The sequence below is a fragment of the Planctomyces sp. SH-PL62 genome, assembly GCF_001610895.1.
Classification (GTDB): domain Bacteria; phylum Planctomycetota; class Planctomycetia; order Isosphaerales; family Isosphaeraceae; genus Paludisphaera.
In genome coordinates this window covers 4,263,356-4,321,026 of the sequence record NZ_CP011273.1, presented here as the reverse complement: position 1 = coordinate 4,321,026, position 57,671 = coordinate 4,263,356, and the positions used below count along the sequence as shown (strand labels likewise).

Below are 57,671 nucleotides of genomic sequence, written 5' to 3'. Positions count from 1 at the left end.
AACTGCACAGCCTGGTTATGGTCGGCGACTTCGGGTCGGCCGGCCAGGGCGAAAGCTTCCTCGTACCGTCCGCCCCGCGCGGCCTCCTCGGCCTGTCGCAGCACGATTCGCCAATGCCCCATCATGGTTGATTCGCCGCCCGGAGTGACCATGGGGTTCTCGCTCTCCGCACATCTTACGCTGGATATCTGACGCCGCTCAACCCGTCGAGCGAGGCGTCGTGAGGGCCGAGGTCCGTCCTTCGCCTGACGCGCGGGCGGCAATGCGGGGGGCGGGGCGGGGAGGCCGTAATCGCCGGCCGGCCCATCGTCGCGATCCGACAACTGGAAGAAGCCGTCCGACCGCCGCGTTTCCGGGCGGCCGGACGGCCCTTGGGGGTCTACCGTTCGCGGTGGTCCTTAGAGGCTCTTCCCGCCGGTCTTGACCTCGGGACTGGGGCTGGACGCGGGGGTGAACTCAGCGTCGATCTCCTGGACGACGTCGCGGGAGGGGTTGACCTCGACGGGCACCCCGGATTCGGCGTAGCGGCCTTCCATCTCGGCCTTGCGAGCCATCACCTCGAGCTTCTTCTCCAGGTCGGCGACCGTCTCCCGAGCGTGGGACAGGGCCCCGCCGTCGAGCTGGAATTCGTTCGACGTCTGGGTCGCTTCGATCTGACGGAGGCGGGCCTCGATCTCGTCGAGCTTGGTGGTCAGGGTCTTCTTCTGGGCCATCATCGTGACCAGTTGCTTGCGGAAGGCCACGATCTCGCTCTGCTTGGCCTTGATCGTCGATTCCTTGGCTTCCAGGATCTTCTTCACGTTGTTGTACGAGTCGTAGCGACGGGCCAGGTCGTTCTTGACCTCGTCCTCGGTGTAGGCGACCCGGCTGTGGCCGGCGAGGCGGTAGTCGCCCGTCTTGAGGCTCTCGCGAAGGGTGAGCATCGCCGTCTTCTCGGTGTCCATGTTCGCCCGGATGGCGACGACTTCCTTATCCAGGTGCTCGACGTCGACCTCGGCGCGGGCGAGCTTTTCGATGTTCTCGCGGATCGCCGGCTCAAGGCTGGAGATCTCCTCGCGGGCCCGATCGATGTCGAAGGGGAGGGGCACCATGCTCTTGGCGTCTCGCCTCACCTTGTGGAACGCGGTCTTCACGTAGCTGGGGGCGTGCGTGCCGAACACCAGGAACAGCGTCCCGGCTCCAAGGGCCGCACCAAGCACCGACTTCTTGACCAATGAGCAGGCCATGCTGAATCTCCTGAATCCCGGGAACCTGGGTGTTCGTCCGCGTCCGATTCTGCGTCCACGAACCTGATCGGCGGGGCCTCCGAGTCGAGTCGGCCCGCCATACACAGGTAATTCGACGCGCCCGGGGGATTATTGGGCCTCGGTCTTTTCCGGAAGGAGAACCAGACGATTCTGCCGGTGGACGACTCCGAGTCGCGACGATTCGAACGCTCCGGCAGTCTGGACGAAGGTTGTTCGCTGGAGAGTAAAGCTTTCAAGCGATCCTTCATCGGCATTGTAACTTTTCACCCGCCGGGCATCCCGAGACGCTTCGGATTCGCCCTACGACCGCCACGATCGATTCGATCGCAACCCGAATCACCGCAATCACCTACAGCGAGGATTCGGCACGGCAGTTGCCATAAGAGAGGCCGTACTCGGAAGCGGCCGGCGTCGCACCTGCGGCGGATTCAAACGGCCCAGCCATACCGCCTCGCTCGCATCGAATTCCTCCGGCTCATCCGACGCTCGGCGACTTCGCTCTCCCTCAGCGGTCACGGCTTTCGCATCCCTTGGGACGCGGGGCTGGGAGCCGAAGCGCCTCCGGTGCGCCTTATCGAGACTACATCCAGAGAAAAGGCAAAATAGATGACGAAGCTCCAGACCCCCTGGATCCTGATGCTCGCCCTCGTCGCCGCCCCCGCCTCGGCCTCGGCTCAGGAAGAGTCGGAGGGGCCGATCTCCCGTCTGGTGGCACGGTTCCGCCAGCCTTCGCACCAGCACCAACATCAGCACGTCCACGCACAGCCGGCCGTTCCGGCTTACGGCCACACCTACGCTCAGGCTGAACCTGCGGCCGTCCAGGAAGTCCAGTACGCCGCGCCCGATGCGGCTCCGGTCGCCGCGCAGGTCGCCCAGCAGGAGACCCTGGCTTACGACTACGCGGGGGGATGCGATCCTTACGGCTTCATGCACGTCCTCAACCGCATCCGCGCCTCCGCGGGCCTCCATCCTCTGGCCTACGACGCGGACCTTTCGTCCTGGGCGCAGCAGAACAACGCAGAGCAGTGCCGGCGAGGTCTGGGCCACCATGTGAACCCTGCCGGCATCCAGAACTGCGCCTACAATTACAGCGACGCGGATTCGACCGCCGCCGGATGGATGAACTCCCCGGGCCATCGAGACAACATGCTCTCGCCTGCGGCCACCCGCTTCGGGATCGCGTTCGGTCCCGGGCCCTACTGGACGCTCAACGCTCGTTGACTGGCTCGACCTGGGACCAAACACCAACAGGCTCTCCTCCGTCGATGGGAGGGAGCCTGTTTTGAATTGAGTCGACCCTGGGACGGGTCGACCCGACCTTAGGGGGCGGGCGACGCGACCGGGGCGGGCAGGATCAGTCGTTGGCCGACCCGAGCACGTCCCTCGGGAGTCAACACATTCTGATTCAAGGCGATGATGTCGAGAGCCTTCCGTTCATCGCCGCATTTCTCACGGGCGATGATTCGGAGCGTATCCTCGGGCCGGACGACATGAACGGCGAACCCGCCAGCCGGCGAAGCTTCAGGAGCAGTCGACGACTGCTTCTCAACATACGAAGCGTGATCGACTTCGGGATCGCGAGGTGGCTCGGTTCGCTCCAGGCGAGGCAAAACGACCGCGTTCGGCGACTGGGCCATGACCATCTTGGGATCGAGGTCTCCAAGGCCGGGAACGAGAATCAGCTTTCCGGGAGTGAGAGCGTCCGGCCAGGCTACTCGGTCGCGATTCGCCCACCAGAGGGCCCAGGCGTAACGCGAATCGCCATAGTAACGCCCTGCGAGGGCCTCGAAGGTTTCCCCGTCGGCCGCGACGTGGCGTTGGGGAGCCGACTTCACAGCATCTTGCGAGATATGTACGGCGCGCGAGACCTGCGAGTCGCGGTCGGGTCGAAAGGCGTGCGACTCCGGGCCTGGGGCGGGCCAGGGCGAATGAAACGCACCGAGGATCGGCGTCGCACCGCTGGCCAGCTCGTTGATCCGGGAGCCGGCGGACAGGGAGAGATCATCTCCCATGCTCTGCGCGGACGAGTCCGGCGTCTGTTGCAGGCTGGACTTTCCTTCGCGCCTCACCAGAGCCGACGCGGACGTGACTCTCTGAGCGTTCGGTGAATTCGCACTGACTCGCAGGGGATCCGGGTCCTCGTGCGGTCCACCAACGCCCAGGAGTCGGCCGATCGCGGCCAGTCGTGGAAACTCCATCTTCGCGCGGCGGGACATGGGAGGAGCATCCGCGACTCGGCTGGCGGGATGTCGTGTCGTGGCGTTGGCGGAGGCGATGACGAGATTGGGGGCGTTCGGCGTTTGAGGTCGGGACAGGGCCAACCCGCCTTGCGAGCCGGTGACGACGATCGAGGACTGTCCGTCCTGATCTTTCGAGGAGACGATGTGGATCACACCATCGACTTTCTCGACCACGCTCACGAGTTTGAGTAATTCCGCGATCGTGACCTGCTCGAAATCGACGGTGATCGTGCCGTGCACCTTCGAATCCGCGACGTCCAGAGGCTGCACCGGCTTTCGGTCTGCTTCGACGTCGGTCGATGTCGAGCGAGCGCTTTCGACCGGCTCTCCCGCGAAGGTCGAGAGACCGACGCCCATCCCGAGCCAAAGCCCCAGGAAGAGGGAGAGCGATCCCCAGCGCGGTGGTCGTCCATGAGTCCGGTTCAAGGTTTCGTCCTCGCCGATTTGGGCCTAACCCCAGCCCACCCCCCGGCCGATCCGGTCGGAGCGTCGAGCCCTCGATGATGCCGGTCGTCCACCGTCGCAAGGACGACGATCCGACAGCCGCACGGCCTTGTGCGATCTCGGCTGTTAACTCACTTTTCGGCATCGTCGAGGGCGAACTTAAGGATTGCGACCGTCGCGAGGGTTCGGTGACCTGAACCGATAGGCCGATTGGGAAGGTTCCGTTGGTCGGCCCGGTTCGATTTTTGATTAACTTGACCGATCGCCGCGTGCGATCTATGGTTTGAGTAGAAAGGTCGGGATGCGATTACGAGACGCATCTCGCCCCGCAGCTCTGGCTTCTCCCGCATTCTCTTTCAGACGCATGCGATGCAGCCGCCTCGAAGACGACACGAATCGCCGAACAAGCATGATCACCGAGTCAGGACCCGGCTGGCTTTGATCACTCTATCGAAAAGGCCTGCTATTCCGAACCGATAGGGATCTGAAGTCATGCGAGGGTAAGCGGGTGGAGGAGTTTCGACTCCTCCACCCGTTTTTTTACGCGCCGGTCGGGCTGGAGAAGGCCGTGAAGCCGGCCTGATGCCCCTGATCGGGTGCGTGCGGCGTTCCCCCTCCGAGAAGGGGGGGAAGGTGGTCGAGCGATTCGGGAGATCCAAGGGGCGGTTTTTCAGACGATGCAGAGTTCGACGGCCTCGGCCAGACTGGTCAGAGGGTCGCGTACGGGGATGAACTCGTGCGCGAAAAACACCTCGTCCTTGGTGTCGGCGATGGCGCGGGCGATCGCCTTGTAGTTGAGCTCCTGAGAGTCGTCGATCTCATGGCGACCCGGATTTCCGCCGGTGTGGTAGTGGCCAAACGCGGCGTGGTCCTTCTCGATGGTGCGGATGACGTCACCTTCCATGATCTGCATGTGGTAGATGTCGTACAGCAGCTTGAAGTTGTCCGAGCCGACCCGCTTGACCAGTTCGACGCCCCACTTGGTGTTGTCGCACATGTAGTCGGCGTGGTCGACCTTGCTGTTGAGCAGCTCCATGTTCAGGACGATGCCGGCCTTCTCGGCTACCGGGACGATCTCCTTCAGCGCCTGGACGCAGTTGTCCATCCCGACCTTGTCGTCGATTCCTCGCCGGTTCCCCGAGAAGCAGATGACGTTGCGCCAGCCCTCCTTCGAGGTCGCCTCGATCGCCGCGTTCATCATTTCAAGCGACTTCTTGTGGAATTTGGGCTCGCAGAGGCCGTCCGTCAGAGGATGCGAGCCGACCATCGTGCAGATGAGTCCATGCTTTTTGATGGTCTCGAAGTCGGGGGGAGTGAGCAAGTCGATCCCGACGAGCCCCATCCGCTTGGCGGCGGAGCAGAGTTCGTCGAGCGAGATCTTGCCGTAGCACCAGCGGCAGACAGACTGCTTTAAACGACCTTCGGCGGCCGACCTGGGCGCGGCCGCGGCGAACGCTGAGGTGGGGGATGCACCAAGGGTCGCGCCGGCCGCGACGGCGGCCGTGGCCGCCCGGAACAAGTCGCGACGCGTGTTTTCCGGCCCTGAGGAGAGAGGCATTTTCGGGTCCTCGAATGGGGGAGATCGTGGGAAGTCGGCTCGCCGAGGTCCGGGTCAGACCGAGGCGGCCGAGGGGTGGGTCCAGGGATCGCGATAGGGTCGCTGGAGGAACTTGTTAGCCTCATCGTCGCCGACGATCCGATGGTTCTCGGCGTCCCAGGCCAGCGATCGGCCCAGTTTCTGGGACATGTTGGCAAGAATGCAAGCGGTCGTCGAATGGTATCCCTGCTCGATATCCGCGACCGGCTTGCTCCGATTGGCGATCGCCGAGAGGAAGTCGAGCATGTGGTAGCGGACCGCCGGCGCCACCTGGCGTTCCAGATCCTTCTCGGTCTTGTCGACGGGGTACTGCTCCAACTCCATGGTCACGTCGCGATGGATGGACGGACCCTGGTTGGGGATGAAGTCGTATCCGTTGATGCTGAACTTGAGAGTCCCCTTGTCGCCGTAGAGTGTGCCGCCCCATGGATATTGCGGGTCGGGCGAGGATCCCCAGGTCCGATGCTGCCAGACGACGTCGAGGCCGTCGAACTCGAACGTGGCGACCTGCGTGTCGGTCGTGTTGCTGGACCCGCCCTTGCCCATCACGATCCCTCCCGCGGAGGAAACCGTGCGCGGCGCGCCCAGGTCGAGCATCCAGCGTACGGTGTCGAGCATGTGGATGCACATGTCGCCGATGATCCCGTTGCTGAACTCCATGTACCCTCGCCATCCGCGCGGGTGGATGCTGGGGTTGTAGCCCCTCATGGGCGCGGGGCCCACGAACATCTCCCAGTCGAGGTAGTCCGGGGGAGGGCCCTCCGGAGGCGATCCATTTCCTCTCATGTGATAATAACAATAGATCTCGGCGAAGCCGATTTTCCCAAGCTTCCCGGACTTGACGATCTCGTCTCGAGCTTCGATCAGGTGCGGCGTGCTTCGCCTCTGGGTTCCGACCTGCACGACGCGCCCGTGCTTCCTGGCCGCGCGAAGCATCGCGGTCCCCTCGGCGATGTCGACGCTGATCGGCTTCTGGACGTAGACGTCGGCCCCGGCCTCGACGGCCGCGATCATCGGCAGGGCGTGCCAGTGGTCGGGCGTGGCGACCAGGACGATGTCCAGGTCCTTCTCCTTGAGCATCTCGCGATAGTCGCCGTAGGTGCGGGGCTTCTTCCCCGACGCCTGCCGCCCCGCGACGATGTCGGCCGCCTCGGCCAGCATCCGCTTGTCGACGTCGGCCATCGAGACGACCTCGACCGGGGCTACCTGGATCAGCCGCAGGAGATCGACCTTGCCGTACCAGCCCGGCCCCACGATCCCCACCCGCTTGACCGCCTGATCGGCGGCTTCTTCGGCCTTCGCTCGGAAGGCGGAAGGAAGCGCAAGGCCCATCGCACCCGATCTCAGAAACCCACGACGATCCATGATACGACCTCTCTCGACGTTTCCACGGAAGGCTTGTCGTCGCTCACTCCCCCACTGTATTCCGTCGCCCCGCACTTCGCGAGAGGCTAGGCGGGAGCCGACGCGGCGGGATGCCACCCGGCTCCGACCTTGCCAGCGGGCATGTCATCCCGATCCCGCGACGGGATTTCCAACGGGTCGAAGGACGTGGTCTCGCTCCATTCGCCTCGAAGCCGGGTCTCTCCGCGTGGCGCGAATTAAGGCGGGTTGACGAGGCCGTGGGATGATCGGGAGTCTGGAATTTGATCAACGCTTGTTTTACGATCGGGTCGTCTGAACGAGTCCTGTGACTGAACAAGGAGCAAATCATGTCGTCACGCCGATCATTCCTGGAGTCGCTCGGAGCCGGCTCGCTCGGGCTCGCCGCCATGGGCGGGCTGCAGGGCTCCGCTCGCGGCCAGCAGGCGCCGGGGGCGGACATCCTCGGGGCTGAAGGAGTGAAGACGTCCGCCAGGTCGACGAAGGTCTGGCAGCCGGTCTCGGATCGCAAGATCCGCGTCGGCGTGATCGGCTACGGCGTCTGCCAGTTCGGGGCGGCGTTCGGGTTTCAGGACCATCCCAACGTGACCGTGGCGGCCGTCAGCGACCTGTTCCCGGACCGTTGCGCCGGCCTGGCGAAGGCCTGTCGGTGTGAGAAGACGTATCCCTCCCTGGAGGAACTCGTCAAGGATGATACGATCGAGGCCGTCTTCATCGCGACGGACGCCCCGAGCCATGCTCGGCACGCCATCGAGGCGCTGAAGCACGGCAAGCACGTCGCCTCGGCGGTCCCCGCCGTGTTCGGCTCGATCGAGGAGGCCCACGCCCTTTTCGACGCAGTCAAGTCGAGCGGCCTAACCTACATGATGTTCGAGACCTCGGCGTTTCACGAGGATCTCCATGCGATGCGACAGGTCTACAGGGCTGGAGCCCTTGGCAAGCTGGTCTACACCGAGGGGGAATACTACCACCACAGCGTCGAGCAGATCCCCTCGTACCGCGAGTGGCGAGTCGGCCTGCCGCCTCAATGGTATCCCACCCACGCGTCGGCCTACTATGTCGCCGTCACGGGCGGGAGCTTCACCGAGGTGACGTGCAAGGCGATGCCGAGCGTCATGGAGAAGTTCCGGCCCGGCGGCAACAAGTATGACAACCCGTTCGGCACCGAGATCGGCCTCTTCCGCACCAGCGAAGGGGGCATGGCGCGGATCGGCGTGAGTTGGGACACGTTCGTCCCGGGGAGCGAGACCGGTCGCGTCTACGGCCAGCGTGGGTTCATGACCGGGATGAGCTACCAGGGCGAAGAGAAGCAACTCCCCGACCTGTCTCGGCCGGCACTACCGCCCCAGGTCGCGTCGGGCGGTCACGGCGGATCGCATGGATACCTGACCGACGAGTTCGTCACGGCCATCCTCGAGAAGCGCAAGCCACTGGTCGACGTGGTCTCGGCTCTCAACATGACTGTGGCGGGCGTGGTCGCCCACCAGTCTGCACTGAAAGATGGCGAATCCCTCAAGGTGCCCCAGTTCGCCTGAAACGCGGACCGAGGCGAATTCCACGGACTCCAGGTCGCCCATGAAACTCCGCGCGATTCTATTCGACCTCGACGGGACCCTCCTGGATACGCTGGAAGACATCGGTCGGTCGGCGAATCTGGCGCTCCAGGAGGGGGGCTTTCCGCCGCATCCGATCGACTCGTATCGACGATTCATCGGCGACGGGGTCGCTACGCTCTTTCGGAGGGCGCTTCCACCCGCCGACGCTTCGAAGCCGGAGGTCGTCGCACGAAGCGTCGCGGGATTCGCTCGGTTCTACGACCACGGGTGGGACGTCGCGACGCAACTCTATCCGGGAATCGCCGAACTCCTGGACGCCCTTGCCACCCGTTCGATCCCGAGGGCCATACTTTCCAATAAGCCCGATGTTTTCACGCAAAAATGCGTGAATCGCTACCTCGCCCCCTGGCGTTTCGCCGTCGCTCTGGGTCAGCGAGACGGCGTGCCGCGCAAGCCCGACCCCGCAGGCGCGCTGGAGGTCGCCGACAGATTGGCCCTGCGGCCCGAGGAGATCCTCTACCTCGGCGATTCCTCCGTAGATATGCTGACGGCGAACCGGGCGGGCATGTTCGCCATCGGCGTCGCCTGGGGATTCCGCGAGATCGAAGAACTGAAGGCCCACGGGGCGGAGGAGGTCGTCGCCGCTCCGGTCGAAGTGCTTTCCTTCCTGACGAGCGACACATAACCAGGCATGTCAGTTGCATCATCAGCGAGGCGGAAGATTCACGCTCCGCCGCCTCGGGAGTCAATGCCATGCCGCGTTTCGAAGCCGTCCTCCTCGATGTCGACGGAACCCTGGTCGACAGTAACGACGCCCACGCTGAAGCCTGGGTGCGTGCCTTTCGCGACCACGGACACGATGTCTCGTTCGAGCGGGTCCGAGAACGGATCGGCAAAGGCGGCGATAAAATGCTTCCGGAGTTGATCGGACAAAGCAAGGAGGACCCCGAGGCCAAGGCCCTCCAGCAGGATCGCTCCAAGATCTTTCTTGAGCAACTCGCCCCAGGAATCCGGGCCTTCCCCGACGTACGCGACCTCATCCTCCGCATGAAGCGAGACGGCTTGAAAATCGTCGTGGCCAGCTCGGCCCAGGCGAACGAGCTGGAGACGTTGCTGAAGCTCGCGGGCGTCGACGATCTCATCGAGGCGCAGACATCATCGGATGACGCCGAGAGGTCGAAGCCAGACCCGGACATCGTCGTCGCGGCCGTCGATCAAGCCGATCGTCCCGCCTCCCAGGTCCTCATGCTGGGCGACACGCCGTACGACGTCCAGGCCGCGACGAAAGCGGGGGTCGCCGTGATCGCACTTCGATCGGGAGGATGGGACGACGACGATTTGAAGGGGGCGATCGCGATCTACGACGACGCGGCCGACTTACTTGCGCACTACGACGACTCGCCGCTCTCCTCCCCCCATTAATCGACGCACACGAATTCACGAGCATGGCCAGGAGCGAGACAACCTATGATCCACCCGATTTGCTCGACCTGCGGCGTCCAGTATGGAGCCGCATCGGCCGGTCCTCAAATCTGCATGATTTGCGAGGATGAACGGCAGTACGTCGGGCTGGAAGGTCAGAAATGGACGACGCTCGAAGCCCTTCGATCAGGCCATGAGAACGTGATCAAAGAAGAGGAGTCGAGGCTTAGCAGCTTCGTGACGGCCCCAAAGTTTGGGATCGGCCAGAGGGCGCTCCTGCTCCAGTCTCCCGGCGGCAACATCCTTTGGGATTGCATCTCCCTGATCGATGAGAAGACCATCTCAGCGGTCGAAGATCTCGGCGGGATCGCAGCCGTGGCCATCTCGCACCCTCACTACTACAGCTCGATGATCGAGTGGAGCCGCGCGTTCGGAGGAGTCCCCGTCCATGTTCATGATTCGGATCGACGATGGGTGGCCAGACCGGCCCCCGCCGTCTGCTACTGGACGGGGGAAAGTCTCCCGCTGCACGATTCGATCACGCTGATCCGCTGCGGCGGCCATTTCGATGGCGCAACGGTGCTCCACTGGCCGGACGGGGCGGAAGGTCGTGGCGTCATCCTTGCCGGGGACGTGCTGCAGGTCTGCCCGGATCGCCGTCACGTCAGCTTCATGTACTCCTACCCCAACTACATCCCGCTCCCCGCGCACGCCGTCCGGCGGGCCGTGGCCGCCGTCGAGCCGTTCGCTTTCGACCGGATCTACGGCTTCACGACCGGACTACAGATCGACCACGACGCGAAGGAGGCCGTGAACCGATCGGCCGATCGCTATCTGAAAGCCATCGGGGCGATCCTGGACGAGTGCCCCCCGCCCCTTTGACGGGGGGCACGGGCCTCCGCGTCAGTCTCGCAGCAGGGACTTGATCGAATCCATCAGGACGGTTTCGACGCTCGGCGCGACGAGTGAGACGTGGTGGGAGGTCTCGTATCCACCCTGGGGATAGGCCTCCTCGACGCCGATGTAGCCCGGGCCGTAGTCGCCGTAGGCGGCCATCGCGACGAATAGGTCGGGACGTAGTTTCTGAGCGGCGAGTTGGTATTCGATGAACAACTCGCCTGGCATCAGGAGGACGCGGGCCTTGCCGAGCTTCAGGCACGCGACATCGATCGTATCGCCCGAGTTACAACGCCGAACCCAGGCCAACTCACAGGCGGCCTTCCAACGCTTACGACCGGGTTGAGCCTTGTCTGCGACGGTCTTGGCCAGATCGGCCTCTTCGAGCTCGGGATCGACCGGTAGGGCGACCTTCAGCGACTTCCACCCCAGGTCGGCGGCGGACGCCGGTGTTTTGACGGTGGCCTCCCAGGCCTGGTTCATGCCCGCGGCGACGCGGTCGGCGAGGACCTGACGGTTCTCGGGCGAGCCGTCGTTGTACTTTCCGGCGGTGATGTTGCCGCCCGCTCCGTCGAAATGGACATGAAAGATCCCGGTGGCTTCCTGCCGCTGATCGCGGGCGATCCCGGGGAAGTCAGGGTTGGCCAGGCCTGTGCGATAGTAGCTCTGCGGGTGGGTTGCATAAAAGGTCATGATCGCCACCGGCGTCTCGCCGTCCCAAAGGCTGAGCATCTTGAGAGACGGGTCGATAAGTCCCTCGGGCTTGTCTCGAACTTTCGGATCCTTGGTGGCGGAAAAGCGCACATGTTCGACCTTCGTGCCCGAATCGTCGAGGACCCGTCGGTTCGAGGCCACCTTTTCGATGATGCCTTCGCCAAGACCCACGTGCGAGATGGGGCGAGCGTCGGCGACCGCCTTCTTCACCGCCTCGGCGGTGCGGGCGATCACGTCCCGGGCGAGGGGGGAGTCGAAGAATTCGGCGTTGATTCCCTGCTCGGCGAGGATCGCATCCGATGAGAAGTCGCAGATTGGGGCGTCATGCTGATGAAGGGTGTGAACCTGGACGCGCTCGACCGACGTCCCCGCGGCCCTGGCGAGAGCCTCGCGGAATTCGCGCTGGCCGTCGTTGGCGACGCCGATCCAGTCCAGGGCGCAAAGAACGATCGGCTCCCCTTCTCCGATCAGGACCACGCCTTTGGAGCTCAAGGGATGCGCGACTCCCGTCGTCGGATCATAGGTCAGGGGGCTCCCGACCGGCGGGGTCGCATCGACCGAAAACAGGCCAGCCTTCAGTGGTTTCGGGGCCTCAAAGGCTTCGGCCCGCGTCGCGAGGCAAGCGACCGTCGCCGTCGAGACGAGTAGGAATCGGCGGAATCGTCGAGTCATGAGCGCACGTTTCCTTGAAGATGTCAGGCCATATTGAGGATTTCGCGGACGACGCGCGCCTCGCGACCGTCGATCAGATGCTGGGCGCGACCGTTCGACTGGTAGGTCAAGCGGGCGTGGTCGAGGCCGAAGAGGTGGAGCACCGTGGCCTGGAAGTCGTTCGGAGTGACGATGTTCTCGACCGCCCGGTGGCCGACCTCGTCGGTCGCACCGAACGTCATCCCCGGCTTGACGCCGCCGCCGGCCATCCAGATCGTAAAGCCCTGGCCGTTGTGGTCTCGACCAGCGTTGGAGTCGAGGGCGCCCTCGACGACCGGCAAGCGACCGATCTCGCCTCCCCAATGCACGAGGGTCGTGTCGAGCAGGCCACGTTGCTTGAGATCCTTGACGAGTGCGGCCGAGGGTTTGTCGGTGCGCCGACAGATCGCGGGCAGCCCCGACTGGATTCCGCCATGGTTGTCCCAGGGTTGCCCCCCCAGGAAAATCTGGACGAACCGCACACCGCGCTCGACGAGCCGGCGTGCGATCAGGCAACGGGTGCCGTAGTCTCGTGTCGCCTCGTCGTCCAGCCCGTAGAGTTCCTGGATCGACCTCGGCTCCTGGGAAACGTCGAGCGCTTCCTTGGCGGCCGTCTGCATCTTCGCGGCCAGTTCGAAGCTCTGGATACGGGACTCCAGGTCTGCCTCTCCCGGATGACGGGCCAGGTGGCCGCGATTCAGCCGCTCCAGGAAAGCGAGGTTTCGCTCCTGGATCCCTCCCTTGAGCTTCGGCGGCGGGTCGAGGTTGAGGATGCGAGGCTCCTCGGGCCGGAGCACCGTCCCCTGATAGAGCGCAGGCATGAAGCCGCTCGACCAGTTCAAGGGGCCGTCGACGGGATGTCCGCCCGGATCGGACAGGACCATGTAGGCCGGCAGTTCGCGGGACTCGCTCCCCAGGCCGTAGACCAGCCAACTCCCCAGCGTCGGTCGACCGGTCTGCGCCGGGATCCCGCCGTGGAAAAACCGGATGGAGACCTCGTGTCCGTTGTGCCCGGTATGCATCGAGCGGATCACGCAAAGGTCGTCGACGCACTCGGCGATGTGAGGAAGGAGCGAGGAGACCTCAGTCCCGGATTCCCCGTGCCGGGTGAATTTCCAGGGACTCCCGAACAACTTCTTGCTGGCCCGATTCACGAAGCTGAAGCCGACCTCCCCCTCGTAATCCATCCCGTGGCGTTGGGACAGTTCCTCCTTGGGGTCGAACAGGTCCACGTGCGAGGGGCCTCCGTGCATGAACAGCGAGATCATCGCGTTCGCGCGAGGCGCGAAATGGGGCGGGCGCGGATTCAGGGTGAGCGGGTTGTTTTCTGGGATGAGGTTGCCTGGATCGGCCAGGAGCCCTTCGTCCCGGAGCAGGTGCGCCAGGGCCACGGCCCCCACCCCGAAAGCCGAGTTCGCCAGGAACGACCGGCGGGTCGGGAAGCGTTGGTCAGTCGACATACAAAAACTCGTTCGAATTGAGGAGCTGCTGGCACAGGTTCACGAACGCCGCACGTCGAGGATCCTTCTCGGCCGGATCCAGGGCGATCGCGGCCTGCTGTTCGACGAGGAACTTCCCGGCCCACGCCGCCTCCTCGTCCGAGGCCGATCGGAGGTAGGTCGCGTTCCAGACACTGACGAGACGTTGGTCGTTGGCGGCGGGATCGTCTCCGGGAATCTCGGTGAGGATCCTCCCGGCGAGCGTTTCGGCATGCTTGAGCACGAAATCCCCGTTCATGAGCATCAGAGCTTGCGGTGCCGAGGTCGCCTCGACCCGACGCTCACAGTTGACGCTCATCACGGGTGCGTCGAACGTCGTCAGGAACGACACGGGCTGCGTGCGGCGGGCCTGAAGATAGACGCTTCGTCGCGCGGAGTCTCCGACGGCGTTCACCAGTCCCACGGAATCCTCGACGATCGCGATGGGCTGTCCGTAAAGCCCTCGATCCAGCCGGCCGGCTGTTTGAAGAATCGCATCACGGATCGACTCGGCGTCGAGCCTGCGGACCGGGAAGCGGCTGAGTAACGCGCCGTCGCCGTCCAGTTGGTCCCGATGCGAATCTCGGAGCGAGGACTGGCGATAGACGCTGGAAGTCATGATCAGGCGATGGAGCTTCTTGAGGCTCCATCCCGAATCCACCAGTTCGGCAGCGAGCCAGTCCAGCAACTCGGGATGCGTCGGCTTGGCGCCAAGAGCGCCGAAGTCTCCCGGCGTCTCCACGATCCCCCTTCCGAAATGATGCATCCAGAACCGATTCACGAGGGCCCGGCCGGTCAGTGGATGACGACCGTCGGTCAAATGGCGCGCGAAGGCCAGGCGCCGCCCGCTGCTCGGGGCCTTCGGGTCGGCGTCGGTGATCTCGAATCGCGAGCCTTCGGGAGCTGTGATCGTCAGGTCGCCGGCGGTCACGGGCTTCGTCGGCTGGCGGTGGTCGCCACGGTGGAAAATCCGGGTTTCGGGCCGCACGCCGGGCGATTCGTCCAGCACGCCGACGAAATCCTCGACGGGCTTTTCGGCACGCTTCGCTGCGACGACCTCGTTGTCTTTCTTGAGCTCATCCGCAGCCTTGGCGTTGTACTGATAGAGGACGCCGGCGGTGATGTTCAGACTTGGATTGTTCGCGAGCAGGGATTTCTGCTCGTCGCTCCGCTTGTCACCGGGGGCTGCGAGGGCGTCGCGAAGCTGGCTTTGCGTCGGCTCGGGAAATTTCTTCAACTCGATCTCGAGCGCCTCGGAGATGTACTTCGCCGTCTTTTCCTGGACGGCCTTCTGCAGGACGGCCGCCTCCGCTTCGACAGCCGCAGCCTTCTCGCGGTCGGCGGCCGTGTAGAGCGAGACGAGCCGCTGGCCTGGCCGTCGCCAGTGGGCCGGGTCGAACGCCGGCTCGAACACGGCCCGGAGCCGATAATAGTCCTCGTGCAGGATCGGGTCGTATCGGTGATCGTGGCATTGGGCGCAGCCGACGGTCAGTCCGAGAAAGGTGGAACCGACGATCTTGAGCGCGTCGGCGACCACCTGATTCGACGTTAGCGGGATGTCGCCGCCGCCATTCGAGGTCCCATCCGGAACCATACGCAGGAAGCCGGTGGCGGCCAGCGTCTCGACCTCGTCGGCCGTCAGGCCGTCGGCGCGGTCGACAAGTTCGTCGCCGGCGAGTTGTTCCACGATGAAGCGGTCGAGCGGCTTGTCGGCGTTGAGGGCGCGGATGACGTAATCACGGTACTTGTATGCGTAGGGACGGATGGTGTCGGTGTTCACGTCGCCGTCGGAGTCGGAGTAACCGACGACGTCCAACCAGTGCCGGCCCCAACGCTCGCCGTAATGCGGGCTGGCGAGCAGCCGATCGACGAGCCTCTCATAAGCGTCTGCTCGCGAGTCGTCCAGGAACGCCTGCACTTCCTCGGATGTCGGCGGAAGCCCCGTGAGGTCGAAGGTCGCTCGCCGGATCAGGGCGCGACGGTCGGCGTCGGGCGAAAGATCGAGACCCTTCTCGCGAAGCTTCGCCAGGATGAACGCGTCGATCGGCGTCCGCGCGTGGGAACCCTCCACCGCCGGCGGCGACGTTTTATTGATGGGCTGGTACGCCCACCCCGCGCGGTCTTCGGGCGTGATCGGGAGGCCCGGCGGGAGCTGTTCCGGCTCCTCTCGCAGGGTTTGCGCGCCAGCGGCGATCCAACGCTCGACGACGGCGATCTGATCTGCCGGGACCTTCTTCTCGCCTGGGGGCATTTCGCCCTCTTGCATCCGAACGAGGAGGTAGCTTTCCTCGCCGTCCCCCGGGACCAAGGCCGGGCCGCTCGTCCCCCCCTTCTCGGCGAAGCGCTTCAGGCGGAGGTCCAGCTTGCCATTGGTCGACTCGCCCCCGTGGCAATCCAGGCAGTACGCCCTGAGGATGGGACGGACGTCCTTTTCGAATGTCAGAGGCTCCTCGCACCGTCCCGGCGTCGCCGCCGAGACGATGGCCACGGCCGTGGCCACCGCGACCGCAAGTCGAACATGCGCCATGTCTTTCCCTCTTCCTGGCCGGACCGCCTGACTGCCGAGATGAGACCCGACACACCCGCGGCCTCGTTGAATTATTGTTCAACGAGGCCGCAGACGCAAGGCCTGGACTCAAGCGTGGTTCAAGGCGTCTCGCCACGCGAATGGATAAGAACGCCCAGCGGCGAAACGAGGTCAGCTTCTGAAGTGCGGTAGGGCTGGTCGCCGAAATTCACGACGACGACTTGCCCGTCGGCGAACCGCGTTCGCTGGACGGAGTGATCGGGTGTCAGCCATTCATGCGAGAGCATCTCGCTGTAGCCCGATTCCCGGGCCACGCGGGTCGCGGTGCGATAGCTTTCCACGAAGCGATCGCGGTCTCGCCGCCAGGAATCGGCCGTGAACATGAACATGGGTGGTGTGCCGTACAGTGCGTTGAAGAGATCGCGACGAGCCCAGACCGCAGGGAGCTTGTTGTTGTAGTCGCCCCAGTACCAATGCGCGACGACGCAGTCGTGGAAGACCAACTCCCAGAGCGGCAATCGGTAGTATGCTCCGGTCTGGAACTTTTCGATCTGGGGCGGGACTTCCTTCACGATTCTCGCCATGTCCCGGCCGGCGTCCGCGACGCGATAGGGGCCCAGGCTGAGCATGCCTTCAAAGTAGTCGGCGAACGGGACGGCGGCGTCGTGGCCCGTCTCGGAGCCGGTGATCAGCTTGTACCGGTCGTGGACCACGCCGAGCAGGTCCATCTTGAAACGACGGCTCTCGGACCGTGTGACGGGATGCGTGGGGGAGTAGCATTCCCGCCACGGCGATGCAGTAGTCGTGTCAATGAACCGCGACTGATAGGGGTGCGTCCTCAACTCTTCGCCGATCCGCTTCACTGCGTAACTTACGGCCTGTCGATCGCAGGTGACGCCGCAGGCGTACATCCGGCCGTCCTTACCCTCGACTTCCCAGCCTCGGATCCAGTTTCCCCGAGCATCGAGCATCAGGTCTTCAGGCCAGGCCTTGGTCGTCCAATCGGGGTGGACGTCCGGGAGCCTGGGGAATGTCGCCGGGTCCATCACGTCCTGATCGATGTCGTAACGGCTCGTGAGAACCCCTAACTGGTTGAGCTTCCGGAGTTGCTCGGGAGTAGCGGCGTTCGACCAGAGAATTCGGTCGATCCCCGCCTCCTTGAGTTCTCTTACGATCGCCACGGGGTCGCGGTCCCAGCACCAAATGTTAGCGGCGCCGACCAGTTTGTCGATGTTCGGATTCTCGGCCCGCTTCTGGACGAGTGTCTTCAGGAGCCCTGTGGACCTGGCATACTCGCGATAGCGCTTGGCCATCGCGACGTATCCGCCGTCCTCGAAGAAGATGTATCGGATCCTACGCGTCGGCCCGAACCGGCCCTTCTGCGGTTCCCAGAGTGGGGCGAGGCAGAGCTTCCCTTCGGACCGAGGCACGCGGACCGAAGCGTCGTCGGGGGTCTCGACGATCGCCATCAATCCGGCCTGTCCATCGACGACCCCCCACCAGGCCATGCAGAGCCCATGGCCGCCGTAGAGGATGAACTCCATCGGGGGAAGGCTCGGGTCGTCGACCGGGTAGCTCATCCCTTCGTTCACGGGTAGGATCAGCGTTGTGCCGTCGCCAGTGACGAACGGGTACGGAAACGCGATCGGGGAGGCGAGCGGTCCCTGGCCCGTCAATTCGACGACGATCTCCGATGGATCAGGATCGATTCGCACACTCGCCCGGAATTTCATGATCGAGCGAGGGTCGACGAAATCGATCAGGATCTGGTTGGATTCTCGCTTCGCACCGAGTATGACGAGGCCAGAGCCGTTAGAGGGCTGCGACCACTCACGACCCGATCGAGCGTCTCGAACGCGGAACGCGCCGTTGGTCGGGTCGACGACGACCCGAAGCCGCGCGTCGGCCAGTTCAAGGGATTCCGTGCTAGGCTTCGCACCGATGACGAGCGAATCCGGATCAAGCGTCAGGGAGAGATCGTCGATCCAGAATCTCGCCGGCCCGTCGCCGATGACGCGCGGTTGCATGGTCTTCGCACCAGGCGGGATCATGAACCGAGCCTCGACCCGATCCCATTCCGGCGCAACCGCGATTCTCTCGCCATAGGACCACTCCAGAACGCGGTCCCCCTCGTCGCGAAGCACCACGGAGAGAACAGCACGCGAGCCCTCGGCCACCTTGAACCAAGCTGAGAGGCGATGGATCTGCCCAGGCTTCACCTCGATCGTTTGCTCCCGGCTGAGACTCCAATCTCGGGGCCCCTTCTGCTCCACTCGTATGGTGTCACGACCCTCGCGTCGCACCGCCGGGTCGACGACGGCGGTTCCCGCTCCCTCGGATCGCGCCCAGAAAGGACTCCAGCCAACTAGCGGGTTTGCTGCGTCCCTTGATTCGGCGCGAGACGGCCCCGAGGGCTCTACCTGGGCCCGGGTCGACGACGGCGAGAGATAGGTAATCAGAATGATGGACAGGAGAAGGCGCAAGGCCGCTCGCATGGCTGTCCTCCGGGCAGAGTCATCGGGAGGGGGGAGGGCGGGTCGGGCGAGGGAGAGGCGAGGATGCGATAGAAAGGAAAGGCCCCCCGGCGGGAGGGCCGGAGGGGCTGCGGTCGGTCGTGGATCAGCCTGCGCCGCCGGGCGCGGAGGCCCCGCGGGGCCGCTTGAGGCTGGCCTTAAGGTAATCGCGGTTGAGCCTCGCGATGAAGCCCAAGCTGATCTCCTTGGGGCAGACGGCTTCGCATTCGCCGTGGTTGCTGCAATTGCCGAAGCCTTCGCCGTCGGCCTGATCGATCATCGCCACGACGCGAAGATCTTTCTCGGGCACCCCTTGAGGCAGGAGGTTGAGGTGCTCCGCCTTGGCCGCGACGAAGAGCATCGCCGAGGCGTTCGGGCAGGCGGCCACGCACGCGCCGCAGCCGATGCAAGCGGCGGCGTCCATCGAGAGGTCGGCGGCGTCCTTCGGGATGGGGGTGCTGTTGGCCTCGGGAGCGTTGCCGGTCCGGACCGAGACGAATCCGCCGGCGGCGACGATCCGGTCGAACGCGCCGCGATCGACCATCAGGTCCTTGATCACCGGGAAGGCCGACGCCCGCCACGGCTCGATCGTCAGATCATCACCGTCCTGGAAGCTCCGCATGTGGAGCTGACAGGCCGTGGTGGCCTTACGCGGGCCATGCGGACTGCCGTTGACCACGACGCCGCACTGACCGCAGATGCCCTCGCGGCAGTCGTGATCGAAGACGATCGGGTCGCGGCCCGATTTGATGAGTCGTTCGTTGACGACGTCGAGCATCTCCAGGAACGACATATCCGTGCTGATGCCGCGCGCCTCGTCTCGATACGTCTCGAATTTCCCCTCGGCGCTTCGATTCTTCTGCCTCCAGACGTTCAAGGTCAGGTTCAGAAGCTTCTCTTCACCTTGTCCGGCCATCGCGGTTCCCCTCGGATGTATCGATGGTGGGTATGGAGTTCGCCACGATCCGGCTCTCCCTTACTTGTAGCTGCGGGTCTGGAGGTGCACGCTCTCGAAAGTCAGCGGCTCGACGTGACGAACCGGAGTCGAGTCCTCGCCGGTGTACTCCCACGCGGCGACGTGGCAGAAGTTCTCGTCGTCGCGTCTGGCCTCGTGATCCGGCGTCTGATATTCCTCGCGGAAGTGGGCGCCACAGGATTCGCGGCGTTCCAGGGCGTCGAGACAAAGGAGCTGGCCCAGTTCGATCAGGTCGGCCACGCGGCCCGCCTTCTCGAGCGACTGATTCACCTCCCCGTTCGTACCCGGCACGCGCACGTCCTTCCAGAATTCCTCTTTGAGGACGGGCAGCTCCGCGAGAGCTTTCTGGAGGCCTTCTTCGGTGCGGCCCATGCCGCTGTAGTTCCACATGATCTTGCCGAGTTCACGGTGGAAGTCGTCGGCCGTCCTGCCGCCGTTGATGCCGAGGAGCCGCTTGGACCGGTCGGCGACCTGGGCACGCGCCTGCTGGAAGGCGGGATGATCGATGCCGACCTTGTCGAAGGTACGGACCGTGCCGAAGTAATTTCCGAGGGTGTAGGGGATCACGAAATACCCGTCGGCAAGGCCCTGCATCAGTGCGCTGGCGCCGAGACGATTGGCGCCGTGGTCGGAGAAGTTCGCCTCGCCGAGAACGAACAGCCCTTCGATGGTGCTCATCAGGTGGTAGTCCACCCAGAGGCCCCCCATCGTGTAGTGCGAGGCGGGATAGATCCGCATCGGCACCTTGTAGGGATCCTCGTCGGTGATCCGCTCGTACATGTCGAACAGGTTGCCGTAGCGCTCGCGGATCGTGTCGACGCCCAGACGATTGATCGCGTCGGCGAAGTCCAGGTAAACGCCGAAGCCGGTCTTGCCGACGCCCCGGCCTTCATCGCAGACTTCCTTGGCGGCCCGGGATGAAATGTCGCGCGGGGAGAGGTTGCCGAAAGCGGGATACTTCCGCTCCAGATAGTAGTCCCGCTCGGCCTCGGGGATCTGGCCGGCGGGCCGCTTGTCCCCCTTGGCCTTGGGAACCCAAATCCGGCCGTCGTTGCGGAGCGACTCCGACATCAACGTCAGCTTGCTCTGATGTTCGCCCGTGACTGGGATGCAGGTCGGGTGGATCTGGGTGTAGCAAGGATTGGCGAAGGCCGCCCCCTTCTTGTAAGCCCGCCAGATCGCGGTGCAGTTGGCGCCCTTGGCGTAGGTCGCCAGATTGAAGACCGTGCCGTAGCCCCCCGTCGCCATGATCACGGCATCGGCGGCGTAGGACTCGATCTGGCCGGTCTCCAGGTCGCGGGCCACGATGCCGCGGGCCTTGCCCTCGATGACGACGAGCTCCTGGAGTTCGTGCCGCGTGTGCATTTGCACGGCGCCCAGGCCGATCTGGCGTTCGAGGGCCTGATACGCCCCGAGCAAGAGCTGCTGACCGGTCTGGCCCCGCGCGTAGAACGTGCGCGAAACCTGCGCGCCGCCGAACGAGCGGTTGGCCAGGAGGCCGCTGTATTCTCGAGCGAAGGGGACGCCTTGGGCGACGCACTGGTCGATGATGTTGACCGAGACTTCGGCGAGCCGGTGGACGTTCGCCTCGCGGGCCCGGAAATCGCCCCCCTTGATGGTGTCGTAGAAGAGCCGGTGAACGCTGTCGCCGTCATTCTGGTAGTTCTTGGCGGCGTTGATGCCCCCCTGGGCGGCGATCGAGTGCGCGCGGCGGGGGCTGTCCTGGTAGCAGAAGCAGGACACTTGATATCCCAACTCCGCGAGCGAGGCCGCGGCCGAGGCGCCGGCCAGGCCCGACCCCACGACGATCACGGAATACTTCCGCTTGTTCGCGGGATTGACGAGCTTCATATCGAACTTGTGCTGCGTCCACTTGGTCTCGAGCGGACCGGGAGGGACGTTGGATTTCAGTTCCACGAGGAGTCTCCGATCACTGATGGAGGACGCCGGTCAGCACGGCCAGGGGAACGCTCGCGACCCCCACCGTGACCAGGATGGTGAAGATCGTGGCGACCGTGCGGCCCAGCGATCCGTAACGCCCCTCCGGGAGGCCCAGGGTCAGCATCATGCTCCAGACGCCGTGCCAGAGGTGGTACGCGAGCATGACCATCGCGGCGAGGTAGATCAGGCCGTTCACGCCCCCGAGGCCGGTCACGAGATTGTGATAGACGGCTCCTTCCTCGAAGTGGGGGTGGACCGTCCCGGTCGTCAGATGCAGCAGATGGTAGATGATGAAGGCCAGGATCAGCGGGCCGGTAAGCTTCATGGAACGGGACGCGAAGCTCGATTCGCGCCATTTCCTCTGGCGATATCCCTTGGGCCGCGCCGAGTTGTTCCGCCGGGTCAGGGCGAGGTACGCGTAGATATGGAGGCCGACGAGGACCAGCAGACCCGCGCGGACCGTCCACAGGAGCGCCGGCTCCTTGCGAAGCAGCTTGCCGTAGGCATCCAGGGCCTCGGCTCCCTGATAAGCCTGGAGGTTGCCGAGCATATGGCCCAGCACGAAGAGGGAAAGAAAGACGCCGGAGAAAGCCATGATCAGTTTCAGCCCGATCGATGAGGTCAGGAACCTCTGGAGGCGAGATCGGGGAGCCGGCCTCCGTCCGGCGGCGGGACTCGAGGCAACCACGCTCATATCGATTTCCTGTTCAACGGGGAAGGGGCCGGGAGACGCCGAGGCGACGACGCCTCCGGCTCGACGAATCGAAGAAGGCGCGAGGGAGGGCGTGCCGCCCCGCGCCTTTGCGTCCATTCTACGCGACGATGCCCGGATGAGGGAGGAGGACGCGAGGCCCATGCACCGGAAGTTCCGAGAATCGCGACGATCGCGTCTGTCCGGACGATCGCGTCAGTGCGATTCCTGCGTAACCTCGCAGATCTCGGTGAGGACGCCGAAAGTGCTCTTGGGGTGGACGAAGGCGATCTGGAGGTGGTGCGAGCCGGCGCGAGGCTTTTCGTCGATCATGCGCAGGCCCTTTGCCTTCAGGTCGGCGATCCGGGCCTCGATGTCGTCGACTTCCAGCGCGACGTGGTGGAGGCCCTCCCCCTTCTTCTCGATGAAAGCGGCCACCGTGCTGGTCGGATCAGTCGGCTCGAGCAATTCCATGCGAACGTCGCCGACGCGGAAGAAACCGACTTTGACCTTCTGGTCGGCGACGATTTCCTCGCCCTCGAAGACGGCACCGAGCACATTCGTATAGTATTCCTTCTGCGCCTCGATCGACCGGACGGCGATGCCGATGTGATTGACGGCCTTGACGGGCGTCATGTGTCTCTCCTTGGGAATCCCCAGATCGGGATCCGGCGGGCCCAGCGACCCAGACCCGCCGGCCGCCCGGGCCGGAATCACTCGAACTCGATGAGGATCTGCCCCTGCTTCACGGCGTCGCCGGCGGCGACGTTGATCTTGGCGATCTTGCCGGCCGCGGGGGCCGTGATCGAGGTCTCCATCTTCATCGCCTCGATGACGACGAGTACCTCGTTGAGCTTGATCTTGGCGCCGACCTGGGCCTCGACGCGCGAGACGGTGCCGGCGAACGGACTGCGGCAGACCTTCGACTCGTCGCCGACGGTCTCGACCGCGGAGGATGCGGCGACCGGGGCGGTCGGAGCGGCGGGAACGCGGATCTGGCCGATGGGGGGGACGAAGCCGGGCTTGGCCCGCTCGGGCTCCGAGACCTCGACGTCCACCTCGTACAACTTCCCGTCTACGGTGATCTTGAGTTTCAAGGCTGGCTCCTCGCCGTGTTCAGGGCGTGCGACGCCTGGATGGTGACCCGGCCTTGCTGGGCCCAGGCAACGGAGCCGAGCAACTGAATCTGCCGGATATGGGCTTTCTTGCCGAGATACGCCGCGATCGCCGCGCCAATGGCGAGGATCGTCTCCTGGGTCAGAGGGTCGGCGGGCTTGGCCGCCGGGGCGGCCGACTCGGCCGGGACCGGCATAGGTCGGGATTGGACGGCTTCGACGGCGGCGAGTCGCTCTCCCATACGGGCGAGATCGGCCTGGATCGCGGCCAACGCCTTCAGGACGTCCGCCAGGCTGGGCGTTTCCGTCTTCATGGGTTTCGCTCCAGCTCAGAGGGGGATCAGGCCGTGCTTCTTGGCCGGACGCTGCTCGCGCTTGGTGCTCAGATACTCGAGCGCCTGCGCGAGGTGCTTGCGGGTTTCGGCCGGTTCGATGATGTCGTCGACGAGCCGACGTCCGGCCGAAGCGGTCGGCGTCGAGAAGGTCGACTTGTACTTCTGGATCAACTCGGCCCGCTTGGCTGCCTTGTCCTCGGCCTGCTCCATCTCCTTGCGGAAGACGATCTCGACGGCCCCCTCGGCCCCCATCACGGCGACCTCGGCGGTCGGCCAGGCGAAGACGCGGTCGGCCCCCAGGTCCTTTGATCCCATCGCCAGGTGGGCGCCGCCGTACGATTTTCGCAGGATCACCTGAATCTTCGGCACCGTCGTGGCAGAGTAGGCGAAGAGCAATTTCGCGCCGTGGCGGATGATCCCGCCATACTCTTGCTGAACTCCCGGCAGGAAACCGGGGACGTCCACGAACGTGACAAGTGGGATGTTGAAGGCGTTGCAGAACCGGATGAACCGGCTGCCCTTCGTCGCCGCGTTGATGTCGATGGCACCCGACAAGACCTGGGGTTGATTGGCGACGATCCCGACCGATCGGCCCAGGATGCGTGCGAATCCGACGACCATGTTCATCGCATAGCCGGCCTGCACCTCCAAGAAGTCCCCCTGATCGACGATCGCGCCGACCACTTGGCGCACGTCGTAACCCTGCTTGGGCTCGACGGGGACGATCTCGTTAAGCTCGGGGTTGGGATCGACGTTGTTGGGGGCTTCGAGCCGGGGCGGGTCCTCCAGGTTGTTCGACGGGAGGAAGCTGAGGAGCCTGCGGCAGAGGTACAGGGCTTCCTGGTCGTCCTCGGCGACGAAATGGACGACGCCCGAGTGGCCCATGTGCGAGTCGGCCCCACCGAGCGCGTCCGCGGTGATCTGCTCGCCGGTGACCTGCTTGATCACCTGGGGCCCCGTGATGAACATCTGGGCCTTGCGAGTCATGATGATGAAGTCGGTCAGGGCGGGCGAATAGGCCGCCCCGCCGGCGCAGGGGCCGCAAATCAGCGAGATCTGCGGCACGGCGCCGGACAACGAGACGTTCGTGAAGAAGACCTTGCCGTATCCCGAGAGCGAGTCGATCCCTTCCTGGACCCGTGCGCCGCCCGAGTCGTTGATGAAGACGAACGGGCTGCCGGTGTGGAGGGACATCTTCATGACGTCGGCGACCTTGAGCGAGTGGACCTCGCCGGCCGATCCGCCGAGGACGCTGAAGTCCTGACTCGCCAGGTGGATGAGACGGCCGTCGATCGAGGCCGCCCCGGTCACCACGCCGTCGGCCGGGACCTCCTTGCCGAGCATCCCGAACTCGACCTGTCGGTGTTTTGCAAACAGGCCGATTTCCTCGAAGCTCCCCGGGTCCACCAGTCCGGCGACGCGTTCGCGGGCCGTGAGCTTCCCTTCCGACTTCTGTTTCTCTAGCCGCGCCGGACCTCCCCCCTCCTGGATATGGGCCTTGGCGGTGCGAAGCTCTTCGACGAGCTTCTCCATCGATTTGGGTTTCGTGCTCATGATCGAATCTCTTTCTCGGGTCAGGCCGGTTGGACGGTCACCTTGTGCTTCTTGTCGCCGATCTGCACGTCGTAGGTGACCGGGCCGGTGATCGACCCGGAGCCGTCGACGCCCTTGGCGCCGGCGCTCGCCGACTGGGACGCCGCGGAGGCAGGACTCTTGCAAGGGTCCTTGGGCCCTTCGGATCGATGGGCGAAGAACTTGGGGGCGACCTGGGGGAACATGGCGTAAGTGAGCGTGTCTTCGGGGGTCCCGTCGTTGCCGGGAAGGGCCTTGGCAGCCTTGTCCAGGGCCTCCCATTCCGGCTTGAGCTGGTCGGCGGGACGGTTTGTGATCGACTGCTTCTTGGCATGCTTCTCGGCGGCCGCGATCACCTCGGGGTTTCGCTCGGCGATGGTCTCGCCGTAGTAGCCCAGCATCAGGTCCGCGAACTCACCGGTGAGCGCCTTGTACTCGCCCATGAGGACGTTGAACACGGCCTGGGTGCCCACGATCTGGCTCGATGGGGTCACCAGCGGGGGGTAGCCGGCGTCCTTGCGGACTCTGGGGACCTCGGCGAGCACTTCTTTAAGGCGGTCCCCCGCGCCCTGCTGCCTGAGTTGGCTCTCCATGTTGGAGATCATGCCGCCGGGGATCTGGCTGTCGAAGATTTCGGTCTCGACCCCGTAGATCTTGGACTCGAATTCGGCGTACCGGGGGCGCACCTTAGCGAAATGCTCCTTGATCTTGAGCATCCGAGCCTTGTCGAGCCTGGTCTCGTAGCCGGTTCCTTCAAGCATCTCGACGAGCGCCTCGGTCGGGTTGTGGCCGGGGCCCAGGCTGAGTGAGGAGATGGCGGTGTCGACGATGTCCGCCCCGGCTTCGATAGCCTTCATCAGGCTGACCATGGTCACGCCCGTCGTGGAGTGGACGTGGACGTGGACGAGGGTGTCCTCGCCGCACTTCTCCTTGATGCCGCGGACGATGTCGAACGCGGGCTGGGGCCGGAGCAGGGCGGCCATATCCTTGATGCAGATCGACGCCGCGCCCATCTCCTTCAGTCGCTGGGCCAGGTCGACGAATCTTTCCACCGTGTGCAGGGGGGAGGTGGTGTAGCAGATCGTCCCCTCGGCCCACTTGCCGGTCCGCTTGACGGCGTCCATCGCCCGCTTCAGGTTCCGTGGGTCGTTTAGCGCGTCGAACACCCGGAAGACGTCCATGCCGTTCTCGGCCGACTTGTCGACGAATCGATCGACGACGCCGTCTTCATAATGCCGATACCCCAGCAGGTTCTGGCCCCGCAGCAGCATCTGGAGTCGGGAGTTGGGCATCAGCTTGCGGAACGTCCGCAGCCGCTCCCAGGGATCCTCGTTCAGGAATCGAATGCACGAGTCGTACGTGGCTCCGCCCCAGCACTCGACGCTCCAGAAGCCGGCCTTGTCGATCTCCTCACACGCCGGAATCATATCTTCCAGCGTCATACGAGTCGCCAGCAGGCTCTGGTGGGCGTCGCGGAGGACCAGCTCCGTGACCTCGACCATGCGTGACATCTTGACTAACTCCTCTGCAAAGTTCCGGCCGTCTCGCCGTGCGTGTACGGGCCCGGCTGAGCGCCGAAGTTCTAACAAGATCGGGGCGAGCGGGGGGTCCGGTATGATCCGGAGCCGCACGCGACGGCTTGTCGATCGATCGGGAAGGGGAGGCCGTCCGAGGGACTTGAGAGCCCGGACGCCAGGACTCCATCATAGACGACACCTGTCCGCAGTGCTACATCGGAGAGCTGATTTCGCTCTTGTTTTCCGATATTTCGATCTCGACCGAATCAATCATCGAGCCTGAAGGCCGCAGGCGAGCCCATGAGGCGTCGGCGGCGTGCAGGGGTCACTAAGGCAGGGTCAGGCTCATGAATGAAATCGGCCTGGACGTCATCGTCCGTTCGACCGAGATCGACGTCAATGCTCACGTAAACAATGCCAAATTCGTCGAGTATCTCGAATGGGGACGCGAGGAGTGGTACGACCGCAACGCCCTGCCATACGACCGGCTCGAGTCGATGGGGATGGCGACCGTGACGGTCAACGTCAACGTCAACTACCGAAGTGAGTGTCGGCAGGGCGAGGTGCTGACGATCGTCACACGTCCCGAGAGGATGGGGAGGACGAGCTTTGCGTTCCGTCAGGAAATCCGAAAGGCCGACGGCTCCGTCGCCGTCGACGCCGTGGTCACGCTCGTGACCATCGACACGACGACCCGAAAACCCAGACCCGTGCCGGCCGAACTAGCCGCGGCCCTGACGACGTGACGCGGAGGGCGAGTGGCCCGAGGATCAGGTATCCGAGGAGGTGTCGGACGCCCCGGAATCCTTCCGGAGAATCGGCGGCAGGCGATGGGCGGGGCGGTCGGTCTGGCCTCCATAAACGCGTTCGCCCCCGGAGCCGGGTTCCAGCGTCTCCCAGCGGTGTTCGGCCTTGATTGTCCGGATGGTCCCAGATCGGGAACGCATCACGATCGATTCGGTCGTGGCGCCGTCGGAGCTATAGCGAACGCCCCGTAGGAGGGAGCCGTCGGTTATGCCGGTCGCAGCGAAAAAGACGTCCTCGCCGCGGACCAATTCGTTCGTGGTGAGCACCTTACCCAGGTCGTAGCCGGCGGCGAGGACCGCCTGACGCTCGGCGTCGCTGCGAGGGCAGAGCCGGCCCTGGATGGCACCACCCAGGCACTTGAGAGCCGCGGCGGTGATGACCGCCTCCGGCGTGCCGCCGATACCGTAGAGCAGGTCGATCCCTGTGTCGGGGGTGGCCGCGGCGATCGCTGCGGCCACGTCGCCGTCGGTGATAAGGTAGACGCGGGCGCCGACGGCCCGGACGCGGGCCATGGCCTCGTGGTGACGCTCGCGATCGAGGATGACGACGGTCAGATCGCCGACCTCCATCCCTCGGGCAGCGGCGACCTTGCGGACGTTGTCCTCGATCGGGGCCGCGACGTCGATGACCGCCGCTCCCTCACGACCCACGGCGATCTTCTCCATGTAGAAGCAAGGGCCGGGGTCGAACATCGTCCCCCGCTCGGAGACGGCCACCACGGCGACGGCGTTCGCCTGCCCGCCGGCGACGAGCTTCGTGCCGTCGATCGGGTCGACCGCGATATCAACCTCGGGGCCGTCGCCGGTCCCCAGCCGCTCGCCGTTGAAGAGCATGGGGGCCTCGTCCTTCTCCCCCTCTCCGATAACGACGACCCCGTCGAACTGCATCGAATTGAAGAGCAGCCGCATCGCGTCGACGGCCGCGCCGTCGGCGGCGTTTTTGTCGCCGCGGCCGACCCAGCGGGCCGCGGCGAGCGCCGCGGCCTCGGTCGTGCGGACCAGGTCGAGGGCCAGGTTGTGATCGGGAGTGATCTGCAGTCGAGGCCGGGTCATCGATCGGCTCCTTGGCGGCGGGCGTCGCGACGGGGGGCGGCCGCCCCGCTGGGCAGGACGGTGCATGGCGGGGCGGGCCCGTGGTCAGGACTGGGGGTGCCAGCCGGCGTCGGCCCAGAGCTGGCCGCTGACGGCCGAGTTGCAAATCAGGAAGTAGATCGCATCGGCGATCTCGGACGGGGCGATGAGACGTCGGAGCTGGGTGTACGGCAGAATATTCTTCTGGATGTACTCCTCGCCCAGGGCCCGGGTCATCGGCGTGTCCGTATAGCCAGGGTGGATGACCGCGCAGCGGACGCCGAAGTTGATGGCTTCCTTGGCGAGCGTCGAGGCCACGCCTTCGAGGCCTGACTTGGCGGCGGTATAGGCGAGTTGCCCGGTATTCCCGTGGGACGACACCGCCCCCAGGAAAATGATGGTCCCCTGGATCCCTTCATCGGGATTCCAGCCCTTGAGGCCCCGACCATGGCGATCCTCGGCGATCCGGGCGATGGTCTCCAGGGCCCAGGCGGCGGGGGCGATCAGGTTGATCTCGGCGACCTCGCGGAACTTGTCCAGCGGATAGATCACAGCCCGGCCGGTCTGTTCGTCCATCTGGACGGCCGGCTGGTCCAGACTGACGCCGGCGGCGGGAATGCAGATGCTCGGCACGCCGTACTTGCTGCAGATGAGGTCGAAAGCTCGGGAGCGGAATGCAGAGTCGGTCACGTCGCCGATGATCGCCTCGGCCACCGGCCGCTCCATACGATCATTGATCGCGCGCGCCACGTTGATGACGCTCTCGCTGCTGTCGACAAGGCCGACGGCGCCGACGCCGCGGTCGGCCAGCTCCATGGCCACGGCCTGTCCGATGCCGCTGCCGGCACCGGTGATGACGGCCGATTTACCCTTGATGATCATGGCGGAACTCCGGAAGGTCACGCGGACTTTGTACAATTTCGCTCGACTCGTCCCGCCCCGGGCCGGCGGGGGGGGGGGAGGGGCGGGCTGCCTCGCCCGACGGGCGACGGCGCCCGCCTTCATCGTGGCAGATTCCCTTGCTCTGTCAAGGCCGACGCGGCGTCAACGTTCAAGAATCTGTTCACTCGACCTGGCGCCTTTCGGCTGCTCCGACGAGTCCGAAGGGGTCGCTCTTTTCGAACTTCGTGAAATGCCGGTAATCGATCTTAGGACCCTTTCCCCGATGGCCCAGGTCACAGGTTCCGGGTATCCTGGGGTGAAATCAGAGCGTCCGGGACGCTCGCGGACCGCGAGCTCCGGGCCCCGTCTCACATCGCGAGGTGGATCCACGCCACCCGCGGCCGATGGGCGAATCGCACACTTCCAGGGACCAAGCGTCGTCGCCGAACCGGTCGGGCGAGGGCTGAATACGCCCCCGCCGACCCGTCATGAGCCTATGCGGCGCGGTGATCCCCACGTCAACTTGAGGGATAAGAGGTCCGAATACGATGAGCGAGTCACTTCCGAACTCCTCGAATCTTGGCGGCTGGGCGAAGGCCGCCGCGAAATTCGCGCCTGAGAACAAGGTTGAGAATCTCGACTGGAAGACCCCGGAGGGCCTCGACGTCAAGCCCCTGTACACCCGAGGCGACGTAGAGGACCTTCCCTACACCGACACCCTCCCCGGGTTCGAGCCGTTCGTCCGCGGACCCCAGGCGACGATGTACGCCGTCCGCCCCTGGACGATCCGACAGTACGCCGGATTCTCCACCGCCGAGGAGTCGAACGCGTTCTACAAGCGGGCGCTCGCCGCAGGAGGCCAGGGGGTCTCCGTGGCCTTCGACCTGGCCACCCACCGGGGTTACGACTCCGACCACCCGCGTGTCCAGGGAGACGTCGGCAAGGCCGGGGTGGCGATCGACTCGGTGGAGGACATGAAGCTCCTCTTCGACGGCATCCCGCTCGACAAGGTCTCGGTATCCATGACGATGAACGGCGCCGTTCTGCCGATCCTGGCCGGCTACATCGTGGCGGCCGAGGAGCAGGGCGTCCCGCTCGACAAGCTCTCCGGGACCATCCAGAACGACATCCTCAAGGAGTTCATGGTCCGGAACACATACATCTATCCTCCCGAGCCCTCGATGCGCATCGTCGGCGACATCATCGAGTATACGGCTCACAAGATGCCGAAGTTCAACTCGATCTCGATCTCGGGCTATCATATGCAGGAGGCCGGCGCTACGCAGGCGCTCGAGCTCGCGCTGACGCTCGCCGACGGCAAAGAGTACGTCCAGACGGCCTTGGCGAAGGGCCTGGACGTCGACGAATTCGCCGGCCGACTGAGCTTCTTCTTCGCGGTGGGGATGAACTTCTACCTGGAGGTCGCCAAGCTCCGCGCCGCTCGGCTTCTCTGGTGGAAGATCATGAAGGGCTTCGGCCCCAAGAAGCCCAAATCGATGATGCTCCGCACGCACTGCCAGACTTCGGGCTGGTCGCTCACCGAGCAGGACCCGTACAACAATATTGTTCGGACCACGATCGAAGCCATGGCGGCCGTCTTTGGCGGCACCCAGTCGCTGCACACGAACTCGTTCGACGAGGCGATCGCGCTGCCCACCGACTTCTCGGCGCGGATCGCGCGTAACACGCAAATCATCATCCAGGAAGAGTCGCACATCTGTAACGTCGTCGATCCCTGGGCCGGCTCTTACATGATGGAGAAGCTCACTCAAGAGCTTGCCGACAAGGCCTGGACGATCATCGAGGAGGTCGAGAAGCTGGGCGGCATGACTCGGGCCGTGGAGTCCGGCTGGGCCAAGCTTAAAATCGAGGAATGCGCCGCCGAGAAGCAGGCTCGGATCGACTCGGGCCGCGACGTCATCGTGGGCGTCAACAAGTACCGGCTCGAGAAGGAGGATCCTGTCGAAATCCGGGAGATCGACAACTCGGCCGTCCGGGATTCGCAGATCGCGCGCTTGAAGTCCGTCCGCGACTCTCGCGATTCGGCGGCGGTCCAGAAGGCGCTGGATGCGCTGGCGGAGGTGGCCGAGAAGCGTCAAGGGAACCTCCTCGAAGCGGCCGTCGATGCGATCCGCCTACGAGCGACCGTCGGCGAGGTCTCGGACGCCCTGGAGAAAGTCTGGGGTCGCTTCCGGGCGAACAATCAGGTGATCTCGGGCGTCTACGGCTCGGCCTTCGGCAAGGATCTGGACTGGGACGACCTGAAGGCCGATGTCGACAAGTTCGCCGTCGAGGAGGGCCGTCGGCCGCGGGTCATGATCGCCAAGCTCGGGCAAGACGGGCACGACCGCGGCGCCAAGGTCGTCGCCACGGCTCTAGCCGATCTAGGCTTCGACATCGACATCGGCCCGCTCTTCCAGACGCCCGAGGAAGCCGCCCGGCAGGCCGTCGAGAACGACTGCCACGCGCTCGGCGTCTCGACGCTCGCCGCCGGACACAAGACGCTCGTCCCCGAGCTGGTCAAGGCCCTCAAGGGGCTTGGAGCCGATGACGTCTGCGTCTTCGTCGGCGGCGTCATCCCCGTGCAGGACTACGAGTTCCTGAATCAGGCTGGCGCGGTGGGGATTTTCGGGCCGGGGACGCCGATCCCGGCCTGCGCCCGTCAGATCCTCGCTGCGATCCGTCGGACCCACGCCTCCGCGTGATCCTTCACCTCCTCGATCCCGGCGGCCGTCGATGAGGGCCGGGGGGCGGCCCCCCGGCCCTCATGACCTGATCCACCGAAACCCTTTACGCCCGAGAATCCATGCCGAGCGATCCCGAGACCGCCCCCCACGCGGCCCCCGCTTCCCTCCCCACGACCGGGCCCACGGCCGAGGAGCGATCGACGAGCAAGGTAACCCTCAACGCCGTCGATCAAGCGCTGGTGGAGGGGGTCCTCCGGCGTCACCCGAGATCGCTGGCCAAGGCGATCACGCTGGTGGAGTCCACCCGCCCCGACCATCGACGTCGTGCGGCGGGTGTCCTGGATGCAATCCTGCCGCATACCGGCCGATCGATTCGACTGGGGATCAGCGGTTCGCCGGGTGCGGGGAAATCGACGTTCATCGAGGCCCTCGGCCTGGAACTGATCCGCCGGGGCCATCGACTGGCCGTCCTCGCCGTGGACCCGTCCAGCACGATCTCAGGTGGTTCGATTCTGGGTGATAAAACACGAATGGAACACCTCTCGGTCAACCCCGACGCCTACATCAGGCCATCGCCCTCCGGAGGTTCGCTCGGCGGCGTCGCGGCCAAGACTCGCGAGGCCATGTTGATCTGCGAGGCGGCCGGCTTCGACGTGGTCGTGATCGAGACCGTCGGGGTCGGCCAATCGGAAACGACGGTCGCCGGCATGGTCGACACGTTCGTCCTGGTCCAGCTCCCAAACGCCGGGGACGACCTCCAGGCCATCAAGAAGGGGATCGTCGAGATCGCCGACGTCATCATCGTCAACAAGGCCGACATCGACCCCGATGCCGCCGAGCTCGCGCGCAGGCAGCTCGCCGGAGCGCTTTCTCTGCTTCGGACGCCTTCTCCCAACTGGAAACCCGTCGTGGTTTCCGTCAGCGCCGCAAAGCACCAGGGCATCGACAAATTCTGGGTAGAGATTGAACGACGGCATGCGGCCCTCTCCGAGTCAGGCGAACTGGAAGAGAAACGGCGAGGACAGGCTGTCGATTGGATGTGGAGCCTGATCGATTCGGGCCTCCGTTCACGGTTCCGTGAAAATGCGAGGGTCCAGCGCGACCTCGACGCCGTGAGCCGAGCGGTCGCTGAGGGGGGTATGACGGCCTCCGCGGCCGCCTATCGCCTGCTCGATTACGTGGAAGCCGCCGGGGCGTAACGTCCGTTCGGAGACAGCGAGACCCCATGCACGAGATCGTCCGCCAGCTCGACGAGAAGCGCGCCGCGGCCCGGATGGGTGGGGGTGAGCGACGGATCGCGGCCCAGCACGCCAAGGGCAAGCTCACGGCCCGAGAGCGACTGGAACTGCTGCTCGATCCCGACTCGTTCGAAGAGTGGGATATGTTCAAGGGTCACCGCTGCACCGATTTCGGCATGGACGCGAGCGTTATCCCCGGCGACGGCGTAGTGACCGGCTACGGGACGATCAATGGTCGGCTCGTCTTCGTCTTCAGCCAGGATTTCACGGTCTTCGGCGGCTCGCTCTCCGAAACCCACGCCGAGAAGATCTGCAAGATCATGGACCAGGCGGTGAACGTGGGCGCCCCCGTCATCGGCCTCAACGATTCGGGCGGGGCGCGAATCCAGGAGGGGGTGGCCTCGCTGGGAGGCTATGCGGACGTTTTTCTGCGGAACGCCACCGCCTCGGGGGTCGTTCCCCAGATCTCGCTCGTGATGGGCCCCTGCGCGGGGGGAGCCGTGTACTCGCCCGCGATGACGGATTTCATCTTCATGGTGGAGGACTCGTCCTACATGTTCGTGACCGGGCCGGACGTCGTGAAGACGGTCACCCACGAGACGGTCACGGCCGAGGAGCTAGGGGGAGCGGTCACACACACGACCAAATCCGGCGTCGCGGACCTGGCGTTCGAGAACGACGTCGAAGCCCTCATGATGACCCGTCGGCTGTTCACGTTCATCCCCTCGAACAACCGCGAGAGCCCGCCCGTCGTCCCCACCGAAGACCCGTTGGATCGCGTCGAAGCGTCGCTCGACTCGCTCGTCCCCGAGGATCCGAACCGCCCGTACGACGTTCGTGAGTTGATCCACAAGGTCGTCGATGAATGGGATTTCTTCGAACTGATGCCCGATCATGCGAAGAACATCGTCATCGGCTTCGGGCGGATCGGCGGTCGCAGCGTCGGTTTCGTGGCGAACCAACCCCTGGTCCTGGCGGGTTGCCTGGACATCAAGAGTTCGATCAAGGCGGCGCGTTTCGTCCGTTTCTGCGACGCCTTCACGATCCCGGTGGTGACCTTCGTCGACGTCCCGGGTTTCATGCCGGGCACGGCGCAGGAGTACGGCGGAATCATCAAGCACGGGGCGAAGCTGCTCTACGCCTATGCCGAGTGTACGTCCCCCAAGGTCACCGTCATCACTCGCAAGGCGTACGGCGGCGCGTACGACGTCATGTCGTCGAAGCATCTGCGGGGCGACGTCAACTTCGCCTGGCCTTCGGCCGAGATCGCCGTCATGGGGCCGAAAGGCGCCGTCGAGATCATCTTTCGCGACGAGAAGGGGGACCCCGAACGGATCGACGCTCGCGAGCGCGAGTATCGAGAGAAATTCGCCAACCCGTTCATCGCCGGGCATCGCGGCTTCATCGACGACGTCATCATGCCTCGCGAGACCCGTCGGCGCGTCGCCCGCTCGCTGGAGATGCTCCGGAACAAGCGGGTCGAACGGCCCTGGCGCAAACACGGCAACATCCCCCTCTGAGCGTCGAGATCCGCATGTTCCAGAAGATCCTGATCGCCAACCGGGGTGAGATCGCTTGTCGGATTCTGCGTACGGCGCGCGCCATGGGGATCCTTACAGTCGCGGTCTACTCCGAGGCTGACAAGAACGCCCTGCACGTGGAACTGGCGGACGAGTCAGTCCTGATCGGACCACCGCCACCTCGGCAATCCTACCTCGATATCGACCGGATCGTCGCCGCCTGCCGATCGACGGGTGCCGAGGCGGTCCACCCGGGCTATGGCTTCCTCTCTGAAAATGAGGCGTTCGTCCGTCGACTGGAAGGCGAAGGGATCGTCTTCATCGGCCCGGGCTCCGACGCCATCGCCGCGATGGGCGACAAGATCGCCTCCAAGCGTATCGCCCGTCAGGCCGGCGTGAACGTCATCCCCGGCTCCGACGAAGAGGTCGCCACGGGGCGACGAGCCGTCGAGATCGCTCGGGAGATCGGCTACCCGGTCATGCTCAAGGCGTCGGCCGGCGGCGGCGGAAAAGGCCTCCGTATCGCTCGAGACGAGGCGTCGGTCGTCGCGGGGTTCGAAGCCTGCCGCGCCGAGGCTGCCGGAGCGTTCGGCGATGACCGGATTTTCATCGAAAAGTATATCGAACACCCCCGACACATCGAGATCCAGATCCTGGCCGACTCGTTCGGCGACACGATTCACCTCGGGGAGCGCGAATGTTCGCTCCAACGGCGACACCAGAAAGTCGTCGAGGAGGCTCCGTCGCCTTTTCTCGATGAGGCCACGCGGCGTGTAATGGGTGAACAGGCCGTCGCCCTGGCGAAAGCGGTCGGCTATCGATCGGCCGGTACGGTCGAGTTCGTCGTCGGCAAGGATCGCGGCTTCTATTTCCTGGAGATGAACACGAGGCTCCAGGTCGAACATCCCGTCACCGAGATGACCACCGGGCTCGATCTCGTCGAACAAATGATCCGGATCGCCGCCGGCGAGAGGCTTGGTCAGAGTCAGGATCAAGTTCGACGCGACGGTTGGGCGATCGAATGCCGCATCAACGCCGAGGACCCGTTCCGCAACTTCCTACCTTCGATCGGCCGCCTCGTCCGCTGCCAGCCGCCTGATGTCGAGGCCGGGGTCATCCGCGTCGACACGGGAGTCGTCGAAGGAGACGAGATCTCGATCCATTACGACTCGATGATCGCCAAGGTGGTCACCCACGGCTGGTCACGGCGGGAAGCCCTGGGTCGCATGCATCACGCCCTCGACGCGTTCGTGATCCGGGGAGTGGCATCGAATCTGGCCTTCCAGTCGGCGTTGACCCGGCGCCCTGAATTTCTCTCCGGCGATTTCGACACCGGGCTGATCGCCGACGCCTATCCGGAGGGATTCCATCCTTCAAGTCTGGCCCACGAGGATCCGCTTCTCCTCGCCGCCGTGGCGGCCTACGCCCGCCGTCGCTACATCAAACGGGCGACGAGCACCAGCGGTCAGCTTCCAGGTCACTCCCGGCGAGTCGACATCGACTGGGTCGTCATCATGACAGACGGCCCTTGCAAGCTGGCGGTCTCCCTGGAAGACCAGGGCTGCGAGATCCTCTACGAGGGCAAGGTCCACCATCTCCGGACGAACTGGAAGCTCGGAGATCTGCTTCTGAAGGGCACCTGGGATGGGAACCCGGTCTGCGTCCAGATCGAGCGGGTGGGGCTGAGTTATCGAATCACGCATCAAGGCACGCAGGTGGACGCCATGGTCATGACGGCGAGGGCCGCCGAACTCCTTTCCGTCATGCCCCAGAAGACTCCGCCAGACCTCTCCAGGCTGCTCCTCTCGCCGATGCCCGGGCTGCTGGTCGAGGTCGCCGCAACCCCCGGCCGAGCCGTGCGCGCGGGAGAGACCCTGGCGGTCGTCGAGGCGATGAAAATGCAGAACGTCCTGAAGGCCGACCACGACGCCGTCGTCGCCGAGGTCTTCGCCAGCCCCGGCGACAACCTCGCCGTCGATCAGCCGATCCTCCGTTTCGAGTGAGTCGGACCTCCAGTTTGGATTCCGACTCAGAGCCGATTCGGCGTTGGATCGGTGAGGCTGGAGCGGATGAATCCGGAATCGGCCGGGGCCTGGTAATCGACCTCCGCGAGGTCTGGCGTCTCGATCCGTCGAGAGCCCTGGATCCGGCTCTCCAGGGCCACATCGAGGATCCCTCCAGATAGCAGCGTCCTCCGCACGGGGCAGGGGGGGGCCGACGACTTGAAGAAGTCCTCGATCCTCAGGACAAGCGGATTGAAGAAGCTCGCTCCAGGTGGGGCCGGGAGATAGGTCAGGGTTGATGCGATCGTCTCGCGTCCCGAGCCGTCGACCGTGCGGACGGCGACCGTGGTATCGTCGACGTGACCGTTGAGGATCAAGACCGTCCCACGAAGACCGTCGACGTATTCGACGAGGAAGGCGACGGGACGGTCCGGGATCGTCGCGGCGTCGCGCACGCCGGGCCGCTTGAAGTCCCTCGTATTTTGCCGGACGTCGCCGGGGTTGACCGTATGACTCCTCCCGAGTGCGTGGCCAAGCAGTTCCCAGGACCAGACCCCCCGATCGCCGGCCTCCCAAACGGCGTCCCCTTCGAGGCAGGTCACGGCCGCAACCCCCTGCCGCTTCCCGCGTCGGTCGCGCCTCTCGACCATGCACTGGAGAACTTCGAGGGCGTGAAAGCCGAAGATCTCGAGATTCCCGCGCGATGCGACAAGGGCTTCGCGGAACGGACGCCCGAGCGGGATCTCCAGTTCGGGAAGCCGCCAGGTGACCGGTAGACTGGATCCAGCCATCAGAGGAACCTTCAGCATTTCAGCCTGCTCGACCATCTCGCTCGCTTCAGACCGGCTGTAGGACAAATGCTTGTCCACGAATATAGGAACTGCTCTGCCCGACGCCCGAAAGACCTCAAGGGCCTCGCGGAAATAACGTCCACGAGGATAGAGCTTCTGGAGCTTCTCATTGATCGGATAGTCGCCGTGTTCCGCGATCAGGAGGACGGCGTCGACGGCCAGTTCGCCCGTCCCGAGCGTCAACGCGTCGGCGATGGACGGACTGAAACGAACGTCGTGCCTGGCGGCCTTGGCCCGGCCCAGGTCGGTCTCCTCGGTCACCTGTTCAATGTAGAGGCTGGCGATCTCGAATAGGGGCCTGTGGAGGTTCTGCTCAGCCGTGCGCCCCGGACCGCCCTCATAGACGGGGAAGCCGTCGAGGAATCGGCCGACGATGTGGTAGGCGTGCGAGAGATAGAAATAGGTCGAGGAGAGGACGGCGATCCTTGGTCGCCGGGCGGGCTCCTCCGATCCCACGACGGGCCGCACGCCTGCAGCCCCCAGCCCGGCCGCGAGACCGACGCCTTCAAGAAAAACGCGACGCGACGAGCTTGATCTCACGGTGAATTCTCCTCGATCGGAGCGAGACTCAATTCAGGGAAGAGGATACGCCCTCGGTTTTCTCGTCGGCCCTCGGTGAAGGTGCGGACCTAGTCTGCGTAGCCGGCAACTCATCGGGTGAAGCAGCCGCCGAGCCGGACGGCGACTGCCAATCGACGCTCATCAACTCGGCCCAGCGGTTCAACTCTGGGACGGTCTGGCAGACGATCTTGAGGGTGGCTGTGATGGGCATGGCGAGGATCAAGCCCGAGAGCCCCCAGATGTATCCCCAGAAAAGACACGCGATCAGGACCGTCGTCCCGTTCAGATCCAGCGACTTGCCCATCACCAGGGGGGTCACGACATAGCCTTCGACCCCCAGCACCGCCAGATACATGGCCGCCACGATCAGTGAGTCCCCGAGGGATCCGGTCTGTCCAAGTGCGATCAACGCAGGCAACGCGCCGCCGGCGAGCTGACCGATATAGGGGATGTAATTCGTCACCGCCGCGAAGAGACCGAGCGGCAGGGCGAAATTTACGCCGAGGACCCAGAGACCGAACGCGACGACCAGCCCCACCCCCAGATTGATGAGCGTCCGGGCGATGAGATAGGCTCGGACCTTTCGCGTCACTTGCTCCAGGATGGACCGCGCGCTACGCGACGACTCGGGCGTCCTGGCGAAGAACCGGAGCACCTTCGACGTGAGCATCTCGCTCTCAATCAGAAGGAAAATGACCAGGACCAGGATGATGAACCCCTGGACGACCCAGGTGGTGAAGTCCGTCAGGCCGAGACTCAATTTCTCGATCAGAAGGGCCCGGTTCGTGTCCCCCAGCCTGTCGATCGTGCCCGGTTCGGGCAGAATGACTCGGAGGGACGGTTGGTCCCGGATCAGGTCGGTGATCCGACCGCTGACCTGTCCGGCAAGCCGCTCGATGTCGGTGGGCAGGGTGTTCGCCGCATGAATCAAACTCTCGGCCGTCAAGCTGGCGAGATACAATGCGCCCAGAACCAGCAGCAGGAAGAGCGCCAGCACTCCGAACGGCCCATAGGAAAGGCGCCGTCGAAAAAAGGAGGCGAGCGGCGAGAACATGCAGGCCAAAACCAGCGCGAAAGCGATCGGCGCCAGGATCGTCTTGAGCAGGTAGAGCGCGCCGATGACGCCGAGGACGGCCAGAATCACCTGGGATGAGGTCGCATACTTCGCCGCTCGATCCAAGAGGAGCCTCCCACGCCGGGACCCGGGGACGCCCGCATCCGTTTGCGAGCCATAGTCGAATCCATCATCAGGCCGCGAGCCTCATGCCGCAAGGCCCCTCGACGGGGAACTTTCTGGTTGCGTCGGGCCTCCGGCGCGGGCCGTCGGCGGGCCGATGTCGAGCCACCTGAGCAGCCTTGTTTCAGCATCTTTGATGCACTCCGGCGACCCGGTCGCCAGAACTCGCCCTCCTTTGCGCGACAGGCACCGATTTGAGCGAGAGGGGGGTTGCTCGACACCATTCTTGACCGCCAAGCACACGCAGGTGCCGGTATCGTATCGAGCCACCTCGTACTTGCAAAACCAGAGCAGTCGTCGGACGGGCGCCGAGTCTCGGCATCCCTCGTGCAGCGCTCGGCCATCGGCATTCAGCAGCGATCAAAGGAATCTTTGCCGCAGCATCCGCAGGCTTTCGGGTCGTCGTCGCGGGATATGTCTTGATGAACGTGTTCCACAGGCATGGCCTGATGTCGGACGCGACCCGAGAACGACTCAATGGTGCATGACATCCGATCGCTCGAAACGGTAGAATCGAGAGGGAGCGGTCCCGCTTTCTACGGGCCGCTCCCGGCGAGGTCACGTCTTATCCTTCGGGCAAGACTCCGGCCGCCCCCCGCTGACACCGTGGGGCGGTCGTGCCCGAATTACTTGCCAGCCTTCTCGTCCGCGCAGCAGGTGGCCTGGCAGCAGCAGTCGCAAGGCTCACCAGCCTTGACGTTCGCGTCGCAGGCGCAAACCGGGCAGAGGCAGGCTGGCTTGCAGCAGGCGCATTCGGCCTTCGAATCCGACGCATGGGCAGAGAAACCGGCGAAAGCAGCCACGCTCAGCGCGAGGAACGCGCCCATCAGTCCACGACGATTCATTTTCACATCTCCATTACTTAACGCTGTTGGTAGCGGTCCACCCTGTGCGGACCGCCCCCGCTCCCCGTTTCCAGGGAGGGGGAAGACGACCCGCAAGGCGCGGACCGTCATCCTCATCCCTGGTGCGGAACTCACAATCCCGGTGAAAGTACGGCTTCGACGGCTCGACCCGGCCGAGTCGGAGGCGCGAACACCAGGCGCTCAACGGAGCTGAGAGGCTGCGAGAGGGGGAGGCGTTAAAACAGGAGGCGTTCGTTGCGGAGATAGACCGGCGTCTTCGGCGGTCCGGCATTCGCGAGTGACGCAAAGGCGGACGTGGTGCGGGGGGCGTGAGCATCGCTCGGCAGAGCGAAAGCCGAACACCGAGTCAACTCGGGGCGGCTTTCCACGGCACTCCTGGCCGGTGTCGGCTCAGGGACGACCGGTTCCTGCGACCGGCAGGCGCAATCGCCGCCTAGGACCGCATCGCAGGATGTCGCTGCCAGCGGTAAGATCGCGGGCTGATGGGATACGCCCGACGACGATCGAGACTCCTCAGCCCCGGTCGAACGACAGCAGCAGACCGCTTCGAATACCCCCCCAGGCTGCTTCATCGCCGTGCAGGCCGAGACCTCGCCCACCGACGACGCGGCGAGGATCGCCACGAGGGCAACCAGAGGGCGATGAAGGAAGTGGAGGATGGTGCGCATACCGGGTCTCAGTTCGGGAACAATTCGAGACACCCAAGCTTAAGGATCCGGTGCTCGTGAAAGCAAGGCGAGTTCTTCATTTCAGATGCCATCCCGGGGGAGCGGGAGCATTCCTGATTCCATTCACATTCCAAAGAACTATCATCTTGACTTGTGGATTGCGTAAATGACGATAACGAAGCTGATCGAGCACCCTCCTCTCCAGGCGGAATCCATCGAAGCGCGGCGTTTCAGATGGAGATCACGGAGTTGAGGAAACGGCCCATCGATCCAGATCGTTAAAGACCTCGCAATCGCTCCGAATCGTCGAGCATCGGAACTTCGACCGATCAGAGATCCACCTCGGACGCTCACGGTTTCGTTCCAACGGACCCCGCCGGAGTGTTGGTCGGAGCCTGGCGGGAGGCCTGGCTCGATATACCTGAAACCGGGGACGTGACGGTCAGCCCGCTTCTACTCACCGGGTCTCGACGTGGAACGGTCAGCCCCTTTGACCGGGGTCGACGGGGGGAGTACGATCGACTGAAGATGACAAGAGATCGCGGCGGGAGCGACGCGAGCCCGCCATGGATCCTTCCTCAATTTCTCGTGCGAAGGGGATTCGAGTCATGCCTCTCTTCGAGGTCGAGACGACGTCGCATATCATGATCGCATTCGCCGAGAGCGAAGCCTCAGCCCGGACGTTCGCCCAGACGAACTACCCGACGGAGGAGATCCTTCGCGTCTCGCAACGCCCGCGCGACGCCTGGGTGATTTCCAAGAATCTCCTGGGCCTCCAGGCCGATGTGGACCCGTGCTCGACGGCCCGCGAGTGCCTGGCGAATGCGGCGGGCGACAAGCTTCACGCCGTGCGCCTCTACATGCACAAGACCGGGTCGGACCTGGAACAGGCCCGGAAGGTGGTTGAATCGAACATGTCGCGCGGATGGTGATCGCGCGGAGGTCCGGCCGGGCCATGGACTGAAGCCGCGGATGCGTCGAATGAGCCAAGGGAATCGATCCGACCGGCATCCTTTCGTCACGGACGTGGGGACGGGCAGATCGGGCCGTACGCCACCACCCTCCTTTGGCACGAGACTTGTGTCTGCCGAGGGTCCGGACGAAGAGTCGAAGCCGTCAACAAGCCACAATCCGCATCCGCGGCCGTCGCCCCGAGCGACGACCCGCCTCGCCCTTGAAGGAGGGTATCATGCCTCGGGTCATCTCGTTGATCTTGGGAGGGGGGAGGGGCACTCGCCTCTACCCGCTGACCAAGTCGCGGAGCAAGCCCGCGGTGCCGATCGCCGGGAAGTACCGTCTTATCGACATCCCCGTGTCGAACTGCATTCACTCCGGGCTGCACCGCATTTTCGTCGTCACCCAGTTCAACTCCGTGAGCCTCCACCGGCACATCTACAACACCTACAAGTTCGACCCGTTCGAGGGAGGCTTCGTCGAAATCCTGGCCGCCCAGCAGACGATGCAGAACGAGTCGTGGTATCAGGGTACCGCCGACGCTGTGCGTCGGAACATCCCTTACTTCACCGACAAGGACTATGACCTGGTCCTGATTCTCTCGGGCGATCAGCTCTACCGGATGAATTTCCAGGAGATGATCAAGACCCACATCGACAACAAGGCCGTCGTGACGATCGCCGCGTTGCCGGTGCCCGAGTCGGAAGCTCGCTCCTGCGGAATCATGCGGATCCAGGCCGACGGCCGGGTCATCGACTTCGAAGAGAAGCCGAAGACGCAGGAGAAGCTCAATCGGGTCCGCACCGACCCCAACTGGCTTGAGAAGCTGGGCCTCAAGGCCCATGGTCGTCCTTATCTCGCCAGCATGGGGATCTACGTCTTCAACACCAAGACGCTCGTGGACCTGCTCGCCACCAGCACCGCGACCGACTTCGGCCACGAACTGCTCCCCCAGACGATCAGCCAGCAGCGCGTGCAGGCGCACCTGTTCGACGGATACTGGGAAGACATCGGCACCGTCGGCGCCTTCCACCAGGCTAACGTCGACCTTACCCTGGACCATCCCCCGTTCGATTTCACGCTCGGCGAGCAGCCGATCTTCACGAGGCCCCGATACCTTCCGAGTTCGCGGATTCTCGGTTCCACGATCAGGAACAGCTTGATCTGCGACGGCTGCGTGATCGGTCGAGGCTCGGTGATCGAGAATTCCGTGATCGGCGTCCGATCGATCATCGGCGACAACGTGACCATTCGCGACTCTTACCTGATGGGGGCTGACTGGTATGAACAGCCCGCCGACGTCCGTCGGAATCAAGGCGAGGGGCTGGTCAACCTCGGCGTCGGCGCCGGTGCCGTCGTTGAGCGAGCGATCGTCGACAAGAATTCGCGAATCGGCCGCAACGTCAAGGTGCTCAACGAAACAGGAATCGTCGACTCGGAGGAATGCGACACGCACGTCATTCGTGACGGTGTCGTCGTGGTTCCGCGAAATACGATGCTACAGGACGGCTTCGGGATCTGACGCGCACCGGGTTTCGCCGATGCGAGTAGGAATCGTGCCGCGTCTCTGGAGGACGACTGCGTGACGACGGTGCCGGCAATTCGCGTCAAGGACTTGCGCAAGCAGTATCCAGGCCGCGACGGCCCCGTCGACGCCGTCGCCGGCATCGACCTGGAGATCGGTCAGGGCGAGTGCTTCGGCCTCCTCGGGCCTAACGGAGCCGGCAAGACCACGACCGTCGAGATTCTCGAGGGTCTGAATCGGCCGACCTCCGGCGACGTGGAGATTCTCGGCCGGCGCTGGGATCATGATCCCTCTGACATACGTGAACGGATCGGAGTCACGCTACAGGAGACGCGATTCCCCGAGAAGGAGACCGTCCGGGAACTTTTGACCGTCTTTCGCAGCTTCTATCGCCAGGGACTGACGGTCGACGAGGCCATCGCGAGAGTGTCGCTCGAAACCAAGGCCAACTCACTGGTGGAACAGCTCTCGGGCGGGCAGCAGCAGCGCCTTGCGGTCGCGGTCGGGCTGATCGGAGACCCCGAAATCCTCTTCCTGGACGAACCGACGACGGGCCTGGATCCGCAGTCTCGTCGACAACTCTGGGACGTGATCCTCGACCTTCGAGGTCGTGGCCGCACCGTCCTGCTTACCACCCATTACATGGATGAGGCCGAACGTCTCTGCGATCGAGTGGCCGTGATCGACCAGGGGCGGATCATCGCGATCGGCTCGCCTGCCGAGTTGATCGCCAGGCTCGGCGGCGAGCACGTCGTGGAGTTCGCCGTCGATGAGGGAGATTCGCTCGATCTCGACCCTTTCTCCGCTCTCGACTCCGTGCGCGCGGCGCGCGCCGAGGCGGACGGCTATTCTCTGACGGTCGGCGAGCCGCACCGAGCCATCCCGGCCCTTCTCGGGGCACTGGCGACGAACGGCCGACGACTCGCCCGCCTCACGACCCGCCATGTCAGTCTTGAAGACGTCTTCGTCGCCCTGACCGGGCGCCACCTCCGCGACGACGAGGTGGCGGAACCGGGCGCAGAATCTCGAAGCGGACGACGCGGCAGGCGTCGCTCTCGCACCTCCCGGTGAACCCGCCGATCAATCGGACCCGGAGCTTCGTCGAGTCGCATTAAGGATCGTGCATGCTTCGCAACTCGCCCTTCTTCCAGCTCTATCTCGCCCGCCTTCGCGAGTTCATCCGACAGCCTGCGCGGATCTTCTGGGTCTACGGCTTCCCGATGCTTCTGGCAATCGTGTTGGGCTTTGCTTTTCAGAGCCGACCGCCTGCTCCCGTGGAGGTGGACGTCGTCGCGGGGCGGGGGCTCGCAAAAGTCGAGGCCGCCGTCGCCGCGCACAATTCGGCCGGGAATTGGACCGATTTCGTCTCAGCACCCAGGGTGGTCCTCAAGGTCTATCCCGAGCCCGAGGCTCTAGCCCGACTGAGGACGGGGCGGACGCCGATCGTGGTCTCGCCGGGGGAAGAGGGAAGTGTCTCCTATCGCTTCGATCCGACTCGACCGGAGGCCGCCGCCGCGCGACAAACCGTCGACGATGTGATTCAGAAAGCCGCCGGTCGGGTCGATCCGATCGCGACGAGGGACGAGTTGGTGACGGAGCCCGGCTCCCGCTACATCGACTTTCTCATCCCCGGCCTGATCGGGCTGAATGCGATGGGAGGCGGGCTGTGGGGTGTCGGCTTTTTCCTGGTCAACCTTCGAATTGCGAAGCTGCTGAAGTGCTACGTCGCCACCCCCATGCCACGTCGCGACTTCCTCGGAGCCATCCTCGCATCGCGACTCACCTTCCTACTGCCGGACCTCGGAGTTCTCCTCTTACTGGGCGTCGTCGTGTTCCAGATGCCTATCCGGGGTAGCCTTGCGCTGATTGTTCTGCTGGACGTCGTCGGAGCGCTGGCGTTCGCCGGACTCGGACTCTTGATCGCCAGCCGGGCCGCCACGACGGAGACCGTCAGTGGGCTCATGAACCTCGTCATGATGCCGATGTGGCTCCTTTCCGGGGTCTTCTTCTCCTCGGATCGGTTCCCCGCCGTCGTCCAGCCGCTCATCCAGACTCTACCGCTCACCCAATTGGTCGGCGGCCTTCGTCTGGTCATCCTGGAGGGGGCCGGCCTGGGGCGATTCGAGGTCGCACGCGCCCTGGCGATCCTCGCCGCCTGGGCCGTCGGGACTTTCTGGCTGGCGTTGCGAATGTTCAAGTGGTCGTGAATCGACGGAATATTCGTGAGGGCGGCGGAATGCGGGTCGCTTGAAGACGGTGCCCAGGTCTCGAAGCCAGCCTCGCCGCCAGGTCGTCCCCCGCATCGGGAGGATGCACGGTTCTTCCAGGATATGTCCCAGGAACGTTGCCTTGGCCAGGATCTCGACATCGATGAACGACGAGCCCGACTGCATCGGGATTTCTCGAAGCTTCTCCGCCCTGTGCAGGCTCAAGGGCGAATAAACATCGGTCAGGGGGACGCCCAGGACGACGCGGCGGACGACGCGAGCCAGACGACGACCGATGGCGGCTGACATCGCCGCCGGCCGGTTGCCGAGGACATGGTCGGCCAGGTCGAGGGCCTTCAACAATGGCTCCCATTGCTCACGGCTCGGCGGCTCGGCCGCCTTGCAGATCGCGATGGTGGGCTGCGATGCGTCGTCCAGGAAGCTCGTGATCAACTCGCAGAGGCGGGGATCAGAACCATCGACGAGTTTTACGACGATCTCTAGGGACCGCTCCTGAGACCGCAACCATTCGACGCTGGCGTTCCATACCGCAGGATCGAGATCCGCCTCGGCATCGCTTCGAAGCACGAGCAGACTCACACCGGAGTCGAGTATCGGCTCGCGGTGGAAATGCAACTCGAAGGGATCGTTTGCGTCGAACGGCTCGGCGGTCGTCATGAGAGCTTCGCCGAGGCTTTCTTCGTCTCGAAGGAAGCCGCCTCGTCGAGCCAGGACTCGAGCTCTTCTTTGTAAGCCGCCTGGAGCTTCGCCGTGATCGGACCCGGCTTTCCGGATCCGATGGGCTTGCCGTCGATCGTGGCGATGGGCATGATCTCGGTCGAGGTCCCTACGAGAATCGCCTCGTCGGCCGCCTGGAGTTCAGCGAGCGTCACGCGAGATTCGACGAAAGGGATGCCGATCTTGGCGGCCAGACGCTCCGTCAGGTGACGGGTCATGCCGATGAGGATCTCATGACCTTCCGGCGTCGCCTCGATGCGTCCTTCCCGGCACCAAAGGAGCGAGGTGTGGGTGGCCTCGGTGACATGGCCTTCATGGTCGACCAACACGGCTTCATACGCCCCTTCGCGATGCGCCGAATTGTTGGCGAGGACGTTCCCAAGCAGATTTGTCGTCTTGATATCGCAGCGCTTCCAGCGGAGATCGGGACGGCTGACGACCGGGACCCCCGTCTTTCGGAGAGCGGCGGAGGGACCGTCGTCGAAGGGCATGACGATGATGACCTCGGTCGGCGGGACGGGCGGGTTCGGGAATGCGTGGGTCCGGCGTGCGACGCCGCGAGTGACCTGGACGTAGACCAGGCCCTCCTTGACGAAGCTCGCCCGGATCGTGCGATAGATGCGCGCCACGAGTTGGTCGAGGTCGTAGGGGGGGAAATCCAGTTCCTTCAGGCTCCGCTTGAGTCTCAGCAGGTGGTCGGCTTCCAGCCAACAACGGCCCCGGTAGATTCGGCAGACCTCGTACACCGAATCTCCGAACAGAAAGCCGCGATCATAGATCGGGACGGTCGCCTGTTCGGGCGCCATCAATTCCCCATTGACGCAAGCCAGGTCACCCATCCGACCGATCCTTTCGCAAGTCGTGTCCAGCCGCACTTTCACGCGTCAGAATACCGCCGAAACGTCGTCGGCGGCAATCCTGACGAGAGCTGCGAAGCTCAGCTTTCGACGATCTCGCTGCGAGGATACGAGCCGAGGACATCGAGTCGCTCGCAACGACGACGGATGGTGTCGATCGCCTTCTGCACCAGGACGTCCTCGGAGTGTCCCTCGATGTCGAGAAAGAAAAGATAGGACGGGTTCTTGTCGCCGGCGGCGGCGGCGATGGGGAACGATTCGATCCAGGTCATATTGACGCCCAGCTTCTCCAGCGGGGCGATGGTTTTGACGAGCGAGCCGGGATCGTTCGGAATCCGGGCCATCAAGGTCGTCTTATCTCGGCCGGTACGAGCCTCGGCGGTCTCCGCGATCACTGCGAATCGCGTCACGTTGTTCGCCTGGTCTTCAATATTCTCGGCGAGCACGTTGAGCCGATAAGCCTGGCCGGCGGGCTTGCTCGCCACAGCCCCCGCGAATTCCTCACGCTGGGCGAGTTCCGCAGCGGCGGCCGTGGAAACGACCTCGATCTTGGCGGCCTGCGGCAGGTTCTTCCCAAGCCAGTTCCGGCACTGCGAGAGCGCCTGGGATTTCGAATACACTCGCCTCATCTGGCTCCACTCGCACCGACCGAGCAGGCAGTGGTGGATTCGCAAACGCACCTCGGCCCGGATCTTAAGATTGGGCAGCTTGGTGAACATATCCAGGGTGTCGGCGATCCGGCCGTCCGTCGAGTTCTCGAGCGGCACGATGCCGAACTGGACATGCCGTCGGTTGACCTCCTCGAAAACGGCGGCGATCGAGCCCACGGGAACATGTTCGACGGCCTCGCCGAACTTGGCGACGGAGGCGAGATGGCTGTAGCTGTATTTCGGCCCCAGGCAGGCGACCCGCAGCGTCCGCTGCAAGGCGCGCGTCCCACTCATCAGCTCGCGGAAAATCAAACGGAGAGTGTCCTGGGGAAGGGGCCCCTGGCTGGCCCCCAGAACCTTGGCCAGAACTTCTTCCTCCCGAGCGGCCGAGAAAACCTCAAGGCCATTCGAGCTCTTGACCTTACCGATCTGGACGGCGATCTCCGCTCGGCGATTCAGGATCGTGACCAAATCCTTGTCGAGGCGGTCGATCTCGCTTCGCAGCGAGGACAGAGACGGGGCTTTCTTCACGTCCGCGGGCTCGGCCGCCGTGCCGGTCGACGAGGCGGTGGAACGGACGGGCGATGAGGACTTGCGGGCCATCGGTAGACTCTGAGGGAGACGATCGATCCGGGGACTTAGGACTCATGTGTCCGTCGCCAGGCATCCTTCTGCGTCGCGTCGAGGTTGCTACTGGATCTTGGGCAAAGCATGGCGTTAGACGCAAGGTTCTTCGTCACAAGGTATTAAAAGAAAAGCGAAGACGTGTCAAGCTATTTCCCAGGGCCTCGGCTGTGGATTCTCGCCCGCATTCCGAAGGGCTAAGATCAAGCGTGTCCAGAAGCCCGCTGTAACGATCTAGGAGACGCACGTCCCAAGTGCTCCGCCAAAACGGCAGCCAAAATCCAATTCCTTCCAGGCCATGCCAATTCGGCAGCCAGTCATCCAGATTCGGATTCCAACCTGCATCCTGAATCTCATTTTAAATCAATGCCCCACAACAACTTACTAAAAACCCATCGAGTTGAATCCGGTCTGGCACAATGGTTGCGGATACTTTAAGGCATGATTTGAGAGTCGGTGTACCCCCGGACGAACGGCCAAAGGCCGGCGAATCCGATTCGGAACGCCAGCGTCGTTCCCGGTCTGATCGCTTCGCGGGTCGATGTGACTCGCGGGTTTCCTCGTCACCGCTCAGCGTGAGATAAAGGAGATGGGACGTGGCGGAAGGTGAGAAGATCATCGGCATCGACCTGGGGACGACCAACAGCGTGGTTGCGGTCATGGAAGGGGGCGACGTCACCGTCATTCCCAACCAGGAAGGAAGCCGGCTGACTCCCTCGGTCGTGGCCTTCTCGTCGAAGGGGGAGATCCTCGTCGGCGACCCGGCCAAGCGGCAAGCCATCACCAACCCGGGCGGGACGATCTACTCGATCAAGCGGTTCATGGGCCGCCGCCACGAGGAGGTCGGATCCGAGGAGACGATGATCCCCTACAAGATCGTCGGGGCTTCGTCCGATTACGTGAAGGTCCACGTCAACAACAAGGACTACACGCCTCCCGAGATCTCGGCCCTGATCCTCCGCAAGCTGAAGGAGGCCGCCGAGAGCTACCTTGGCCACAAGGTGCGTAAGGCGGTCATCACGGTCCCGGCGTACTTCAACGACAGCCAGCGTCAAGCGACCAAGGACGCCGGCCAGATCGCCGGCCTGGAAGTCGCGCGGATCATCAACGAGCCGACGGCCGGGGCCCTCGCGTACGGGCTCGACAAGAAGAAGAACGAGAAGATCGCGGTCTTCGACCTCGGCGGCGGCACCTTCGACATCTCGATCCTCGACGTGGCCGACGGCGTCTTCGAGGTCCTCTCCACCAACGGCGACACCCACCTGGGCGGGGACGACTGGGACCAGGCGCTCATCAACCACATCGCCGACGAGTTCAAGAAGGAGCAATCCATCGACCTCCGTAAGGATGCGATGGCGCTCCAGCGCCTCAAGGAAGCCGCCGAGAAGGCCAAGAAAGACCTCTCGTTCCAGGCGCAGGCCGACATCAACCTGCCGTTCATCACGGCCGACGCATCGGGCCCCAAGCACCTGACGATGACAATCACCCGCGCCCAATTCGAGAAGCTGACCGACAGCCTCTTCGAACGCTGCCGCGGACCCGTCCTCAAGGCGCTCGACGACGCCAAGCTCAAGCCGGGGCAGATCGACGAGGTCGTGATGGTGGGCGGCTCGACCCGCATGCCGCGCGTCCAGCAGATCGTCAAGGACATCTTCGGCAAGGACCCGCACAAGGGGGTCAACCCGGACGAGGTCGTCGCCGTCGGCGCGGCCATCCAGGGCGCGGTGCTTACCGGCGAAGTCAAGGAAGTGCTCCTCCTCGACGTCACCCCGCTGTCGCTCGGCCTGGAGACCAAGGGGGGCGTCATGACCGTCCTGGTCCCGCGAAACACGACGATCCCGACCGAGAAGAAGGAGACCTTCACGACCGCCGAGGACAACCAGTCGGCCGTGACCATCAAGGTGTTCCAGGGCGAACGGCCGATGGCCCAGGACAATCGGGCGCTCGGCGAGTTCAACCTGGAAGGGATTCCGCCCGCCAGGATGGGCGTACCTCAGATCGAGGTGACCTTCAACATCGACGCTAACGGCTTGCTCAACGTCACCGCCCGCGACAAGGCGACCGGCAAGGAGCATACGATCCGGATCGAATCCTCCGGCGGCCTGAGCAAGGACGAGATCGAGCGGATGAACCGCGACGCCGAGTCGCACGCGGCCGAGGACAAGAAGCGCCGCGAGTTGGTCGAGGCCAAGAACGCTGCCGAGCAACGGGTCTACCAGATCGAGAAGTTGCTCGAAGAGAACAAGGATAAGCTCGGCGAGGCCGACCAGTCGGCCCTCCGCGCGGCCATCGACAAGGTCAACGAGGCCACTAAGGGCGAGGACGCCGCCGCCGTCAACCGAGCGGTGGACGAACTCTCCCGTGCCGCTCAGGCCATGTCCGAACATCTCTACGCTGCCGCGGGAGCAGGAGCGGGAGGTCCGGGAGCGGGTGCCGGGGCCTCGCCCGACGGTGCGACCGCCGAGGCCGCCGGCGGGTCCGGTTCCAAGCCGGACGACGTGATCGACGTCGAATTCGAAGAGAAGAAGTAACTCGCACGGCCCCGATATCCGAGCGACCCGATCGCGGGACGAGGCCCCGAAGACTTCGTGGACCTCGTCCCGTTTTCACGCGCGGAACGCGACGAACCGCCCTTCAAACTCCCACGAACCAGGTGTCGAATTCGCACGTAAATTCTTGCAGAAGAGATAAGTGTCGCAACGCGACCGCCCGCGACGGCCCCGGGCCCCTGGAGGGCTCCGGGCCGAGGCGAATTCCGAAAGGCGGACACGACCCATGGCCTTCCGATTCGACAAGCTCACTCTCAAGAGCCAGGAGGCGCTCCAGGGCGCCCAGACACTCGCCGGCGAGCGCAGCCATCAGCGGCTGGAGCCCATGCACCTCCTCGCCGCTCTGCTCGGCCCCGATCAGCAGGTTGTACGGGCCCTATTCACTCAGCTCGGCGTCAGCCCAGCCCAGGTGCTCAAGGCCGCCCAGCAGGGCCTCGAAGTCCTGCCCCGCGTCACCGGCGGTGAGGTTTCCATCGGTCCCGACCTCGCGGCGGTGCTCGACTCCGCCCAGGCCGAGGCCGACCGAATGAAAGATCAGTACGTTTCGGTCGAGCACCTCTTACTCGGCCTCACCAAGGTCAAGAGCAAGACCCAGGCCTTGCTGGACTCGCTGGGCGTCACCGCTCCTGAGATCCTCAAGGCCCTGCAGAAAGTCCGGGGCGGGCAGACGGTGACCGACCAGAACCCCGACGACAAGTACCAGGCCCTGGAGCGTTACGGCCGCGATCTCGTGGAGGCCGCCCGCAAAGGGAAGATGGACCCGGTCATCGGCCGTGACGCTGAGATCCGTCGCGTCGTCCAGGTGCTCAGCCGACGCACCAAGAACAACCCCGTCCTCATCGGCGAGCCCGGCGTCGGCAAGACCGCAATCGCCGAGGGACTGGCCCAGCGAATCGTCTCGGGAGATGTCCCCGACAGCCTGCAAAACCGGAAGCTGATCGCGCTCGACATGGGCGCCCTCGTCGCCGGGGCCAAGTATCGGGGCGAGTTCGAGGAGCGGCTCAAGGCCGTCCTCAAAGAGGTCACCGAGTCCGAAGGCCGAATCATCCTTTTCATCGACGAGTTGCACCTCGTCGTCGGAGCGGGCAAGGGGGATGGCGCGATGGACGCTGCCAACCTGTTGAAGCCGGCCCTGGCCCGAGGCGAGCTTCGCTGTATCGGCGCGACGACGCTCGACGAGTTCCGCGAGCACATCGAGAAGGACCCGGCCCTGGAGCGGCGGTTCCAGCCGGTCTTCGTCGGCGAACCCTCGATCGACGATACGATCGCCATCCTCCGTGGCATCAAGGAACGCTACGAAGTCCATCACAAGGTCAAGATTAAGGACTCCGCGCTGGTCTCGGCGGCCAAATTGGCCTCGCGATACATCACCGACCGGTTCCTGCCCGACAAGGCGATCGACCTCGTGGACGAGGCCGCCAGCCGCCTCTCGATGGAGCTGCAGTCGGTCCCCACCGAGATCGACGTCCTCCAGCGTCGGCTCCTTCAGCTCCAGCTCGCCCAGCGTATGCTCCAAAAGGAGGAGGAGGAGCATGCAGTCGAGAGGCTGGAAGAGGTCGAGGCGGATATCGAGCAGGTTGAAAAGCAGCTCCAGGATCTTCGTCGTCAATGGGAGATGGAGAAATCCGGCCTGGGCGACGTCCAGAAGGTCCGCGAACACCTGGAATCGGTCAAGAACGACTACAGTCGGCTCTGGGACGAGATCCGCCACAAGCAACAGCACGGCGAACGACCCGACGAATCCCAGTTCCAGAAGCTCGCCGCGCTCGACTCGGAGCGGAAGGCTCTGGAGAAACGGATCGCCGAGTCCGAAACGGCCGGCGACGATCAACCGAAGGAGAAGGGCCAGCGTCTGCTCAAGCGCGAGGTCGACTCCGAGGAGATCGCCGAGGTGGTCAGTCAGTGGACGGGAGTGCCGGTCTCCCGGATGCTCGCCACCGAGCGCGAGAAGCTGTTGAAGCTGGAAGACCAGATCCATCTAAGGATGGTCGACCAGGAGGACGCCGTCCGCGCCGTGGCCGACGCCGTCCGCCGCAGCCGCGCAGGGCTTCAGGATCCCAACCGTCCCATCGGTTCGTTCCTGTTCCTCGGCCCCACCGGCGTCGGAAAGACCGAGTTGGCAAAGGCCCTCGCCGAGTTTCTGTTCGACAGCGAAACCGCGATGGTCCGTCTAGACATGAGCGAGTACGGCGAGCGTCACAACGTCGCCCGCCTGATTGGGGCCCCTCCAGGCTATGTCGGCTACGAGGAAGGGGGACGACTTACCGAAGCGGTCCGTCGACGCCCCTACTCGGTGGTGCTTCTGGACGAGGTCGAGAAGGCCCACCGCGACGTCTTCAACGTCCTTCTTCAGGTCCTCGATGACGGCCGCCTGACCGACGGCCAGGGTCGCACGGTGGATTTCCGCAACACGGTCATCATCATGACCTCCAACCTCGGCAGCCACATCATCGCCGACCTCACCGCGAAGGGGACCGATGAATCCACCATTCGGAACCAGGTCCAGGAGGTGCTCCGACGCGAATTCCTTCCCGAGTTCCTCAATCGCATCGACGAGACCATCATCTTCCACCCGCTCGGGCGGAAGGAGTTGGGGCAGATCGTCGGGATCCAGCTTAAACGGCTGGAACGGCAACTCGCCGAGGCCAACCTCTCCGTCCGGATCACGGAGAAGGCGCGAGAACAGCTCGTCGAGGAAGGCTTCGACCCGACCTACGGCGCCCGACCGCTGAAGCGCGTGATCCAGCAAAGATTGGCCAACCCTCTCGCAAAAGCTCTGCTCGACCAGCGCGTCAATCCTGCCGACGTCGTCCAGATCGACTGGGACGGCAAGGCGTTCAGCTTCACGCCCAACCGTGCATGAGGCTCTCGAACCCCTCAGGTCGCACGGCTCTCCGCGCGGCCTGGGGGAGCCGCCCATCGTCCCCGCCTGTGTTCGGGGGCTGGCTCGCCGTGCAGTGTCAGGTATGATGGGCATGATACGTTTTAAGGTGGACGCCCTCGATTCCCCATCGAGGAATCCCATCTCGGCGAGGACGATCGATCGGGAGGACTCGGCCGTGCATCATCGTGTCTTGGTCGGAATCCCGGCGCTCTTCCTGTTCCTTACGCCTGGGCTCCGCGATGCGGCCTTCGCGCGCGACCCCACGGGCAGGATCGAATTCAATCGAGACGTCCGACCGATCCTGTCGGAGAATTGCTATAGCTGCCACGGGCCGGACAAGAGCCAGCGGAAGGCCAAGCTTCGACTCGACGAGCGCGCCACGGCCACCAAGCACGGAGCGATCGTACCTGGTAGTCCGGACGACAGCGATCTCGTGCTTCGCATCCTCAGCGAAGACGACGACGTCATGCCGCCCCGGTCGTCGCATAAGTCGCTTTCCGACGATCAAAAGAAGACCCTCCAAGCGTGGATCTCGCAGGGGGCCGAATATCAGGATCATTGGGCTTACGTCATCCCGACGCGGCCGTCGATTCCCGAAGTCCGGCGCGAAGCCTGGGTTCGCAACCCCGTCGACGCCTTCTTGCTCTCTTCGCTCGAATCCAGAGGGATCGAACCGTCGCCGGAGGCGGCCAAGGATCGACTCATTCGAAGGCTCTCGCTCGATCTGATCGGCCTTCCGCCCACCTCCGAAGAGGTGAGCGCCTTCCAGATCGATACGGATCCACGGGCCTACGAACGGCTCGTCGACCGCCTACTCGACTCTCCCCACTACGGCGAGCGCATGGCCGTCGGCTGGCTGGACCTCGCTCGGTTCACGGATACCGTCGGATATCACGGAGACCAGGGCCAGCGCGTCTTCCCTTATCGCGACTACGTCATCGATTCCTTCAACCGCAACAAGCCGTTCGACGTCTTCGCGACCGAGCAACTCGCGGGCGATCTCCTACCCGATCCCACGCCCGAACAGCTCGTCGCGACCGGATTCAACCGCCTGAACATGATGACTCGGGAAGGCGGAGCCCAGCCCGAGGAGTACCTGGCGAAGTACGCCGCCGACAGAGTGCGGACCGTCGGCCTCACGTTCCTCGGATCGACCCTCGGATGCGCCGAGTGTCATGATCATAAGTTCGACCCTTTCACCCAGCGCGACTTCTACGCGCTTTCGGCCTTCTTCGCCGACGTGAAGCAGTGGGGCGTCTACAACGACTATGACTACACCCCCAACCCTGAGTTGAAGGGGTGGAGCAACGATCATCCGTTCCCTCCCGAAATCGAAGTCGAGAGCCGTTACCTCAAGGATCGGCGAGACCGGCTCATGGATGAACTCCGACAGGTCGCGTCCGCACACGCCGATCCCGTCGCGCTCGACGCCTGGTTCGATCAAGCTCGGTCGACTCTCGAAGCCGAAACATCCGGCTGGGTTCCGCTCGATTCTGAAAGCACTTCCCCTGAAGCGGGGACTCTCCTCCCCGACGGGAGCCTACTCGTCAGGACCGTCGCCAAGTCGGATCCCACGTCGAGGGCGAACAAGGCAGCGGATCATCGCTTCAAGATCGATCGTGCGGTCGGCTGGATATCGCGAATCCGCGTGGAGTTACTCCCACATGAGGATCATCGCGGCCGGATCACCCGCGACGGCTCCGAGGTCGCGACCGTCTCCTTGTCCGCTTCTGTGAAGTCCCAAAACGGCAAGGAACGGAGTCCGCTCAAGTTCTACCTGGCCGACGCCGACCTCAAGTCGCCCAGATACTTCAACGGCGACGAGGTGCCGGGCGTACTCGCCGGCTGGCGAACCTCGAGTGCTCACTCCACGGAAACGCATACGGCGGTCTGGTGTCTCGATCCGCCAGTCCTGCTCCAGCAAGGCGAGTCCCTTGAGGTCGCGATCAAAAGTCCGCAGGCCGGCTGCGTGCGCGTTTCAATGACTCCCTTCGGACTACCGGACGATGGGCATCTGCTCCGCGGCCCAGACGCCGAAGAACGTGCGGCCTTCGCATCATCCGACGTCGTTCGAGAGCCCGGTCAGGATGATCGACTCCGTCGCCTTTTCCATCTGAGCACGGCAGCCGACCTAGGCGTGTGGCAACAGCTGCGCGAACTCGGCAGAGGGATATTCGCCTGTCGCGACGGCCGCGCATTCAGCATGGTGACACAGGCGACCACTCCAAGCGAGACCCGGGTCCTGCCTCGGGGCGACTGGCAGAACCGCACGGGGGAGATCGTCGCGCCCGAGGTTCCGAGGTTTCTTCCGCACGAGTCCGTCGCGGCGGATCGCCGACTGACCAGGCTCGATCTCGCCCACTGGATCGCTTCGCCTGAGAATCCGCTGACCGCGCGGGTATTCATGAACCGGCTCTGGAAGCAGGTCTTCGGAGTTGGGATCAGTCAGGTCATGGAGGACGTCGGCGGCCAGGGCGAGTGGCCGGTCCATCCCGAACTGCTCGATTGGCTGGCTGTCGAATTTCGCGAATCGGGCTGGGATGTCAAACGGATGGTGAAACTGCTCGTGACCTCCTCGGCGTATCGTCAGGACTCTAGGGGCCGCCCCGACCTGAAGGAACTGGACCCCGGAAATCGCTGGGTGAGCTTCCTGTCGCCTCGCCGTCTTGAAGCCGAGTTCGTGCGTGACAACGCGCTGGCCGTTGCAGGCCTCTTGAGTCTAGACGTCGGCGGCCCGAGTTCTTTCCCGTACCAGCCGGCCGGCTATTACGCCAATCTTCAGTTTCCGGATCGAACCTACGTCGCCAGCGATGGAGAGCTTCAGTATCGCCGCGGCGTCTATTCGCACTGGCAACGGACGTTTCTGCATCCGATGCTGGCGAACTTCGACGCGCCCGCCCGCGAGGAATGCACGCCGGCGCGGAACGTCGCCAACACCCCCCAGCAGGCGCTCACTCTCCTCAACGATCCCACCTTCGTCGAGGCCGCCCGCTCACTCGCCGCCGGCCTCCTGGAGAATCAGACGTCGATGACGGACGAGGACCGCCTTGGTAGGCTGTTCCTCAAGGTGCTGGCTCGTCCGATCGAGGAGGCCGAGCGGCTTTCGCTCGTCGCCTTTCTGGCCGAGCGCCGCGAGTTCTATCGGCAGAACCCCGAAGCAGCCGATGCGATCCTCAAGATCGGCCAGGCGCCGGTGCCGAAGGACGTCGATCCGGCCGAAGTCGCGGCCTGGGCGACGACCTGCCGCGTCGTGCTGAACCTTCATGAAACCATCACCAGGTATTGAATCATGAATCAACCGAGTGATCTCGACGCCTGGCGCACCAATCTGCAACGGCGGGTCTTCCTCCGAAATTCGGCTTACGGCCTCGGGTCGCTGGCCCTTGCAGGACTCCTCGACCCGAAGCTCTTCAGAAGCACCGCGCGAGCCGCCGGAGG

Annotated in this window: 40 protein-coding genes (1 of these 40 cut by a window edge); 18 read left to right on the top strand and 22 right to left on the bottom strand. The window is 64.3% G+C overall.

What is annotated here, in order from left to right; translation table 11 throughout:
• Positions 1-398: 398 nt before the first annotated feature.
• Positions 399-1,226 (bottom strand): hypothetical protein, encoded by an 828-nt coding sequence (locus tag VT85_RS16740; protein WP_068417727.1) that lies wholly within the window; start codon positions 1,224-1,226, stop codon positions 399-401.
• Between the two features lie 627 nt (positions 1,227-1,853).
• Between VT85_RS16740 and VT85_RS16735 the strand changes: the two genes are divergently transcribed.
• Complete coding sequence (locus tag VT85_RS16735; protein WP_068417724.1) at positions 1,854-2,468, top strand: CAP domain-containing protein; 615 nt, start codon at positions 1,854-1,856, stop codon at positions 2,466-2,468.
• A 98-nt stretch (positions 2,469-2,566) separates the two neighbouring features.
• Here VT85_RS16735 and VT85_RS16730 read toward each other — a convergent pair whose 3' ends face one another.
• From VT85_RS16730 to VT85_RS16720, 3 genes are all read right to left on the bottom strand, one after another.
• Positions 2,567-3,913 carry a LysM peptidoglycan-binding domain-containing protein gene (locus VT85_RS16730; RefSeq protein WP_156512905.1) on the bottom strand — a complete coding sequence of 449 codons (1,347 nt, stop codon included), beginning with the start codon at positions 3,911-3,913 and terminating at the stop codon, positions 2,567-2,569.
• Positions 3,914-4,601: 688 nt separating this feature from the next.
• Entirely contained in the window at positions 4,602-5,489 is an 888-nt protein-coding gene (locus VT85_RS16725; protein WP_068417718.1) for a hydroxypyruvate isomerase family protein, read from the bottom strand.
• Between the two features lie 54 nt (positions 5,490-5,543).
• Positions 5,544-6,893, bottom strand: a complete 1,350-nt coding sequence (locus VT85_RS16720) for a Gfo/Idh/MocA family protein (protein ID WP_068417715.1) — start codon at positions 6,891-6,893, stop codon at positions 5,544-5,546.
• 347 nt (positions 6,894-7,240) lie between these two features.
• Between VT85_RS16720 and VT85_RS16715 the strand changes: the two genes are divergently transcribed.
• From VT85_RS16715 to VT85_RS16700, 4 genes are all read left to right on the top strand, one after another.
• Complete coding sequence (locus VT85_RS16715) at positions 7,241-8,446, top strand: Gfo/Idh/MocA family protein (RefSeq protein ID WP_068417711.1); 1,206 nt, start codon at positions 7,241-7,243, stop codon at positions 8,444-8,446.
• Between the two features lie 40 nt (positions 8,447-8,486).
• Positions 8,487-9,152, top strand: a complete 666-nt coding sequence (locus VT85_RS16710; protein ID WP_068417708.1) for an HAD family hydrolase — start codon at positions 8,487-8,489, stop codon at positions 9,150-9,152.
• Positions 9,153-9,220: 68 nt separating this feature from the next.
• Positions 9,221-9,889, top strand: a complete 669-nt coding sequence (locus tag VT85_RS16705; RefSeq protein ID WP_068417705.1) for an HAD family hydrolase — start codon at positions 9,221-9,223, stop codon at positions 9,887-9,889.
• A gap of 45 nt (positions 9,890-9,934) precedes the next feature.
• Positions 9,935-10,771 carry an MBL fold metallo-hydrolase gene (locus VT85_RS16700; protein ID WP_068417703.1) on the top strand — a complete coding sequence of 279 codons (837 nt, stop codon included), beginning with the start codon at positions 9,935-9,937 and terminating at the stop codon, positions 10,769-10,771.
• Positions 10,772-10,792: 21 nt separating this feature from the next.
• Here the strand turns inward: VT85_RS16700 and VT85_RS16695 are convergent, their stop codons facing one another.
• From VT85_RS16695 to VT85_RS16640, 12 genes are all read right to left on the bottom strand, one after another.
• Positions 10,793-11,977 carry a hypothetical protein gene (locus VT85_RS16695; RefSeq protein WP_197490810.1) on the bottom strand — a complete coding sequence of 395 codons (1,185 nt, stop codon included), beginning with the start codon at positions 11,975-11,977 and terminating at the stop codon, positions 10,793-10,795.
• Between the two features lie 218 nt (positions 11,978-12,195).
• Positions 12,196-13,650 carry a DUF1501 domain-containing protein gene (locus VT85_RS16690; protein WP_068417698.1) on the bottom strand — a complete coding sequence of 485 codons (1,455 nt, stop codon included), beginning with the start codon at positions 13,648-13,650 and terminating at the stop codon, positions 12,196-12,198.
• Positions 13,640-16,195 carry a PSD1 and planctomycete cytochrome C domain-containing protein gene (locus VT85_RS16685; RefSeq protein ID WP_082858661.1) on the bottom strand — a complete coding sequence of 852 codons (2,556 nt, stop codon included), beginning with the start codon at positions 16,193-16,195 and terminating at the stop codon, positions 13,640-13,642. Before VT85_RS16685 ends, VT85_RS16690 begins: the two co-directional genes overlap by 11 nt.
• Positions 16,196-16,314: 119 nt before the next feature.
• Positions 16,315-18,690 carry a glycoside hydrolase gene (locus tag VT85_RS16680; RefSeq protein WP_082858660.1) on the bottom strand — a complete coding sequence of 792 codons (2,376 nt, stop codon included), beginning with the start codon at positions 18,688-18,690 and terminating at the stop codon, positions 16,315-16,317.
• Positions 18,691-18,814: 124 nt separating this feature from the next.
• On the bottom strand, positions 18,815-19,597 hold the full coding sequence (locus VT85_RS16675) for a succinate dehydrogenase/fumarate reductase iron-sulfur subunit (RefSeq protein WP_068422175.1): 783 nt from the start codon (positions 19,595-19,597) through the stop codon (positions 18,815-18,817).
• A gap of 87 nt (positions 19,598-19,684) precedes the next feature.
• The gene (locus VT85_RS16670; RefSeq protein ID WP_068417689.1) at positions 19,685-21,601 is read right to left on the bottom strand and encodes a fumarate reductase/succinate dehydrogenase flavoprotein subunit; all 1,917 of its coding nucleotides are present in this window, start codon (positions 21,599-21,601) and stop codon (positions 19,685-19,687) included.
• A gap of 13 nt (positions 21,602-21,614) precedes the next feature.
• Positions 21,615-22,220, bottom strand: coding sequence for a succinate dehydrogenase cytochrome b subunit (locus VT85_RS16665; RefSeq protein WP_197490808.1), 606 nt, complete (start codon positions 22,218-22,220; stop codon positions 21,615-21,617).
• Positions 22,221-22,532: 312 nt separating this feature from the next.
• The gene (gene mce, locus VT85_RS16660) at positions 22,533-22,952 is read right to left on the bottom strand and encodes a methylmalonyl-CoA epimerase (protein ID WP_068417683.1); all 420 of its coding nucleotides are present in this window, start codon (positions 22,950-22,952) and stop codon (positions 22,533-22,535) included.
• A gap of 77 nt (positions 22,953-23,029) precedes the next feature.
• Positions 23,030-23,413, bottom strand: coding sequence for a biotin/lipoyl-containing protein (locus VT85_RS16655; RefSeq protein ID WP_068417681.1), 384 nt, complete (start codon positions 23,411-23,413; stop codon positions 23,030-23,032).
• Positions 23,410-23,745, bottom strand: a complete 336-nt coding sequence (locus VT85_RS16650; protein ID WP_068417678.1) for a hypothetical protein — start codon at positions 23,743-23,745, stop codon at positions 23,410-23,412. Before VT85_RS16650 ends, VT85_RS16655 begins: the two co-directional genes overlap by 4 nt.
• A gap of 15 nt (positions 23,746-23,760) precedes the next feature.
• Positions 23,761-25,320, bottom strand: a complete 1,560-nt coding sequence (locus VT85_RS16645; RefSeq protein WP_068417676.1) for an acyl-CoA carboxylase subunit beta — start codon at positions 25,318-25,320, stop codon at positions 23,761-23,763.
• Positions 25,321-25,340: 20 nt separating this feature from the next.
• Positions 25,341-26,849 carry a methylmalonyl-CoA carboxytransferase subunit 5S gene (locus tag VT85_RS16640; protein ID WP_068417674.1) on the bottom strand — a complete coding sequence of 503 codons (1,509 nt, stop codon included), beginning with the start codon at positions 26,847-26,849 and terminating at the stop codon, positions 25,341-25,343.
• Between the two features lie 353 nt (positions 26,850-27,202).
• Here VT85_RS16640 and VT85_RS16635 point away from each other — a divergent pair, with 353 nt between their 5' ends.
• Positions 27,203-27,601: an acyl-CoA thioesterase gene (locus VT85_RS16635; RefSeq protein WP_068417671.1), complete on the top strand. Its 399-nt coding sequence runs from the start codon at positions 27,203-27,205 to the stop codon at positions 27,599-27,601.
• Positions 27,602-27,625: 24 nt separating this feature from the next.
• Here the strand turns inward: VT85_RS16635 and glpX are convergent, their stop codons facing one another.
• Both glpX and VT85_RS16625 read right to left on the bottom strand, forming a co-directional pair.
• A complete protein-coding gene (gene glpX / locus VT85_RS16630) occupies positions 27,626-28,714 on the bottom strand; it encodes a class II fructose-bisphosphatase (RefSeq protein ID WP_082858658.1) in 1,089 nt (362 codons plus the stop codon).
• Positions 28,715-28,798: 84 nt separating this feature from the next.
• Positions 28,799-29,614: an SDR family NAD(P)-dependent oxidoreductase gene (locus VT85_RS16625; RefSeq protein WP_068422172.1), complete on the bottom strand. Its 816-nt coding sequence runs from the start codon at positions 29,612-29,614 to the stop codon at positions 28,799-28,801.
• A 548-nt stretch (positions 29,615-30,162) separates the two neighbouring features.
• On the opposite strand from VT85_RS16625, the gene scpA reads away from it, so the two are divergent.
• The 4 genes from scpA to VT85_RS16605 all read left to right on the top strand — a co-directional run bounded on the left by scpA (position 30,163) and on the right by VT85_RS16605 (position 37,062).
• A complete protein-coding gene (gene scpA / locus VT85_RS16620; RefSeq protein ID WP_068417668.1) occupies positions 30,163-32,319 on the top strand; it encodes a methylmalonyl-CoA mutase in 2,157 nt (718 codons plus the stop codon).
• Between the two features lie 101 nt (positions 32,320-32,420).
• The gene (meaB, locus tag VT85_RS16615; RefSeq protein WP_082858657.1) at positions 32,421-33,500 is read left to right on the top strand and encodes a methylmalonyl Co-A mutase-associated GTPase MeaB; all 1,080 of its coding nucleotides are present in this window, start codon (positions 32,421-32,423) and stop codon (positions 33,498-33,500) included.
• 26 nt (positions 33,501-33,526) lie between these two features.
• A complete protein-coding gene (locus VT85_RS29290; RefSeq protein ID WP_068417665.1) occupies positions 33,527-35,059 on the top strand; it encodes an acyl-CoA carboxylase subunit beta in 1,533 nt (510 codons plus the stop codon).
• A gap of 14 nt (positions 35,060-35,073) precedes the next feature.
• On the top strand, positions 35,074-37,062 hold the full coding sequence (locus tag VT85_RS16605; RefSeq protein ID WP_068417662.1) for an acetyl/propionyl/methylcrotonyl-CoA carboxylase subunit alpha: 1,989 nt from the start codon (positions 35,074-35,076) through the stop codon (positions 37,060-37,062).
• Between the two features lie 26 nt (positions 37,063-37,088).
• Here the strand turns inward: VT85_RS16605 and VT85_RS16600 are convergent, their stop codons facing one another.
• Both VT85_RS16600 and VT85_RS16595 read right to left on the bottom strand, forming a co-directional pair.
• Positions 37,089-38,453: a hypothetical protein gene (locus VT85_RS16600; RefSeq protein ID WP_068417661.1), complete on the bottom strand. Its 1,365-nt coding sequence runs from the start codon at positions 38,451-38,453 to the stop codon at positions 37,089-37,091.
• Positions 38,454-38,481: 28 nt separating this feature from the next.
• Positions 38,482-39,654: an AI-2E family transporter gene (locus VT85_RS16595; RefSeq protein WP_082858656.1), complete on the bottom strand. Its 1,173-nt coding sequence runs from the start codon at positions 39,652-39,654 to the stop codon at positions 38,482-38,484.
• 2,199 nt (positions 39,655-41,853) lie between these two features.
• Here VT85_RS16595 and VT85_RS16590 point away from each other — a divergent pair.
• The 4 genes from VT85_RS16590 (at position 41,854) to VT85_RS16575 (ending at position 45,931) form a co-directional block, all read left to right on the top strand.
• Entirely contained in the window at positions 41,854-42,177 is a 324-nt protein-coding gene (locus VT85_RS16590; protein WP_068417656.1) for a DUF6793 family protein, read from the top strand.
• 257 nt (positions 42,178-42,434) lie between these two features.
• Positions 42,435-43,721: a glucose-1-phosphate adenylyltransferase gene (locus VT85_RS16585; protein WP_068417653.1), complete on the top strand. Its 1,287-nt coding sequence runs from the start codon at positions 42,435-42,437 to the stop codon at positions 43,719-43,721.
• Positions 43,722-43,781: 60 nt separating this feature from the next.
• Positions 43,782-44,795, top strand: a complete 1,014-nt coding sequence (locus VT85_RS16580; protein ID WP_068417650.1) for an ABC transporter ATP-binding protein — start codon at positions 43,782-43,784, stop codon at positions 44,793-44,795.
• 53 nt (positions 44,796-44,848) lie between these two features.
• Positions 44,849-45,931 carry an ABC transporter permease gene (locus tag VT85_RS16575; RefSeq protein ID WP_068417647.1) on the top strand — a complete coding sequence of 361 codons (1,083 nt, stop codon included), beginning with the start codon at positions 44,849-44,851 and terminating at the stop codon, positions 45,929-45,931.
• 674 nt (positions 45,932-46,605) lie between these two features.
• Here VT85_RS16575 and VT85_RS16570 read toward each other — a convergent pair.
• Positions 46,606-47,508, bottom strand: coding sequence for a D-amino acid aminotransferase (locus VT85_RS16570; RefSeq protein ID WP_068417644.1), 903 nt, complete (start codon positions 47,506-47,508; stop codon positions 46,606-46,608).
• A gap of 98 nt (positions 47,509-47,606) precedes the next feature.
• Positions 47,607-48,779 carry a prephenate dehydratase gene (gene pheA / locus VT85_RS16565; RefSeq protein ID WP_068417641.1) on the bottom strand — a complete coding sequence of 391 codons (1,173 nt, stop codon included), beginning with the start codon at positions 48,777-48,779 and terminating at the stop codon, positions 47,607-47,609.
• Positions 48,780-49,396: 617 nt separating this feature from the next.
• On the opposite strand from pheA, the gene dnaK reads away from it, so the two are divergent.
• From dnaK to VT85_RS16545, 4 genes are all read left to right on the top strand, one after another.
• Positions 49,397-51,331, top strand: a complete 1,935-nt coding sequence (gene dnaK, locus VT85_RS16560) for a molecular chaperone DnaK (RefSeq protein WP_068417637.1) — start codon at positions 49,397-49,399, stop codon at positions 51,329-51,331.
• A 244-nt stretch (positions 51,332-51,575) separates the two neighbouring features.
• Positions 51,576-54,212: an ATP-dependent chaperone ClpB gene (clpB, locus tag VT85_RS16555; RefSeq protein WP_068417634.1), complete on the top strand. Its 2,637-nt coding sequence runs from the start codon at positions 51,576-51,578 to the stop codon at positions 54,210-54,212.
• A 211-nt stretch (positions 54,213-54,423) separates the two neighbouring features.
• Positions 54,424-57,519: a PSD1 and planctomycete cytochrome C domain-containing protein gene (locus VT85_RS16550; RefSeq protein ID WP_197490806.1), complete on the top strand. Its 3,096-nt coding sequence runs from the start codon at positions 54,424-54,426 to the stop codon at positions 57,517-57,519.
• A gap of 3 nt (positions 57,520-57,522) precedes the next feature.
• Positions 57,523-57,671: the 5' end (the start) of a DUF1501 domain-containing protein gene (locus VT85_RS16545; protein WP_068417628.1), read on the top strand. 1,321 nt of this gene lie beyond the right edge of the window; 149 of the gene's 1,470 nt are visible here — the first part of the coding sequence; it begins with the start codon at positions 57,523-57,525; its stop codon lies beyond the right edge, outside the window.

What these genes read in the sequence shown, in the direction of transcription:
- VT85_RS16700 (WP_068417703.1), top strand. Translation starts at nt 9,935, where the DNA reads ATGATCCACCCGATTTGCTCGACCTGCGGCGTCCAGTATGGAGCCGCA.
- clpB (WP_068417634.1), top strand. Translation starts at nt 51,576, where the DNA reads ATGGCCTTCCGATTCGACAAGCTCACTCTCAAGAGCCAGGAGGCGCTC.
- VT85_RS16570 (WP_068417644.1), bottom strand. Translation starts at nt 47,508, where the DNA reads ATGGGTGACCTGGCTTGCGTCAATGGGGAATTGATGGCGCCCGAACAG.
- pheA (WP_068417641.1), bottom strand. Translation starts at nt 48,779, where the DNA reads ATGGCCCGCAAGTCCTCATCGCCCGTCCGTTCCACCGCCTCGTCGACC.
- scpA (WP_068417668.1), top strand. Translation starts at nt 30,163, where the DNA reads ATGAGCGAGTCACTTCCGAACTCCTCGAATCTTGGCGGCTGGGCGAAG.
- mce (WP_068417683.1), bottom strand. Translation starts at nt 22,952, where the DNA reads ATGACGCCCGTCAAGGCCGTCAATCACATCGGCATCGCCGTCCGGTCG.
- VT85_RS16710 (WP_068417708.1), top strand. Translation starts at nt 8,487, where the DNA reads ATGAAACTCCGCGCGATTCTATTCGACCTCGACGGGACCCTCCTGGAT.
- VT85_RS16720 (WP_068417715.1), bottom strand. Translation starts at nt 6,893, where the DNA reads ATGGATCGTCGTGGGTTTCTGAGATCGGGTGCGATGGGCCTTGCGCTT.
- VT85_RS16625 (WP_068422172.1), bottom strand. Translation starts at nt 29,614, where the DNA reads ATGATCATCAAGGGTAAATCGGCCGTCATCACCGGTGCCGGCAGCGGC.
- VT85_RS16740 (WP_068417727.1), bottom strand. Translation starts at nt 1,226, where the DNA reads ATGGCCTGCTCATTGGTCAAGAAGTCGGTGCTTGGTGCGGCCCTTGGA.
- glpX (WP_082858658.1), bottom strand. Translation starts at nt 28,714, where the DNA reads ATGACCCGGCCTCGACTGCAGATCACTCCCGATCACAACCTGGCCCTC.
- VT85_RS16605 (WP_068417662.1), top strand. Translation starts at nt 35,074, where the DNA reads ATGTTCCAGAAGATCCTGATCGCCAACCGGGGTGAGATCGCTTGTCGG.
- VT85_RS16690 (WP_068417698.1), bottom strand. Translation starts at nt 13,650, where the DNA reads ATGTCGACTGACCAACGCTTCCCGACCCGCCGGTCGTTCCTGGCGAAC.
- VT85_RS16585 (WP_068417653.1), top strand. Translation starts at nt 42,435, where the DNA reads ATGCCTCGGGTCATCTCGTTGATCTTGGGAGGGGGGAGGGGCACTCGC.
- VT85_RS16635 (WP_068417671.1), top strand. Translation starts at nt 27,203, where the DNA reads ATGAATGAAATCGGCCTGGACGTCATCGTCCGTTCGACCGAGATCGAC.
- VT85_RS16680 (WP_082858660.1), bottom strand. Translation starts at nt 18,690, where the DNA reads ATGCGAGCGGCCTTGCGCCTTCTCCTGTCCATCATTCTGATTACCTAT.
- VT85_RS16685 (WP_082858661.1), bottom strand. Translation starts at nt 16,195, where the DNA reads ATGGCGCATGTTCGACTTGCGGTCGCGGTGGCCACGGCCGTGGCCATC.
- VT85_RS16705 (WP_068417705.1), top strand. Translation starts at nt 9,221, where the DNA reads ATGCCGCGTTTCGAAGCCGTCCTCCTCGATGTCGACGGAACCCTGGTC.
- VT85_RS16665 (WP_197490808.1), bottom strand. Translation starts at nt 22,220, where the DNA reads ATGGCTTTCTCCGGCGTCTTTCTTTCCCTCTTCGTGCTGGGCCATATG.
- VT85_RS16735 (WP_068417724.1), top strand. Translation starts at nt 1,854, where the DNA reads ATGACGAAGCTCCAGACCCCCTGGATCCTGATGCTCGCCCTCGTCGCC.
- VT85_RS16640 (WP_068417674.1), bottom strand. Translation starts at nt 26,849, where the DNA reads ATGTCACGCATGGTCGAGGTCACGGAGCTGGTCCTCCGCGACGCCCAC.
- VT85_RS16590 (WP_068417656.1), top strand. Translation starts at nt 41,854, where the DNA reads ATGCCTCTCTTCGAGGTCGAGACGACGTCGCATATCATGATCGCATTC.
- VT85_RS16645 (WP_068417676.1), bottom strand. Translation starts at nt 25,320, where the DNA reads ATGAGCACGAAACCCAAATCGATGGAGAAGCTCGTCGAAGAGCTTCGC.
- VT85_RS16650 (WP_068417678.1), bottom strand. Translation starts at nt 23,745, where the DNA reads ATGAAGACGGAAACGCCCAGCCTGGCGGACGTCCTGAAGGCGTTGGCC.
- VT85_RS16725 (WP_068417718.1), bottom strand. Translation starts at nt 5,489, where the DNA reads ATGCCTCTCTCCTCAGGGCCGGAAAACACGCGTCGCGACTTGTTCCGG.
- VT85_RS16575 (WP_068417647.1), top strand. Translation starts at nt 44,849, where the DNA reads ATGCTTCGCAACTCGCCCTTCTTCCAGCTCTATCTCGCCCGCCTTCGC.
- VT85_RS16715 (WP_068417711.1), top strand. Translation starts at nt 7,241, where the DNA reads ATGTCGTCACGCCGATCATTCCTGGAGTCGCTCGGAGCCGGCTCGCTC.
- meaB (WP_082858657.1), top strand. Translation starts at nt 32,421, where the DNA reads ATGCCGAGCGATCCCGAGACCGCCCCCCACGCGGCCCCCGCTTCCCTC.
- VT85_RS29290 (WP_068417665.1), top strand. Translation starts at nt 33,527, where the DNA reads ATGCACGAGATCGTCCGCCAGCTCGACGAGAAGCGCGCCGCGGCCCGG.